60 protein-coding genes and 1 riboswitch (2 of these 61 running past the window's edge) are annotated in these 52,478 nt (G+C 70.9%); of the genes, 28 read left to right on the plus strand and 32 right to left on the minus strand.

The features are described from left to right. A protein-coding gene (locus AB0B50_RS26865) for an ABC transporter ATP-binding protein (protein WP_362337019.1) crosses the window boundary here: on the minus strand, positions 1-841 show its 5' portion. Its footprint begins 23 nt before the window's first position; the window shows 841 of its 864 coding nt (coding positions 1-841); its start codon is at positions 839-841; its stop codon lies off the left edge, out of view. A 164-nt stretch (positions 842-1,005) separates the two neighbouring features. Here AB0B50_RS26865 and AB0B50_RS26870 point away from each other — a divergent pair, with 164 nt between their 5' ends. After that, on the plus strand, positions 1,006-1,233 hold the full coding sequence (locus AB0B50_RS26870) for an antitoxin (protein WP_362337022.1): 228 nt from the start codon (positions 1,006-1,008) through the stop codon (positions 1,231-1,233). A gap of 4 nt (positions 1,234-1,237) precedes the next feature. Beyond that, the gene (locus AB0B50_RS26875; protein ID WP_362337762.1) at positions 1,238-1,609 is read left to right on the plus strand and encodes a fic family toxin-antitoxin system, toxin component; all 372 of its coding nucleotides are present in this window, start codon (positions 1,238-1,240) and stop codon (positions 1,607-1,609) included. A gap of 29 nt (positions 1,610-1,638) precedes the next feature. Here AB0B50_RS26875 and AB0B50_RS26880 read toward each other — a convergent pair whose 3' ends face one another. From AB0B50_RS26880 to bioB, 4 genes are all read right to left on the minus strand, one after another. Continuing rightward, on the minus strand, positions 1,639-2,313 hold the full coding sequence (locus AB0B50_RS26880) for a class I SAM-dependent methyltransferase (protein WP_362337024.1): 675 nt from the start codon (positions 2,311-2,313) through the stop codon (positions 1,639-1,641). Positions 2,314-2,523: 210 nt separating this feature from the next. Next, a complete protein-coding gene (gene bioD, locus AB0B50_RS26885) occupies positions 2,524-3,258 on the minus strand; it encodes a dethiobiotin synthase (RefSeq protein ID WP_362337027.1) in 735 nt (244 codons plus the stop codon). Position 3,259: 1 nt separating this feature from the next. Further along, on the minus strand, positions 3,260-4,546 hold the full coding sequence (locus AB0B50_RS26890) for an adenosylmethionine--8-amino-7-oxononanoate transaminase (protein WP_362337030.1): 1,287 nt from the start codon (positions 4,544-4,546) through the stop codon (positions 3,260-3,262). Next, a complete protein-coding gene (bioB, locus tag AB0B50_RS26895) occupies positions 4,539-5,762 on the minus strand; it encodes a biotin synthase BioB (protein WP_362337033.1) in 1,224 nt (407 codons plus the stop codon). The genes AB0B50_RS26890 and bioB overlap by 8 nt, the downstream gene beginning before the upstream one ends. A gap of 120 nt (positions 5,763-5,882) precedes the next feature. Between bioB and AB0B50_RS26900 the strand changes: the two genes are divergently transcribed. Next, the gene (locus tag AB0B50_RS26900; protein WP_362337036.1) at positions 5,883-7,109 is read left to right on the plus strand and encodes an 8-amino-7-oxononanoate synthase; all 1,227 of its coding nucleotides are present in this window, start codon (positions 5,883-5,885) and stop codon (positions 7,107-7,109) included. A gap of 33 nt (positions 7,110-7,142) precedes the next feature. Here the strand turns inward: AB0B50_RS26900 and AB0B50_RS26905 are convergent, their stop codons facing one another. Together AB0B50_RS26905 and AB0B50_RS26910 are read right to left on the minus strand one after the other, a co-directional pair. Then, positions 7,143-7,367 (minus strand): DUF397 domain-containing protein, encoded by a 225-nt coding sequence (locus tag AB0B50_RS26905; RefSeq protein ID WP_362337039.1) that lies wholly within the window; start codon positions 7,365-7,367, stop codon positions 7,143-7,145. Next, positions 7,364-8,239, minus strand: a complete 876-nt coding sequence (locus AB0B50_RS26910) for a helix-turn-helix transcriptional regulator (RefSeq protein WP_362337042.1) — start codon at positions 8,237-8,239, stop codon at positions 7,364-7,366. Before AB0B50_RS26910 ends, AB0B50_RS26905 begins: the two co-directional genes overlap by 4 nt. Positions 8,240-8,512: 273 nt before the next feature. Here AB0B50_RS26910 and AB0B50_RS26915 point away from each other — a divergent pair, with 273 nt between their 5' ends. After that, positions 8,513-8,965, plus strand: coding sequence for an ATP-binding protein (locus AB0B50_RS26915; RefSeq protein ID WP_362337045.1), 453 nt, complete (start codon positions 8,513-8,515; stop codon positions 8,963-8,965). Positions 8,966-9,027: 62 nt separating this feature from the next. Here the strand turns inward: AB0B50_RS26915 and AB0B50_RS26920 are convergent, their stop codons facing one another. Next, entirely contained in the window at positions 9,028-9,945 is a 918-nt protein-coding gene (locus tag AB0B50_RS26920) for a LysR family transcriptional regulator (protein WP_362337048.1), read from the minus strand. Positions 9,946-10,045: 100 nt separating this feature from the next. Between AB0B50_RS26920 and AB0B50_RS26925 the strand changes: the two genes are divergently transcribed. Then, complete coding sequence (locus AB0B50_RS26925; protein ID WP_362337051.1) at positions 10,046-10,663, plus strand: LysE family translocator; 618 nt, start codon at positions 10,046-10,048, stop codon at positions 10,661-10,663. Here the strand turns inward: AB0B50_RS26925 and AB0B50_RS26930 are convergent. From AB0B50_RS26930 to AB0B50_RS26945, 4 genes are all read right to left on the minus strand, one after another. After that, entirely contained in the window at positions 10,602-11,174 is a 573-nt protein-coding gene (locus AB0B50_RS26930; RefSeq protein WP_362337054.1) for a DUF6328 family protein, read from the minus strand. The genes AB0B50_RS26925 and AB0B50_RS26930 overlap by 62 nt on opposite strands. An 82-nt stretch (positions 11,175-11,256) precedes the next feature. Further along, positions 11,257-11,730: a C40 family peptidase gene (locus AB0B50_RS26935; protein ID WP_362337057.1), complete on the minus strand. Its 474-nt coding sequence runs from the start codon at positions 11,728-11,730 to the stop codon at positions 11,257-11,259. 3 nt (positions 11,731-11,733) lie between these two features. Continuing rightward, a riboswitch (cyclic di-AMP (ydaO/yuaA leader) is annotated at positions 11,734-11,910 on the minus strand. A gap of 358 nt (positions 11,911-12,268) precedes the next feature. Next, complete coding sequence (locus AB0B50_RS26940; protein WP_362337060.1) at positions 12,269-12,577, minus strand: hypothetical protein; 309 nt, start codon at positions 12,575-12,577, stop codon at positions 12,269-12,271. Positions 12,578-12,584: 7 nt separating this feature from the next. Continuing rightward, positions 12,585-13,220: an ATP-dependent Clp protease proteolytic subunit gene (locus AB0B50_RS26945; protein WP_362337063.1), complete on the minus strand. Its 636-nt coding sequence runs from the start codon at positions 13,218-13,220 to the stop codon at positions 12,585-12,587. Between the two features lie 126 nt (positions 13,221-13,346). On the opposite strand from AB0B50_RS26945, the gene AB0B50_RS26950 reads away from it, so the two are divergent. Beyond that, positions 13,347-14,084: a GNAT family N-acetyltransferase gene (locus AB0B50_RS26950; protein ID WP_362337066.1), complete on the plus strand. Its 738-nt coding sequence runs from the start codon at positions 13,347-13,349 to the stop codon at positions 14,082-14,084. Between the two features lie 18 nt (positions 14,085-14,102). Here AB0B50_RS26950 and AB0B50_RS26955 read toward each other — a convergent pair whose 3' ends face one another. Further along, complete coding sequence (locus AB0B50_RS26955; RefSeq protein WP_362337069.1) at positions 14,103-14,537, minus strand: hypothetical protein; 435 nt, start codon at positions 14,535-14,537, stop codon at positions 14,103-14,105. A 38-nt stretch (positions 14,538-14,575) separates the two neighbouring features. Here AB0B50_RS26955 and AB0B50_RS26960 point away from each other — a divergent pair, with 38 nt between their 5' ends. Then, the gene (locus AB0B50_RS26960; RefSeq protein ID WP_362337072.1) at positions 14,576-14,854 is read left to right on the plus strand and encodes a type II toxin-antitoxin system Phd/YefM family antitoxin; all 279 of its coding nucleotides are present in this window, start codon (positions 14,576-14,578) and stop codon (positions 14,852-14,854) included. A 48-nt stretch (positions 14,855-14,902) separates the two neighbouring features. On the opposite strand, the gene AB0B50_RS26965 is transcribed toward AB0B50_RS26960, so the two are convergent. Next, positions 14,903-15,913: an ABC transporter permease gene (locus AB0B50_RS26965; RefSeq protein ID WP_362337075.1), complete on the minus strand. Its 1,011-nt coding sequence runs from the start codon at positions 15,911-15,913 to the stop codon at positions 14,903-14,905. Between the two features lie 171 nt (positions 15,914-16,084). On the opposite strand from AB0B50_RS26965, the gene AB0B50_RS26970 reads away from it, so the two are divergent. The 8 genes from AB0B50_RS26970 to AB0B50_RS27005 all read left to right on the plus strand — a co-directional run bounded on the left by AB0B50_RS26970 (position 16,085) and on the right by AB0B50_RS27005 (position 22,358). Beyond that, positions 16,085-16,711 (plus strand): helix-turn-helix domain-containing protein, encoded by a 627-nt coding sequence (locus tag AB0B50_RS26970; protein ID WP_362337078.1) that lies wholly within the window; start codon positions 16,085-16,087, stop codon positions 16,709-16,711. A 230-nt stretch (positions 16,712-16,941) separates the two neighbouring features. Continuing rightward, on the plus strand, positions 16,942-17,244 hold the full coding sequence (locus AB0B50_RS26975) for an urease subunit gamma (protein ID WP_362337765.1): 303 nt from the start codon (positions 16,942-16,944) through the stop codon (positions 17,242-17,244). Between the two features lie 49 nt (positions 17,245-17,293). Further along, positions 17,294-17,605 (plus strand): urease subunit beta, encoded by a 312-nt coding sequence (locus AB0B50_RS26980; protein WP_362337768.1) that lies wholly within the window; start codon positions 17,294-17,296, stop codon positions 17,603-17,605. Continuing rightward, positions 17,598-19,319 carry an urease subunit alpha gene (locus AB0B50_RS26985; protein WP_362337081.1) on the plus strand — a complete coding sequence of 574 codons (1,722 nt, stop codon included), beginning with the start codon at positions 17,598-17,600 and terminating at the stop codon, positions 19,317-19,319. The genes AB0B50_RS26980 and AB0B50_RS26985 overlap by 8 nt, the downstream gene beginning before the upstream one ends. Before the next feature lie 70 nt (positions 19,320-19,389). Further along, positions 19,390-20,064, plus strand: a complete 675-nt coding sequence (locus AB0B50_RS26990) for an urease accessory UreF family protein (protein WP_362337084.1) — start codon at positions 19,390-19,392, stop codon at positions 20,062-20,064. 100 nt (positions 20,065-20,164) lie between these two features. Next, on the plus strand, positions 20,165-20,848 hold the full coding sequence (gene ureG / locus AB0B50_RS26995; RefSeq protein ID WP_362337087.1) for an urease accessory protein UreG: 684 nt from the start codon (positions 20,165-20,167) through the stop codon (positions 20,846-20,848). A 44-nt stretch (positions 20,849-20,892) separates the two neighbouring features. Further along, positions 20,893-21,663 (plus strand): urease accessory protein UreD, encoded by a 771-nt coding sequence (locus tag AB0B50_RS27000; RefSeq protein ID WP_362337771.1) that lies wholly within the window; start codon positions 20,893-20,895, stop codon positions 21,661-21,663. A 53-nt stretch (positions 21,664-21,716) separates the two neighbouring features. Further along, positions 21,717-22,358 carry a hypothetical protein gene (locus AB0B50_RS27005; RefSeq protein ID WP_362337090.1) on the plus strand — a complete coding sequence of 214 codons (642 nt, stop codon included), beginning with the start codon at positions 21,717-21,719 and terminating at the stop codon, positions 22,356-22,358. Here AB0B50_RS27005 and AB0B50_RS27010 read toward each other — a convergent pair. After that, entirely contained in the window at positions 22,315-22,932 is a 618-nt protein-coding gene (locus AB0B50_RS27010; RefSeq protein ID WP_362337093.1) for a DinB family protein, read from the minus strand. The two genes, AB0B50_RS27005 and AB0B50_RS27010, sit on opposite strands and share 44 nt — an antisense overlap. A gap of 460 nt (positions 22,933-23,392) precedes the next feature. On the opposite strand from AB0B50_RS27010, the gene AB0B50_RS27015 reads away from it, so the two are divergent. Beyond that, entirely contained in the window at positions 23,393-25,048 is a 1,656-nt protein-coding gene (locus tag AB0B50_RS27015) for an alpha/beta hydrolase (RefSeq protein ID WP_362337096.1), read from the plus strand. 16 nt (positions 25,049-25,064) lie between these two features. On the opposite strand, the gene AB0B50_RS27020 is transcribed toward AB0B50_RS27015, so the two are convergent. Both AB0B50_RS27020 and AB0B50_RS27025 read right to left on the minus strand, forming a co-directional pair. Continuing rightward, positions 25,065-26,105, minus strand: a complete 1,041-nt coding sequence (locus tag AB0B50_RS27020) for an NAD-dependent epimerase/dehydratase family protein (protein ID WP_362337774.1) — start codon at positions 26,103-26,105, stop codon at positions 25,065-25,067. A gap of 128 nt (positions 26,106-26,233) precedes the next feature. Beyond that, positions 26,234-26,968, minus strand: coding sequence for a lysophospholipid acyltransferase family protein (locus AB0B50_RS27025; RefSeq protein ID WP_362337099.1), 735 nt, complete (start codon positions 26,966-26,968; stop codon positions 26,234-26,236). A 190-nt stretch (positions 26,969-27,158) separates the two neighbouring features. Between AB0B50_RS27025 and AB0B50_RS27030 the strand changes: the two genes are divergently transcribed. Further along, entirely contained in the window at positions 27,159-27,551 is a 393-nt protein-coding gene (locus tag AB0B50_RS27030) for an SSI family serine proteinase inhibitor (RefSeq protein ID WP_362337102.1), read from the plus strand. Between the two features lie 97 nt (positions 27,552-27,648). On the opposite strand, the gene AB0B50_RS27035 is transcribed toward AB0B50_RS27030, so the two are convergent. The 5 genes from AB0B50_RS27035 to AB0B50_RS27055 form a co-directional block, all read right to left on the minus strand. Beyond that, entirely contained in the window at positions 27,649-27,807 is a 159-nt protein-coding gene (locus AB0B50_RS27035; protein ID WP_362337105.1) for a hypothetical protein, read from the minus strand. Positions 27,808-27,894: 87 nt separating this feature from the next. Next, on the minus strand, positions 27,895-28,845 hold the full coding sequence (locus AB0B50_RS27040; protein ID WP_362337108.1) for a cytochrome c oxidase assembly protein: 951 nt from the start codon (positions 28,843-28,845) through the stop codon (positions 27,895-27,897). A 222-nt stretch (positions 28,846-29,067) separates the two neighbouring features. Further along, entirely contained in the window at positions 29,068-30,093 is a 1,026-nt protein-coding gene (locus AB0B50_RS27045; protein WP_362337111.1) for a 6-phosphofructokinase, read from the minus strand. A 168-nt stretch (positions 30,094-30,261) separates the two neighbouring features. Beyond that, on the minus strand, positions 30,262-30,990 hold the full coding sequence (locus tag AB0B50_RS27050; protein WP_055697248.1) for a glutamine amidotransferase: 729 nt from the start codon (positions 30,988-30,990) through the stop codon (positions 30,262-30,264). A 40-nt stretch (positions 30,991-31,030) separates the two neighbouring features. After that, positions 31,031-32,269, minus strand: coding sequence for a MurT ligase domain-containing protein (locus tag AB0B50_RS27055; RefSeq protein ID WP_362337114.1), 1,239 nt, complete (start codon positions 32,267-32,269; stop codon positions 31,031-31,033). A 141-nt stretch (positions 32,270-32,410) separates the two neighbouring features. Between AB0B50_RS27055 and def the strand changes: the two genes are divergently transcribed. After that, complete coding sequence (def, locus tag AB0B50_RS27060) at positions 32,411-32,950, plus strand: peptide deformylase (RefSeq protein WP_362337116.1); 540 nt, start codon at positions 32,411-32,413, stop codon at positions 32,948-32,950. Between the two features lie 67 nt (positions 32,951-33,017). On the opposite strand, the gene AB0B50_RS27065 is transcribed toward def, so the two are convergent. Beyond that, a complete protein-coding gene (locus AB0B50_RS27065; RefSeq protein WP_362337119.1) occupies positions 33,018-33,662 on the minus strand; it encodes a TetR family transcriptional regulator in 645 nt (214 codons plus the stop codon). Positions 33,663-33,827: 165 nt separating this feature from the next. Here AB0B50_RS27065 and AB0B50_RS27070 point away from each other — a divergent pair, with 165 nt between their 5' ends. Next, a complete protein-coding gene (locus AB0B50_RS27070; protein WP_362337122.1) occupies positions 33,828-35,054 on the plus strand; it encodes an acyl-CoA dehydrogenase family protein in 1,227 nt (408 codons plus the stop codon). A gap of 71 nt (positions 35,055-35,125) precedes the next feature. Here the strand turns inward: AB0B50_RS27070 and AB0B50_RS27075 are convergent, their stop codons facing one another. Then, entirely contained in the window at positions 35,126-35,857 is a 732-nt protein-coding gene (locus tag AB0B50_RS27075) for a nucleotidyltransferase domain-containing protein (RefSeq protein WP_362337125.1), read from the minus strand. 64 nt (positions 35,858-35,921) lie between these two features. Beyond that, a complete protein-coding gene (locus tag AB0B50_RS27080; protein WP_362337128.1) occupies positions 35,922-37,043 on the minus strand; it encodes a hypothetical protein in 1,122 nt (373 codons plus the stop codon). 171 nt (positions 37,044-37,214) lie between these two features. Between AB0B50_RS27080 and AB0B50_RS27085 the strand changes: the two genes are divergently transcribed. From AB0B50_RS27085 to AB0B50_RS27095, 3 genes are read left to right on the plus strand one after another with little or no spacing between them, the layout of a single operon-like run. After that, a complete protein-coding gene (locus tag AB0B50_RS27085) occupies positions 37,215-37,658 on the plus strand; it encodes a MarR family transcriptional regulator (RefSeq protein WP_362337131.1) in 444 nt (147 codons plus the stop codon). Continuing rightward, positions 37,655-39,139, plus strand: a complete 1,485-nt coding sequence (locus tag AB0B50_RS27090) for an MFS transporter (RefSeq protein ID WP_362337133.1) — start codon at positions 37,655-37,657, stop codon at positions 39,137-39,139. Before AB0B50_RS27085 ends, AB0B50_RS27090 begins: the two co-directional genes overlap by 4 nt. Beyond that, on the plus strand, positions 39,136-39,687 hold the full coding sequence (locus tag AB0B50_RS27095; protein ID WP_362337136.1) for an isochorismatase family protein: 552 nt from the start codon (positions 39,136-39,138) through the stop codon (positions 39,685-39,687). The genes AB0B50_RS27090 and AB0B50_RS27095 overlap by 4 nt, the downstream gene beginning before the upstream one ends. 30 nt (positions 39,688-39,717) lie before the next feature. Here the strand turns inward: AB0B50_RS27095 and AB0B50_RS27100 are convergent, their stop codons facing one another. After that, positions 39,718-40,506, minus strand: a complete 789-nt coding sequence (locus AB0B50_RS27100; protein WP_362337139.1) for a GNAT family N-acetyltransferase — start codon at positions 40,504-40,506, stop codon at positions 39,718-39,720. 61 nt (positions 40,507-40,567) lie between these two features. Next, the gene (locus AB0B50_RS27105) at positions 40,568-41,272 is read right to left on the minus strand and encodes a beta-ketoacyl-ACP reductase (RefSeq protein WP_362337142.1); all 705 of its coding nucleotides are present in this window, start codon (positions 41,270-41,272) and stop codon (positions 40,568-40,570) included. 275 nt (positions 41,273-41,547) lie between these two features. On the opposite strand from AB0B50_RS27105, the gene AB0B50_RS27110 reads away from it, so the two are divergent. Further along, on the plus strand, positions 41,548-42,522 hold the full coding sequence (locus tag AB0B50_RS27110) for an MBL fold metallo-hydrolase (protein WP_362337145.1): 975 nt from the start codon (positions 41,548-41,550) through the stop codon (positions 42,520-42,522). Positions 42,523-42,528: 6 nt separating this feature from the next. Here the strand turns inward: AB0B50_RS27110 and AB0B50_RS27115 are convergent, their stop codons facing one another. From AB0B50_RS27115 to AB0B50_RS27125, 3 genes are all read right to left on the minus strand, one after another. Next, the gene (locus tag AB0B50_RS27115; RefSeq protein ID WP_362337148.1) at positions 42,529-43,569 is read right to left on the minus strand and encodes a 3-oxoacyl-[acyl-carrier-protein] synthase III C-terminal domain-containing protein; all 1,041 of its coding nucleotides are present in this window, start codon (positions 43,567-43,569) and stop codon (positions 42,529-42,531) included. A gap of 102 nt (positions 43,570-43,671) precedes the next feature. Then, complete coding sequence (locus AB0B50_RS27120) at positions 43,672-44,493, minus strand: helix-turn-helix domain-containing protein (RefSeq protein ID WP_362337151.1); 822 nt, start codon at positions 44,491-44,493, stop codon at positions 43,672-43,674. A 437-nt stretch (positions 44,494-44,930) separates the two neighbouring features. Continuing rightward, positions 44,931-45,821, minus strand: a complete 891-nt coding sequence (locus AB0B50_RS27125) for a Gfo/Idh/MocA family oxidoreductase (RefSeq protein ID WP_362337154.1) — start codon at positions 45,819-45,821, stop codon at positions 44,931-44,933. A gap of 234 nt (positions 45,822-46,055) precedes the next feature. On the opposite strand from AB0B50_RS27125, the gene AB0B50_RS27130 reads away from it, so the two are divergent. The 3 genes from AB0B50_RS27130 (at position 46,056) to asnB (ending at position 50,446) form a co-directional block, all read left to right on the plus strand. Then, positions 46,056-47,528 carry an MFS transporter gene (locus AB0B50_RS27130; RefSeq protein ID WP_362337157.1) on the plus strand — a complete coding sequence of 491 codons (1,473 nt, stop codon included), beginning with the start codon at positions 46,056-46,058 and terminating at the stop codon, positions 47,526-47,528. A 2-nt stretch (positions 47,529-47,530) separates the two neighbouring features. Beyond that, positions 47,531-48,193 carry a TetR family transcriptional regulator gene (locus AB0B50_RS27135; protein ID WP_362337160.1) on the plus strand — a complete coding sequence of 221 codons (663 nt, stop codon included), beginning with the start codon at positions 47,531-47,533 and terminating at the stop codon, positions 48,191-48,193. 411 nt (positions 48,194-48,604) lie between these two features. Next, complete coding sequence (asnB, locus tag AB0B50_RS27140; RefSeq protein ID WP_362337162.1) at positions 48,605-50,446, plus strand: asparagine synthase (glutamine-hydrolyzing); 1,842 nt, start codon at positions 48,605-48,607, stop codon at positions 50,444-50,446. Between the two features lie 38 nt (positions 50,447-50,484). Here the strand turns inward: asnB and AB0B50_RS27145 are convergent, their stop codons facing one another. Beyond that, positions 50,485-50,769 carry a hypothetical protein gene (locus AB0B50_RS27145; RefSeq protein WP_362337164.1) on the minus strand — a complete coding sequence of 95 codons (285 nt, stop codon included), beginning with the start codon at positions 50,767-50,769 and terminating at the stop codon, positions 50,485-50,487. 338 nt (positions 50,770-51,107) lie between these two features. On the opposite strand from AB0B50_RS27145, the gene AB0B50_RS27150 reads away from it, so the two are divergent. After that, positions 51,108-51,371 carry a hypothetical protein gene (locus AB0B50_RS27150; protein WP_362337167.1) on the plus strand — a complete coding sequence of 88 codons (264 nt, stop codon included), beginning with the start codon at positions 51,108-51,110 and terminating at the stop codon, positions 51,369-51,371. Here the strand turns inward: AB0B50_RS27150 and AB0B50_RS27155 are convergent. Beyond that, positions 51,355-52,110, minus strand: a complete 756-nt coding sequence (locus tag AB0B50_RS27155) for a sulfite exporter TauE/SafE family protein (RefSeq protein WP_362337170.1) — start codon at positions 52,108-52,110, stop codon at positions 51,355-51,357. The two genes, AB0B50_RS27150 and AB0B50_RS27155, sit on opposite strands and share 17 nt — an antisense overlap. A gap of 186 nt (positions 52,111-52,296) precedes the next feature. On the opposite strand from AB0B50_RS27155, the gene AB0B50_RS27160 reads away from it, so the two are divergent. Beyond that, a protein-coding gene (locus tag AB0B50_RS27160) for a LysR family transcriptional regulator (RefSeq protein WP_362337173.1) crosses the window boundary here: on the plus strand, positions 52,297-52,478 show its 5' end (the start). Its footprint extends 751 nt past the window's final position; the window shows 182 of its 933 coding nt (coding positions 1-182); the start codon lies at positions 52,297-52,299; its stop codon lies beyond the right edge, outside the window.

A 52,478-nucleotide genomic window follows, 5' to 3' on the forward strand; every position in this document is an offset into this window, starting at 1 on the left:
CGGCGCTGTCGGCGCCGTCGGCACTGCCGGGGCTGTCGGCGGGCGCGCGCGGGGCGGGCGCCACCGCGTGCATGGCGTCGAACCGCTTCATGCGTTCGAGCACCGCCTCGGCCGTCGGCCGCTCCATGTCGTCCACGATCCGCCCGTCGCCGAGGAAGAGCACCAGGTCGGAGTGGGCGGCGGCGCCGGGGTCGTGGGTCACCATGACCACGCTCTGACCGAGCTGGTCGACCGCGTCGCGCAGGAAGCCGAGGACCTCCAGGCCGGCCCGCGAGTCGAGGTTGCCCGTCGGCTCGTCGGCGAAGATCAGCTCGGGCTTGGCGGCGAGCGCCCGCGCGCAGGCCACCCGCTGCTGCTGCCCGCCGGACAGCTGCGAGGGACGGTGCCCGAGCCGGTCCCGCAGGCCGAGGGTGTCGATGACGTGCTCCAGCCACGCGCGGTCGGGCCGCTGCCCCGCGATGTCCATGGGGAGCGTGATGTTCTCCAGGGCGTTGAGCGTGGGGATGAGGTTGAAGGACTGGAACATGAACCCGATGCGGTCCCGCCGCAGCCGGGTCAGCTCGCGTTCCTTGAGGCCCGTGATCTCCGTGTCGCCGAGCCAGACCTGGCCCGCCGAGACGCTGTCGAGCCCGGCCAGGCAGTGCATGAGGGTGGACTTCCCCGAACCGGAGGGCCCCATGACGGCCGTGAAGCGCTCACGCGCGATGTCCACGTCGACCGAGTCGAGGGCGAGCACGGTGGTCTCGCCCGAGCCGTACGCCTTGGTCAGGCCGCGGGCGCGCGCGGCGATCCGGGCGGGCTCCGAGTGACCCGTGAACGGTGCCGAAGCAGGTGTGGACAAGGCCGCCTCCTGGGTTGTGGCCGTTCCAACTCCCTTGATTCCGCGAAGAGTAGTGGGGTGTCCCTGGTGTCCGGAATCCCCCTTGGGGTGGGCCCCGAGACGTATGTAAGGGGCATGGTCCTGGCGCCCTTGTCGTGCTAGCGCCTCGGCGCTAGCTTGACGGTATGGCGAAGACTCAGCTGAACGTGCGGGTGGACGAGGACACCGCCCGGGCCGCGCGGGAACGCGCGCTGGCCCGTGGCATGAGCGTGAACCGCTATATCGAGGAACTGGTCAAGCAGGACGCGGGCGAGGTCGGGCATACGTTCGTCGAGGCGGCCGCCGACTTCATGAAGCAGTACGAGTCGGTCTTCGCCGAGGAGTTCGGTGTCGAGCGAGAAGGTCGTCGCTGAGCCGTTGAACCTCAGAATCGATCTTGCCTGGCTCCTGATGATCGCCGAACACAAGACGCCCGGAGACCCCCAGGTCACCGACTGGGGCGCGCTCGTCGCCGCCGTCAGCAGACATGAGGCGGAGATATTCGGCATGCCCGTCTACGAAACGCCGCACGACCGGGCGGCCGCCCTCCTCCAGGTCCTGCTCCACATCCCCGCACTCGAACGCTCCAACGCGCTCTTCGCCTCCTCCGTCGCCTACGCCTATCTCGTCTCCAGCGGCCTGAAGGTCGTCACATCCCCCGAGCAGGTGCGTGACCTCGCCCGTCTGGTGAAGGAGGACGGCGCGAGCGTCCACGCCATCGCGGAGCAGCTGCGCCTGTGGAGCCTGTGAGATCCGGGCGCCGCGGCCCGTCGGCCTCGCTAGACCTCGCTGTCCGGACGCCGTGCCGTGCCGATCACGCAGTACGAGCTGGGCAGGCGCGGACCCTTGGCGGGGACCAGGACGTGGCGGTACGCGCCGAGTTCGAACCCCGCCTCGCGCAGTGAGCCCAGCGTGTCCCGCGAGACATGGCAGCCGCCGAACAGCGGCGGCCACACCGTGCGGTCCAGGGCGCGCTGGGCGAGCGCCATCAGCGTGCCCGGCGCCCGGCCGTGCTCGAAGAACCGCAGCTCGCCGCCGGGGCGAAGGACCCGGCGCAGCTCGCCGAGCGCTCTGGGCGCATCGCGCACGCTGCACAGCACCAGGGACACGACGGCCGCGTCGAACGCCTCGCTCTTGACGGGCAGCGCCTCGGCGGCGCCCGGCACCACGTCGACGGGTACGTCGGCGCGCAGGGCCGCGGAGACGGCCAACTTCCGCAGGAGGCGCTCCGGTTCGATCGCGACGACCTCGGAGACCTCGCGCGGATAGTGCGCGAAGTTCAGGCCGTTGCCCGCGCCGACCTCGATGACCCGGCCGGAGAGCCCGGCGAGCAGCTCCTTGCGGTGTACGGAGATCACGGGTTCGGCGGCCACGCTCTGACGTGCGTAGACGCGGGCGAAGACGGGGTGGTGCACGGCGTCCCTGTGGGCCGACTTGGCGGCGCGCGGTGACATGGGCCCTCCTCGGCGGAGCGAGCGGTTGCCGCAAAAGCGAGCGGTTACCGAAATGGTGCCCCGGTGGGGACCGTTCTCCTCCTGCGGACACGACTCGGGTGAGCCTCGGATGAACGAGGACGTCACGCCTGCGACGGTGGGGGAACAAAGAGGCGGGCGCCCCCCCAAGGTGCGCCCGCCCCGAGGCCCCGCCGGGCCCGCGTCATGTGCTCAACGCGTCAGAGGCGCAGGCGCCTCCCGGGAAGCGAACGACGCCGCGTCCCACGTGCCGCCCAGCTCGGGAGCGAGCCAACTCCCGGCCGCAGCGCGGAAGTCCGGCCCGTCGAACGATCCGGCACCCTCCGGGATCGCGCCGACGAGCGGCGTGCCCGCGTCCTTCGGCAGGTCCGCGAGGTTGCAGCGGGACGCCAGGTCGGGGACGGCCGGCCAGCTGCCGACCAGCGGTCCCAGCTGGCGCACGCCGCGCGCCCGCAGCGCCTCGGCCGTCAGCGCCGTCGTGTTGAGCGAGCCGAGGCCCGCCGAGACGACCATCAGGACCGGTGCGGCGAGGAGCCGGGCAGCGTCCGCCAGCGTGCCGCCCTCGTCGTCGAGGCGCACGAGCAACCCGCCCGCCCCCTCGACCAGGACCAGATCGTGCTCGGTCGCCAGCTTCGCCGCGGCGTCTGCCACGTCCTGCGGGTGGATCTGCGCGAGCGATGCCCGTCGCGCCGCGACGTCCGGTGCCAACGGCTCGGGGTAGCGGGCGAGTTCGAGCGTGGTGATGCCGTCGCCCGCGAGCCGCGTCACCTCCTGCGCGTCGCCGGGTTCACCGGGCGCGACTCCGGTCTGGGCGGGCTTGAGCACGGCGACGCTGCGCCCCGCCGCGCGGGCGACGGCGGCCACCGCGGCCGTGGTCACCGTCTTGCCGATCTCCGTGCCCGTACCGGACACCACGATCACCGTCATGTCAGCCCTCCTTCGCCGCGGCGCACACGGCGCGCGTGATGCGCGCCACGTCGTCGTCGCTCGTGATGAACGGCGGCATCGTGTAGATCAGGTCGCGGAACGGCCGCACCCACACGCCTTCGCGCACCGCGGCCCGCGTCGCCGCCTCTATGTCCACCGGGTGGTCCAGCTGGACCACGCCGATCGCCCCGAGGACGCGGGCCTCCCGTACGGAAGGAAGGACGGCCGCTTCGGCCAGGCCGTCGCGCAGGCCGGTCTCGATGCGCTTGACCTCGGTCTGCCAGTCCTGGCCGAGCAGCAGGTCGATCGAGGCGCCGGCCACCGCGGAGGCCAGCGGATTGCCCATGAACGTCGGCCCGTGGGCCAGGACCGGCACCTCGCCCCGGGAAATGCCGTCCGCGACGCGCGGCGTGCACAGCGTCGCCGCCATCGACAGATAACCACCGGTCAGCGCCTTGCCGAGGCACATCACGTCGGGGGCGACGCCCGCGTGGTCGGCCGCGAACAGCGCGCCCGTGCGGCCGAAGCCCGTCGCGATCTCGTCGAAGACCAGGAGGACGTCATGGGCGTCGCACGCCTCGCGGAGCGCGCGGAGGTAGCCGGGGGAGTGGAACCGCATTCCCCCTGCCCCCTGCACCACGGGCTCCACGATCACACCGGCGAGTTCGTGGGCGTGCGCCCCGATCCGCTCGTGGAGATGAGCGGCGTAGGACGCGTCGTACGTGTCGAAGCCACCCGGCGGCGCGTCCGTGAAGACCTGCTGCGGGAGCGCGCCCTGCCACAGCTCGTGCATGCCTCCCTCGGGGTCGCACACGGCCATCGGCTGCCAGGTGTCGCCGTGGTAGCCGCCGCGCCATGTCAGCATCCGCCGCTTCTCGGGGCGGCCGAGCGAGCGCCAGTGCTGCAGGCACATCTTCACCGCGACCTCGACAGCGACCGAACCCGAGTCGGAGAGGAAGACGTGCTCCAGACCCTCGGGCGTGATGTCGACGAGGCGCTTGGCGAGCGTGACGGCGGGCTCGTGCGTGAGGCCGCCGAACATGACGTGGCTCATGCGGTCCAACTGGCCGCGCACCGCGTCGTTGAGGACGGGGTTGTTGTAGCCGTGGATCGCCGACCACCAGGACGACATGCCGTCGACCAGCTCGGTGCCGTCCGCGAGACGCATCCGCACGCCGCTCGCCGACTCGACGACCAGCGGCTCCTGCCGACCCGGCATCGGCCCGTACGGGTGCCAGACGTGCTGCCGGTCGAGCGCGAGCAGGTCGGCCGTGGGCAGGTCAGGCATTGGGTGCCAGGTCCGTTCCCGCGCCCCGGCGGCGCACCGCCACCAGGTCCGTGCGCGCCTCGTTGGAGGCCGGGGTCTCCGCTACGGGCGCTGGCTCGGCCGACCCGCAGGGGCCGCACCCGCCGCCTGCCTCGTGCGAACCGCAGCCGCCCTCGTGCGAACCGCAGGCCCCTTCGTGCGAACCGCAGCCCGCGGCCGTGGCGGCCGCGTCCACACGGTGCTTCGGCAGCGTCACCTGATCCGTGCCCTCGACCTCGAAACCGGCGTCCGCGATCATCGCCAGGTCGTCCTTGCCCGCCTGGCCCTCACTGGTCAGGTAGTCGCCCAGGAAGATCGAGTTGGCGAGGTTCAGGGCGAGCGGCTGCATCGAGCGCAGATGGACCTCGCGGCCGCCCGCGATGCGCACCTCGACGTCCGGGCAGACGAAGCGGACCATGGCGAGGATGCGCAGGCAGCGCTGCGGCGTGAGGTTCCACTCCTTGGCCAGCGGCGTGCCCTCGAAGGGGATCAGGAAGTTCACCGGCACCGAGTCGGCGTCGAGCTCGCGCAGCGCGTACACCACGTCGACCAGGTCCTCGTCGCTCTCGCCCATGCCGGCGATCAGCCCCGAGCAGGCGGAGAGCCCGGCCGAGTGCGCCTTCTGCACGGTGTCGACACGGTCGGCGTACGTATGCGTCTTGGTGATGTCCCCGTACGTCGCCTCGGAGGTGTTGAGGTTGTGGTTGTACGCGTCCGCGCCCGCACCCCGCAGCCGCTCCGCCTGACCGTCCGAGAGCAGCCCGAGGCACGCGCACACCTCGACGCCCTCGTTCGCCTCCTTGACCGCCGCGATGGTCTGCGCGACCCGGTCGACGTCACGGTCCGTCGGCCCGCGGCCGCTGGCCACCAGGCACACGCGCTTGGCGCCGCCCGCGACGCCGGCCGCCGCGGCCTCGGAGGCCTCGTCGGGCTTCAGCCAGGTGTACTTGAGGATCTCGGCCTTGGAGCCGAGCCGCTGCGAACAGTACGAGCAGTCCTCCGGGCACAGACCCGACTTGAGGTTGACCAGATAGTTGAGTTTCACCCGTCGTCCGAACCACTGCCGCCGTACCTTTCCGGCGGCAGCCACTACGTCCAGAAGATCGTCGTCGGAGGTGGCCAGGACGGCCAGCGCCTCTTCACGGGTCGGCAGTTCGCGCCGAAGCCCCTTGTCCACCAGCGTGTTCAGCAGGTTCATGGCGCTGATCCTTACGTACGGCAGCATGTCCGGCCAAGGAGAGTTCGCACAACAGAAACGGTTTGAGGTGTGGGTATTGCCACATCCTGGCCGGGGAGCAAGGCGGCTAGGGTCTGTGGAATGTCTACAAACAGGCACCCCGTCACGGGGGCTGCGCCCTCTGCGTCTCCTGTGTCCGCGGCGTCCTCTGCGTCCGCGGCGTCCTCGGCGTCCTCGGCGTTCGACTGGATCGACGAGCAGGCGCGGCTGCGCGCCGCCGCCGGGCTCGTGCGCACCCTGCGGCCGCGCCCCGCCGAGGCGGACGGCCTCCTCGACCTGGCGAGCAACGACTACCTGGGGCTGACCCGCAACCCCGAGGTCACCGAGGGCGCGGCCGTCGCCGCCCGGCGGTGGGGCGGCGGCGCCACCGGCTCCCGGCTCGTCACGGGCACCACGGAGCTGCACGCCGAACTGGAGCGCGAGCTCGCGGAGTTCTGCGGCTTCGAGGCCGCGCTCGTGTTCTCCTCCGGCTACGCGGCCAACCTCGCCGCCGTCACCGCGCTCGCCCCGCACGGCACCCTGATCGTCTCCGACGCGGGCAACCACGCGTCCCTCATCGACGGCTGCCGGCTGGCGCGCGGGACGACGCAGGTGGTGCCGCACGCCGATCCCGAAGCGGTGCGCAAGACGCTGGACGCGCACGCGGGACCCGCCGTCATGGTGTCCGACTCGGTGTTCTCGGTGGACGGCGACATGGCTCCGCTGGCCGAACTCGCCGCGGCCTGCCGGGAGTTCGGTGCCGGTCTCGTCGTCGACGACGCCCACGGGCTCGGTGTGCTCGGCGACGGCGGCCGGGGCGCGCCGCATGCCGCGGGGCTCGCGGGCGCGGACGACACCGTGGTCACCCTCACCCTCTCCAAGTCCTTCGGCAGCCAGGGCGGCGCCGTGCTCGGCTCCGCGAAGGTGATCCAGCATCTGGTGAACGCCGCCCGCACCTTCATCTTCGACACGGGTCTCGCGCCCGCCGCGGTGGGCGCCGCGCTCGCGGCCCTGCGCCTGCTGCGCCGTGAGCCCGAACGCGCCGCGCGTGCCCGCGAGGTCGCCGCCGAACTGCACCGGCGCCTGACGGCCGAGGGGCTCATGGCGGTACGTCCCGACGCCGCCGTCGTCTCCGTGCGCGCGCCGTCACCGGAGCAGGCCGTGCGCTGGGCGGCCGACTGCCGGGCCGCCGGGCTCGCGGTGGGGTGCTTCAGGCCGCCGTCGGTGCCGGACGGGATCTCACGGCTGCGACTGACCGCCCGCGCGGACCTCACCGACGCGCAGATCGTCGATGCCGTACGGGTGATCAGCCGCAACGCGCCGCGGTGAAGTGAACCGAGCCCACGAGGGGCCGGGCTCTGCTCACCGCAGGCTGGTGAGGAACGACTCCCAGGGGCCGGGGGAGAAGAGCAGGGCTGACCCTGCGATGTTCTTCGAGTCACGCACGGCGCACAGGCCGGTCAGCGGACCCGAGTCGAGTGTGGCCGTCTCGACGCAGTTGTTCATTCCGTTGCTGTAACTGCTGCGCTGCCACCGCGCACCTTGAAGGGTCGTGCTGGAAGGTACGTACCGAGGCATTGCGGTCATGTTGCCTCCTTCGCGCCGTCGCAGAGCCCGGCGATGAAATCCGTGGAGTCCTCGGGTGATAGCGCTTGTACCTGAAGGGAGTTGAAGGCCTCCGTGTACGCCTGGAGGTCTTCTTTCCGTTCGATGTAGAGGCTACTCGTCAAATGGTCGAGAACAACCACATCCAGATCAGCAATGTTCGGAAATGAAAAAATAACGAAAGGACCGATCAGGCCCGCATGCTCGCCGGCGGCGAAGGGCAGCACCTGAAGCCGCACATGCGGCAACAGGGCCACCTCTCGTAACCGTGTCAACTGCCCCGCGAAGACCTGCTCCCCGCCGACCGTGCGGCGCAGCACCGCCTCGTCCAGGATCACGCTCAGTCGCAGCGGAGGATCCGCGCGCAACACGTCCTGGCGGGCCAGGCGGACCTCCACCAGGGCGTCGACCTGCTCCTCCGGCAGGCCGCCGAGCGCGGCCCTGGTCACCGCGCGCGCGTACTCGGGGGTCTGCAACAGCCCTGGCACCACGGTGGTTTCGAGCGTGCGCACCCAACTCGCCTGGGATTCCAGGCTGATGAAGTCGCGATACGTGGCGGGCAGGAGATCGCGGTACGCCTTCCACCAGTGGTGGCGACCCTCGCCCGGGTCGTCGCTGCCCGCGAACGCGACCAGCAGATCGCTGAGTTGGGGGTCCTTCACCTCGTACGCCGCGAGCAGCAGCCGTACGTCGGCGGCCTTGACGCCGCTGCGACCCGTCTCGATCCGGCTCACCTTCGACTGGTGCCAGCCGACCTTGGCCGCGGCCTGGCTGCTGGTGAGTCCCGCGTGGGTGCGCAGCGCGCGCAGTTCGGCACCGAGCTGGCGGCGGCGCACCGCGGGGCCGTACTGCATGCCCGTCTCCTTCCGGATGAAGCCGTCGGGGATCCCGGCGGCAGAGCGGGGGCAGTAGGCGACAGTAGAGGAAGGACCAGTCTCTCGCCCAAATACGGTCTGCCGTAGCAGAGTTCACCGCTTCGAGCGACAGATATATGCACATCTCGGTGGATCGCCGCCCGTGACCGGCCAAGGAGTGGCAGGCTGGCGCGAAGCACCAGTTCGGGACTGTCCTCGAGTCATCCGCGACGAGTCGGAGACCGGTCCCGATGGGAAAGGGACAGCGTCGCCATGGCAGACCACCAGGAAGCCTCCGTCACTCTGCCGAGCGATCCTGCCTCGGTCCCCGCGGCCCGGAAATACGTCTCGCGCGTGCTCGCCGAATGGGGCCTGCCCGGCGACACCGAGGTGGCCGACACCATCAGGCTGATCGTCTCCGAACTCGCCACGAACGCCGTGCAGCACACCCTGGGACAGTCGCCGACCTTCACGGTGGACGTCGAGCTCGACCGGGACGAGCAGCTGCGGATCGGCGTCACCGACAGCCACCCCCGCTACCCCAAGCGGCTGCCCGCGGCGGTCCAGCAGGACAACGGCCGGGGCATGGTCATCATCCGCTGGCTGGCCGCCGAGTGCGGCGGCAGGCTCTCGGTCAGCCCCACCGACGAGGGCGGCAAGACCGTGTGGATCGCACTGCCGTGGACGGCGCGCGTCCAGCGCAGACACCGCGACCCCGCGCGCTGACGCCGCCCACCGGTCGGGGATCGCTCGCCGACCGCCGCTCGCTGCCCGCCGACCGCCGCCGGTCAGGCCGCACTCGCCGAGCGCCCGAAGACCCCGCGCAGCAGAGCCCGGAAGGAGTCCGCCGCCGGGCTCGACTCGTCGGTGCGGTGCACGACGGAGATGGTGCGCCGCAGATCGCCGGGTTCCAGGAGCCGCGTGCCGACGGGGGTCGCGGCGGTGCGCGCCACCATCTCGGGCACCACGGCGACGCCGAGCCCCGCACTGACCAGGGCGCAGACCAGCGCGTACCCGGGCGACTCGACGAGCACCGCGGGCGCGGCACCGGCCCGCGCGAGGGCCCGCTCCACGGCCTGCCGGGGCGGATGGTCCGGAGCCATGCTGATGAGCGGCTGCCCGGCGAGGTCGGCGAGCGGCAGCCGCGAGGCCGCGCCGGTGAGCGCGTGGCCGGGCCGGGTCACCAGGACCAGCTCCTCGACCAGGACCGGCTCGGCCGACACGGCGGCGGGCAGCGGCACCGGGTCCGCCGGCTCATAGGTGTGCGTGAGGGCCAGATCGACCTCGCCCGCCGCCACGGCCGCGACACCGAAGGGCGGTTCGTGCCCCGTCACCGTCAGCTCGACGTCCGGGTGGGCCCTGCGGAAGGCGCTCAGGACGGGCGGCAGCAGATGGATGCCGGCCGTCGGGAAGGTCGCGACGCGCAGCCGCCCGCCCGAGAGCCCGGCGAGCCGCGCCAGCTCGTGCCGCGCCCGCTCCATCTCGTCGAGCACCCGGCGGGCATGGCCCACGAGCAGCTCCCCCGCGCCGGTCAGCCGGGCCCCGCGGTGGTGACGTACGAGAAGAGCGGTGCCCGCCTCCCGCTCCAGCTTGGCGAGTTGCTGGGAGAGCGCGGGCACGGTGTAGCCGAGGCGCTCGGCGGCCCGGGTGATCGAACCGGCCTCGGAGACCGCGACGAGCGCGGCGAGACGCGTGGGGTCGTACATGGAAGCTCCCTGAACACCTGCACTCCCTAAACGCCTGCTTAAGGCAGACCCAGGATATTCCACATACCTGCTGAAGGCTTCGGCCGGGCACGCTGGGCGCATGGACGCACAACTGGTCGCCTTCACCTCGGTCGCCGCGGGCATGGTCGCCATGCCGGGCGCCGACTTCACCGTCGTCGTACGCAACGCCCTGGTCTCCCGGCGGGCCGGAGTCGCCTGTGCGGTCGGCGTCGCGGGCGGGCTCCTGGTGCACACGGCGCTGGCGGTCGCGGGTGTCGCCGCGGTGCTGGCCGCCGTGCCCGCGCTCTTCAGGGCGCTGCAACTCATCGGCGCCGGCTATGTGCTGGTCCTCGCCTACCGCGCGCTGCGCTCCGCGGCTCGGCCACGCACCGCGGCGGCGGGCGAACCCGCGGCGCAGGGCGGCGGACTGCGCGAGGGTTTCCTGACCAACGCCCTGAACCCCAAGGCGTCGATCACCTTCCTCAGCGTGCTGCCTCAGTTCGTGCCCGACGGCAGCCCCGCGATGCCCAGGACCTTGCTGCTCGCGTCGATCGTGGTGGCGCTGGCCCTGCTCTGGTTCCCGGTCGTGGCGCTGCTCGTGGACCGGCTCGGCAGGTGGCTGCGCAGGCCGCGCACCGCCCGCGCCGTCGAGGCCGTCACCGGCACCGCTCTCGGCGCATTGGGCCTGGTGCTCCTCCTCGAGCCCCTGATGGCATGACACCCGGCACCTCCTGCGCCGCCGCGACGGCGCGCGCCACCGGCCGCCGGACCAGGCGCGGCAGTACGCCCCACAGCCCGACGCACACCAGGAGCGTCCCCGCGCCCGCGACGACCCCTTCGACGCGCCCCGCCGTCACGTCGACGACGAGCAGCACCGAACCGGACAGCGCGAGCATCAGGACCCGCAGACCGACCTCGGCGAGCCGGGACGACACCTGCACGACGAGCGGCTTGGCGCGCTGCTGGAAGAGCGAGCGGTGCAGCGCGGCGGGCGCCGTGAACAGCGCCGCCGCGACCACGGCGAGCAGCAGCGTCGTGACGTAGGTGCCGCGCTGCACGGCGTCGAGCGAGGGGAACCGCGGGGTGAAGGCGAGGGTGAGCAGGAAGGCGAAGAGGATCTGCACCCCGGTCTGCGTCACCCTCAGCTCCTGGAGCAGCTCCCCGAAGTTGCGGTCGGCGCGCTCCAACGGCGTTTCGTTGCGAGCGGTACAGGAAAAGTCGTCGGACATGCCGGACGGGTATCCCGGCCGGCGCGCTCCACGCACCGGCACCTGACGGTGCGAGGCGCGCGCCGGACCGACCGCGGCGGGGTCAGCGGACCCGGCCGTACCAGACGCTGTTGGACCAGATCTTCTCCAGACGCACCACGGTCCCCGTCTTGGGGGCGTGCCAGATCTTGTTGTTACCCGCGTAGATCCCGACGTGGTAGACGTTCCGGCCGGAGTGGAAGAACACCAGGTCGCCCTTGGTGCGCTGGGACTTCGAGATGTGCTTGGTCTTGTTGTACTGCGCGGCGGCGGTGCGCGGCAGCTTCTTGCCCGTCTTGTTGAAGGAGTAGAGCGTCAGGCCCGAGCAGTCGAACCGGTTGGGACCCGCGGCGCCGTAGCGGTACGGGGAGCCCTTCTTGGACGCCGCGATCTTGAGCGCCTTCGTCCCGTGTGTGGCCGCCTCGGCCTCCGACGCGAGCCCGGGGGCCACGACGGTGCCGCCTACGACGGCGAGCGTGAGGACCGATGCGGCACCGGTCCTGCTGAGCAGCGACGGAACATGATTCAGCGCAGTCATGCGCAACCCTTCGTCAGCCGCCTGTGAAGGATGACCTGTCGGGTTCGGGCAGGCGAAGATGCCCGGCCGCGTCGTGCTCTGCGGCTTCACCCCAAGGGCGTCGTCCGGACTTCCCGGACGGGCCCGTCATGCCTGGGTCCTCCACTCCTGCCGTTGCACCGATGTCGACCGGTCATCCGGGTGGCGGCAGGACTCGGCGTCCGCCCGGACCGCCCCGCCGCTGTGGCGGGGGCTTGTCGTCGGAAGGGATCTTGACCCGACAAGGGCGAAAAAACCGAGCCGAAACGGCGTTTTGTGAGGCTCCTCACGACTGACCCGTTCGGGTGGACACCGACGAATTGGGGTTACGGAGGGATGGTCTGACGATGGCTCGACCAGCATCGGAATGTGCTATTCCGCCCGCGCTGTACACACCTGGCGCAACTCTCCACGGCTCGTCGGCGGACGCCTCGCTACGCCGTCCGAAGTAGCCCTTCTGGTCCGTTTCGAAGCGGTCCGGGACGTTCCGGTGGAGGGTGCGTGGCGCTCGGCGCGGGGGTCAACTGCCGGGCGGGGGCGGCACGGTGACCCGCCGGGACCGCCGCTCGCCGTCGAGGACGCGCAGGGCCTCGGCGAGCGTGGTGGCGTGCACCTCGCTCTCGCCCCGCTGGTGCATGAGGGTGAGCGCGTCCCGCAGGGCGGTCGCCCTGCCGACCAGGGCCTGGGCGGCACGCAGTCCGCCGTACGTGTGCCCGGATCGCGCCGGGTTGATCCTGCCGACCAGGTCGACGACCTCGAGATAGCGGTCGATCAGGTCGGCCTCGGCGCGGGTCAGGGCCGGCAGGGGAGGGAGTTCGGGCGGCAGCATCGAGGGCTCACCTCGGGTCGCGCGCGGCGAGCGAGGTCTTGCGGTTCGGGATGATCCGGTCCACGAGTCCGTACTCCAGGGCCGCCTGCGCGTCGAGGATCTTGTCCCGCTCGATGTCCGCGGTGATCCGCTCGGGGCTCTGCCCCGTGTGCCTGACGAGCATCTCCTCCAGCATCCGGCGGCTGCGCAGCATCTCGTCGGCCTGGATCGCGAGGTCGCTGGCCTGGCCCTGGAACGGCTCGGTGACGGAGGGCTGATGGATCAGCACACGCGCGCCGGGCAGCGCGAACCGCTTGCCGGGGGTGCCGGCGGCGAGCAGCACGGCGGCGGTGGACGCGGCCTGGCCGAGGCAGGTCGTCTCCACGTCGCAGGTGACGAACCGCATCGTGTCGTAGATCGCGGTCATCGCGGTGAACGAGCCGCCGGGGGAGTTGATGTAGAGCGAGATGTCGCGGTCCGGCGCGAGGTGCTCCAGGTGCATGAACTGGGCCATCACGTCGTTCGCCGAGGTGTTGTCGATGGGGGTGCCGAGGAAGACGATCCGCTCTTCGAGGAGCTTGGAGTACGGATCCAGGGTCCTCGTCCCCGAGCTGGTGCGTTCGGTGAACTCGGGCAGGACGTAACGGGCGGACGGACGATTCATGGCACGCCTTTCGTCTTCCGGTCGCGGGGCGGTCCGGTCTCTGTAAAAAATGTACAGGACGTACGTTCCGTGGGGCGAGGAAATGTGGTGTCGGGCGGTACGTGATCCGCGTAACCTCTTCGGGTCATGGGGCGAGACGTGGTGGAACGGGACGAACGGGCGCTGCTCGCCCTCGAAGTGGAGGTCATCCACGGCCTCGGGCCGGTGGCGAAGGGCGGGCTGCCGACGGTGACCGATCCGGCGGTGCAGGCGGTCCTTGCCTGGTCGCCGCGAGCGCGGGTGCTGGCGCTGGGGGAGGGCGTCGCCCCGCCGAGCGACGGTGGCGGCTTCGGAGTCGACGGGGAGCCGTACGCGCCGGGCGAGCCCCCGGGTGTCCTCGTGCGGCTGGCCTCCGCTCTGACGGCGGCCGGTGAACCGGCCGCCGTCGAGGGCGGCCCCTGCTTCACCTTCCCGGACCCGCTCGCCGCGGCCCCCGCCGCACCCCTGCCCCTCCTGCTCTCGGACGACCAAGGGCGGGACGCGGCACGGCAGTTGACCCGTCCCGACAACTGGCAGCCCGGCGAGTGGGCGGAGCTGATCTCCGGGGCGGCGGGGGAGTGGGCGATGGCCGTGCACGACGGCGCGCCCGTGTCGATCTGCCACACCCCCGCCGCGAACGCCCGCGCGGCGGAGGCCGGCATCTGGACCCGCCCGGACTTCCGCGGCCGCGGCCTCGCCCCGGCCGCGGCCGCCGCCTGGTCCCACCGCGTGCGTCGCGACAAAGAGGTGCTCTTCTACAGCACCACGGCCGCCAACCGGGCCTCCCGCTCGGTGGCCCGCGCCCTCGGTCTCGCCCCGCTCGGCTGGATCTGGACGGTGCGCTGAGCGGTCACGTCACGGGCGTCAGGCCCAGGGGCCGGGCAGGAGGTCGCTCTCCGTGGCCTCCGCGCGCGTACGCAACCGGCGTGCCGAGCCGGACTCCACGACCAGGACGTCGGGCACGTGGTCCTCCAGGAAGCGCAGGTGACCGACGGTGCCGACCGTCGTCGTCCGGGCCGCGAGCCACGCGACGAGGGAGCGCAGGGCGTCGAACTCGTCGGGGTGCACCTCCTGGCGGACGGTGAGGGACCAGCCCCGCTCGCCCCGCTGCAGTTCACCGATCAGTACGCCCCCGATCCGCGCCGCCGGTCCCCTGGCCGAGAGCAGCGGACACTCCTCGCCTTCGGCGTGCCGCGTGCCCGCCTCCTCGCCCAGGTGCCACCTGATGAGGGAGAGGTCGTCGGCGGGCAGATCGTGGGGCAGGTCGAGGGCCAGCTGCAGCTCGTGGAGATCGCTCATGCCCGCAGCCTGTGAAGAGCGGCGTCTAAGCTGGGTGCATGGCCTACGAGATTCCGGTGACGCAAGCCCGCGCAGAGCTCGCGGAGCTGATCAACCGCGTCGTCTACGGCGGCGAGCGGGTCGTGGTCACCCGCCACGGCAAGCCGCTCGTGGCGCTCGTCTCCGCCGCCGACCTGGAGCGCCTCGAAGCGCTCTCGGACGCATCGGAGGAGCAGACGGTCAGCACCGTCACGACGATCGGCTCCGCGACGTCCGCGCCCTCGGAGCCACAGCGGTTCGGCATCGCGGCGGAGCACCGGGGTCCCAACGCGACGTAGCGGAGGGGGAGTTGCCTTCGCCGCGGCTGACGCGCGGGCCCGCGCGGCTCAGCCGACCGGCGCCGCCTGCGGCCGGTCCGCGGGATCCGGCGTGACGGGTGTGCGTCGCCCGCGCAGCGTGCCGAGCAGTACCGCGGTGAGCCCGAGCGCGGCCCATGCGCCGAGGGTGAGGGCAGGCCCCGCGGCGGCCGCGCCGTCGAAGAAGGACACCGAGCGCAGCAGTGAGCCCCCGGCTCCCGGCGGCAGCAACTGACCGATGAATCCCACCGGTTCGGGCAGCAGCCGCGGCGCGGAGGTCACGCCGGAGAAGGGGTTGCCGAGCAGCACCATCAGCAGGGCGCCCACGGCGATGCCCGCCGGGCCGAGCAGGGCCGCGAGCCCGGCCACGGTGCCGCCCACGGCGAGTGTGGCGAGGCTCAACGCCCCTGCTTCCGCCCACCAGTTGCCGGTCAGGACACCCAACCAGCTGTGCGTGAGCGCGGCCGCGACGGTGCCCACGAGTGCGGCGGTGACGATCAGCGTGGCCACCGCGCGCACGCCGCGCAGCCCGCGCACCGTGACGAGCGCACCGGCCGCGACCCCGGCGATGGCCAGCGGCAGCACGCTCGACCCCAGCGCTGAGCCCCTGGGGTCGGCCGCCGGTGCGGGCACCACGTCGACCACCGGTACCGGGTCCGACTCGGGGCCCTGCTCGTGCACGGCCTGTCGCAGCAGCTGGGCGACGACCGGGCTCGCCGCCGTGGCGGTGAGCAGCTTGGGTCCCTGGGGGGCGACGACGACCGCGCCGTACACGGTCCGGTCCTCGATGGCGGCCCTTGCCTCGGCCTCGTCGGCGTAACGATGTATCTCGAACGCGCCCTCGCGCCGCTCCAGTTGCCGGGCCATCGACCCCGCGGCCGCGGTCGGTCCCGCGACGCCGAGGGGCAGGTCGCGGGGTGCGGTGCGGGCCGCGGGCCAGGCGAAGGCCCAGAGCGCGAGGGTCACGAGCAGGGGGACCATGACGGCCACCATCACCATGCGAGGGCCCTGCGGAGGCGCGCCGACGGGCGGTGTGGACATGAGGTTCTTCCTCCAGCGGGAGAGGGGGGTGGTCAGCGGGGAGTGGAGGGCGGAGGGCAGTGGTCCGCGTCCGCGACCCAAAGAGAAGGATCGTTCGTTTTACGGGGTGGGCTCACTGTCCTGCCGCTCGGCCACCTTGTCAAGAATGAATGTTCGTTTTACGTTGAGGGCATGGCCCGCGTATCCCAAGAACACCTCGACGCACGCCGTCGGCAGATCCTCGACGGGGCAGCGCTCTGCTTCGCGCGCAACGGCTTCCATGCCACGTCGATGCAGGACGTCCTCAAGGAGGTGGGCCTCTCGGCGGGCGCGGTGTACCGCTACTTCCGCGGCAAGGACGAGCTGATCACCGCCATCGTCTCCGAGGTGCTCGCCGACATCGGTGAGATCTTCGAGTCGGCCGCGCGGCAGAGCCCGCCGCCTCCGCCGGACGTCCTGGTGGTCCGGGTGCTCGCGGAGGTCCTCGATCTGCGGCCCGGGATGCGGGAGGGCGCCAGGTCATCCTTCCCCCGGCTGATGATCCAGGTGTGGACGGAGACCCTCCGCGACGAGGAGCTCTCCGCGCTCATCGGCGACGTCTACGCCAAGGTGCGCGGCTCCTGGATGGCGATCGTCGAGGGGTATCAGGAGGCGGGCGTGATGCGCGCCGACATCCCCGCCGACCATGTCGCGCGGACCATGATCGCCATGGTCCAGGGGTTCGCCGCGCAGTACGCCCTGTTCGACGAAGTGCCCATCGAGGCGCTGCGGGACGGGCTTCGGGCGTTGATGAGCATGGGGCGGCCGGCCGAAGGCTGACCGACGGTTGGGTATGGCGCGTCCCAGGCGATAGTCATGGGCCGGTCAACTACTGGTTAACCTCGTTGAAACTCCTCCCAACTACCCTCCCGTGGCACGCCACCAGCGGATTTCGTAACCGGGGTGCGCAAGATCGCGCGCATTCGCTGTGTGTTACATCTATATCCGTCGCGGTGGCCGCGGCAGCCGGACCCCGCACGGTTCGGAGCGAGGACTGTGAGGTGGGACGCGTGCAACTGACCCCGCACGAGCAGGAGAGACTGCTCATCCATGTGGCCGCGGATGTGGCCGAGAAGCGAAGGGCGCGGGGACTGCTGCTCAACCACCCCGAGGCGATCGCCCTCATCACCTCCCACATCCTCGAAGGCGCCCGCGACGGCCGCACCGTCGCCGAACTCATGTCGTCGGGACGGCGGGTGCTCACCCGTGACGACGTCATGGAGGGCATCCCCGAGATGATCCACGACGTCCAGGTCGAGGCCACCTTCCCGGACGGCACGAAGCTCGTCACCGTCCACGAGCCGATCGTCTGACGGGAGTTCGCGCCTCATGCATGCCGCAACGCACGGCACGGGTCCGGGGATGATCCCCGGAGAGATCCTCTTCGCGGACGGGCCCGTCCCCTTCAACGAGGGCCGCGAGGTCACCCGCCTCACCGTCCTCAACGCCGCCGACCGGCCCGTCCAGGTCGGCTCCCACTACCACTTCGCCGAGGCCAACCCGGGTCTGGACTTCGACCGCGACGCCGCGCACGGGAAGCGGCTCAACATCGCCGCGGGAACCGCCGTGCGCTTCGAGCCCGGAATCCCCGTCGACGTCGAACTCGTTCCGCTGGCCGGCAAGCGCATCGTGCCCGGACTCCGCGGTCTGGTCGGAGGTGCCCTCGATGCCTGAGCTGTCCCGTGCCGCGTACGCCGATCTGTTCGGCCCCACCACCGGTGACCGGATCCGCCTCGCCGACACCGACCTGCTGATCGAGATCGAGGAGGACCGCGCGGGCGGCCCCGGACGCTCCGGCGACGAGTCGGTGTTCGGCGGCGGCAAGGTCATCCGCGAGTCGATGGGGCAGTCCCGCACCACCCGCGCCGAGGGCGCCCCGGACACCGTCATCACCGGCGCGGTGATCATCGACCACTGGGGGATCGTCAAGGCGGACGTCGGCATCCGCGACGGCCGCATCACCGGTGTGGGGAAGTCCGGCAACCCGGACACGATGGACGGTGTCGACCCCGACCTCGTCATCGGCCCCGAGACCGAGGTCATCGCGGGCAACGGAAAGATCCTCACCGCGGGCGGCATCGACACCCACATCCACTTCATCTCGCCGACCATCGTCGACGAGGCCCTCGCCTCCGGCGTCACCACGCTCTTCGGCGGTGGCACCGGGCCCGCCGAGGGCAGCAAGGCGACGACCATCACCCCGGGCGCCTGGCACCTGGCGCGGATGTTCGCGGCGCTGGAGTCCAGCCCGGTCAACATCGGCTTCCTGGGCAAGGGCAACACCGTCTCCGCCGAGTCGATGCACGACCAGCTCCGCGCCGGTGCCGTCAGCTTCAAGATCCACGAGGACTGGGGCGCGACGCCCGCCACGATCGACGCCTGCCTGAACGTGTGCGAGGAGACGGGTGCCCAACTGGCCGTCCACACCGACACGTTGAACGAGGCGGGCTTCGTCCGGGCCACCTTCGACGCGGTCGCGGGCCGTACCCTGCACGCCTTCCACGTCGAGGGCGCGGGCGGCGGTCACGCCCCCGACATGATCACGGCCGTCTCGCTGCCCAACATGCTGCCGAGCTCCACCAACCCGACCCGGCCGCACACCGTCAACACCGTCGAGGAACACCTCGACATGCTGATGGTCTGTCACCACCTCAACCCGGCCGTGCCCGAGGACCTCGCGTTCGCGGAGTCCCGCATCCGGCCCACCACCATCGGGGCCGAGGACATCCTCCACGACATCGGCGCCATCTCGATCATGTCCTCGGACTCCCAGGCCATGGGCCGCATCGGCGAGGTCATCATGCGTACGTGGCAGACCGCGCACGTGATGAAGCGGCGCCGGGGCTTCCTGCCGGGGGACACCCGCGCCGACAACCACCGCGCGCGTCGCTATGTCGCCAAGTACACGATCAACGCGGCCGTCGCCCAGGGCATCGACCACGAGATCGGCTCGGTGGAGACCGGCAAACTCGCCGACCTGGTCCTCTGGGAACCGGCGTTCTTCGGCGTCAAGCCGCAGGTCGTCCTCAAGGGCGGACAGATCGCGTACGCGCAGATGGGCGACGCCAACGCGTCCATCCCGACCCCGCAGCCGATCCTGCCGCGCCGCATGTACGGGGCGCACGGCAGGGCCCCGGCGCTCAACTCGGTCAACTTCGTGACGCAGTCGGCGCTGGACGACGGGCTTCCTGAACGCCTGGGCCTGGACAAGCAGTTCACCGCGATCCGCTCGACGCGTGGCCGCACCAAGGCCGACATGTACGAGAACGACGCGCTGCCCCGGGTCGAGGTCGCCCCCGACAGCTTCGCCGTGACCATCGACGGCGAGCTCGTCGAACCGTCGCCCGCCGCGGAACTGCCGCTCGCGCAGCGGTACTTCCTCTTCTGACGGCTTCCGATTCCGTCGGCTTCCGATTCCGTCGGTCTCCGGCGGTCCCGACCAACCTGGCGACGATCACATGTCACGAGCAGCACTCCTCGTCCTGGCCGACGGCCGCTTCCCCGCCGGCGGGCACGCCCACTCCGGCGGGGCCGAAGCGGCCGTCAAGGCCGGTCGCGTCACCGGCGCCGCGAGCCTGGAGGCCTTCTGCCGGGGACGGCTGCACACCTCCGGTCTCGTGTCGGCCGCCCTGGCGGCGGCCGCCGCCCTCGGCGTCGATCCGGTCGCCCTGGACGCGGCGGCCGACGCCCGCACGCCCTCGGCCGCGCTGCGCACCGCGGCGCGACGCCTGGGCAGGCAGATGATGCGGGCGGCCCGCGCCACCTGGCCGAATCCCGAACTCGACGCTCTGGCAGGGCAGTTCCCCAAGGGAGCGCATCAGCCCGTCGTCCTCGGACTCACCGCGCGCGCCGCCGGGCTCGGGCCCGAGGACGCCGCGTACTGCTCGGCGTACGAAACGGTCAGTGGCCCGGCGACCGCCACGGTGCGGCTGCTGAGCCTCGACCCCTTCGACGCCACGGCGGTCCTCGGCAGGGTCGCCCCGGACCTCGACCGCGTGGCACTCCAGGCGGCCGACGCGGCGAGACGCGTCGCCGAGGAGGGCGTCGACGCGCTGCCGGCGGCCTCGGCGCCCCTGCTCGAGATCAGCGCGGAGGCGCATGCGGCTTGGCCGGTACGGCTTTTCGCGTCGTAGCCGCGCACTGTCCCACCGGCGGCCGGGGGAACCTCCGGCCCTAGGGCGCCCCCACACACACCACGCACAACTTGCACTACCACCGCGAAGGAGCAGCACCATGCACCTCGGCCACTCCCACGACGGCCCCGCCGCCGTCTCCGCCGACGCCCACCGCCCCGACGGAACCCGCCGCGCGGTACGCATCGGGCTCGGCGGACCCGTCGGTTCCGGCAAGACCGCGACGGTCGCCGCGCTGTGCCGCGCGCTGCGCGACGAGCTCTCCCTCGCGGTCGTCACGAACGACATCTACACCCGCGAGGACGCCGACTTCCTGCTGCGCGAGGCAGTCCTGCCGCCCGAGCGCATCACTGCCGTGGAGACCGGCGCCTGCCCGCACACCGCGATCCGCGACGACATCTCCGCCAACCTGGAGGCCGTCGAGGACCTGGAGGACGAGGTCGGGCCGCTCGACCTGATCCTCGTGGAGTCCGGCGGCGACAACCTCACGGCCACCTTCTCCAAGGGCCTCGTCGACGCGCAGATCTTCGTCATCGACGTCGCGGGCGGCGACGACATCCCGCGCAAGGGCGGCCCCGGTGTCACCACCGCGGACCTCCTCGTCGTGAACAAGACCGACCTCGCTCAGTACGTCGGCTCCGACCTCGCCCGGATGGCGGCCGACGCGAAGGCGTCACGCGCCGAACTCCCCGTCGTCTTCCAGTCGTTGAGGTCCGAGGAGGGCGTGGGCCCGGTCGCCGCGTGGGTGCGCGAGCAGTACGCCGCGTGGACCGTGTCGGCGTGACGGTGGACCTCGCCCCGCGGGGCGACGCAGCAACGGGCGCGAGCCTGCGAACGCCGTGCGGTGGCGCGGGCATTCGCGCCACGGCTCGCGTCGAGGCGCGTGCCGACGGGCGGGGCGGCACCGCCCTGCCCGTGCTCGACGGCGAGGGTCCGCTGGCCCTGCGCCGCACCCGCTCCACCGGTGCCACGGCACGGGTCACGCTTGTCGGCGCGATGAGCGGACCCCTCGGCGGCGACCACCTCACCGTCGAGGCCGCGGCCCACGAGGGGGCGCGGCTGCACATCGGCTCGGCGGCGGCCACCATGGCGCTGCCGGGCCAGAGTGAGGCGACGGCACGCTACGACGTGCGTATCACGGTGGCGGACGGCGCCGAACTGCACTGGCTGCCAGAGCAGTTGATCTCCGTACGCGACAGCGACCTGCGGGTCACGACACGCGCCGAGGTGTCCGAGGGCGCACGCCTGGTCCTGCGCGAGGAACAGGCGCTGGGCCGCACGGGCGAGCCCCCGGGGCGCCTCACGAGCCGGCTGGTGGTGCGCCGAGCGGGAGTCCCCCTCCTGGACCAGGAACTGTCCTGCGGCCCCGGAGCACCGGGCGGCTGGGACGGACCGGCGGTGCTGTCCGGCTGTCGCGCGGTAGGTCAACTGATCGTGGTACGCCCGGAGTTCGCACACGACAAGCCGCAGCCGAAGCCGCTGGGGGAGTGGGCGGCACTGACCCCCTTGGCGGGCCCGGCGGTCATGGTCACGGCGGTGGCGCCGGACGCACTGCAAGTACGCCGAGTGCTGGACGAGGCTTGGAGCCACCTGGGCTGAGAAGCTCTCGACGCTACGATCTCGCGATCGTGGTCGCGTAGGTGGAGGGGCCGGTGGACGCAGGGCTCGCGGCGGTGCTGGGTGCCGCGGTCGGGGCGATAGGGGCGAGCGCAACGGCACTGATCAGTGGAGCCCTGGGACGTTCACAGACGCGGCTGCAGCTGCGCGCCGAGGGCGACCGCATCGTGGACGAACACAGGCGCAGCAGCTACAGGGACCTCTTCGAATGCACCGAGACCACCCGCGCACACCTGGGTGAGGCCCGGTCGAGCCTCAGCCAGATGTTCGACGACGAAGCCCCGGTCCCCGGAGACCAGATGGCAGTGGCGGACGTGCTGCAGGAGCGCGCGGTGGCCGCGGTGAGCGCGGCCGAAGAGAAGCTCGCGGGAATCCCCCGCGTCCACGCGGCCGTGGCGATCCAGGGCCCCGAGGCCACGCAGGCAGCGGCGACAGCGCTGGTGGAGGCGCTTCGCCAGGAACTGGAGCACACCAAGCGCTGGACGGTGGCGGTTCAGGACGGCTGGAGCGACTGGGACGAGTACGAGAAGCGAGCCTTCGAGGCCCATCACAGCGCGACCGCGCACAGCCTCGCCTTCGCATGCGAGGCCTCGGCGGCACTCCAGCGCGATGGAAGCCGACCGGAACCACGGTCTAGGCGGTGGCTCCGGCGGAGCCACCGCGACCGGTCCCGATGACGGCCGCGGCCTTGGCGGCACGCTCGATCTCCGCACGCCGGGCTGCCCAGAAGGCCGCGTCGTGCTGCTCAGCCGCGTATTCGGCGCTCGTCCCTGTGGAGGCATCGAGCTGCTCGCGCAGGATGTCGGCGTGCCCGGCGTGCCGGTTGGTCTCGGTGAGCACGTGCACGAGGACGTTGAACAGCTTCACGTCGGGGCGCGGCCACCAGGGCACGTGGCCGGGGGAGTCGATGGCGAGGGCGCTGATCGTCGCGTCCGAGTGCGCCCACACGCGACGGTAGCGCCCGACGATCTCCTCGCGCGTCTCGTCCTCGGCGGCCCACATCTCGACACTGCCCTGCCCGGCGTCGTCCCACCGGGGCAAGGGCTCGGGAAACGGCCGCCCGAAGACGTGGCCGAAGTACCGGGACTCCCACAGAGCCAAGTGCTTGACGAGCCCAAGTAGGTTGGTGCCGGTCGAGGTAAGGGGCCGCCGGATGTCGTACTCCCCGACCCCATCGAGCTTCCAGAGCACCGCCTCGCGAACTCTTCGCAGATCGTTGTGCAGATACTCTTTGGCAAATTCATCGACCATGCTGCCCGAGCCTGCCATGCACGACTGAAGGGCTCAACAGGCTTACCTGGCCACCGGGTTACCAGGTGGCCGTGGTGGTCGCGTGATGCTCCTTGACGACGTCCCGATCCACCACGGGCTCTGCGGGCAGGTGGAGCGGGCCCCGTGCGGTGTCAGGAGACCGCTCTCGAAGAGCCGATGGATGTCGGCCCGCAGCCGGAGGCCTCTTCGACACGGCGCCCCCGGTCTGTACCGCGAGGCGTGATCAGGTCTCTGACTGCGTCGACCCGCAGTCAGCAGTCAGCAGTCAGCAGTCAGTGGTCAGTAGTCGGGTCTCCCAGAGGGGCCACTCGCCATTCCCGACCGTTGAGCGGTTCAGGCGACACCGTTTATAGGATCGGCAAAGAACGCCTGTCGTGCCTGTTGTCAGGGACCCTGCAGGCGCAAGGATCCCCCGTACTGATCGAATCTGCTCGAATCGATGTGCGGGAGGCCTCAATTGAGAAGGACGCCAGGGACCAGACGGACGGCGGGGCTCGGGGCCGCGGGCGCTCTTGTCGCGGCCACGTTGATAGCCGGTGCCGTCGCGGCCCCGTCCGCCAGCGCCGGTGCCGAAGGCGGTGCCGAAGCCGTCGTGAACAGCGTCTCCGCAGCCTCCTACGGCAAGGACCGCGAAGCCCGTGGCCTCGCCCTCGCCGTTCGGCGTGCCGCGAAAGCCGGTGTCGAGTGGCGGGACTGCCCCGCCGATTGGGGCCTTGAGAAGCCCATCCAGTGCGGATGGGTCACCGTCCCCCTCGACTACACCAAGCCGGACGGCAGGAAGATCAAGATTGCTGTTGACCGCATCAGCAGCACCGGCACCAAGGACGAGCGGCAAGGCGCCCTCCTCTACAACCCCGGCGGCCCCGGCGCCTCCGGGCTCCGCTTCCCGCGGCGCGTCGTCACCAAGAACAAGCTGTGGGAAAAGACCGCCAAGGCCTACGACTTCGTCGGCTTCGACCCGCGCGGCGTCGGCCGCTCGGCCCCTGTCTCCTGCGTGGACCCGCAGGAGTTCGTCAAGGCGCCCAAGCTCGACCCGGTCCCCGACAGCGAGGCCGACAAGCGCGTCCAGCGCAAGCTCGCCGCCGAGTACGCCGACGGCTGCCAGGAGCGCAGCGGCGATCTGCTCCCGCACTTGACGACGCTCGACACCGCCCGCGACCTCGATGTCATCCGTGCCGCGCTGGGCGAGAAGAAGCTGAACTTCCTCGGGGTCTCCTACGGCACCTACCTCGGCGCCGTCTACGGCACCCTCTTCCCGACCCACGTACGCCGCATGGTCTTCGACTCCGTGATCAACCCCCGTACGGACAAGATCTGGTACGAGATCAACCTCGACCAGGACGTGGCCTTCGAGAAGCGCCTCGTCGACTGGATGACGTGGGTCGCGAGGAACGACGCCGCCTTCCACCTCGGCGACACCTACGACAAGGTCCGCGCCCAGTGGGACAAGCTGCGGGCCACCGCGAAGAAGCAGCCCCTCGACGGCGTCGTCGGCCCGGCCGAACTGCACTCCTACTTCCAGAACGCCCCCTACTACGACTCCTACTGGGTCGAGATCGCCACGAACTGGAGCAAGTACGTGGCCGGCGACCCCAAGCCCCTCGTCGCTGCCGCGAGCCCCGACATGGCCGACACCGCGGGCAACATCGCCCAGGAGAACAGCAACGCCGCCTACACGGCCGTCGAGTGCGCGGACGCCAAGTGGCCCCGCAGCTGGAAGAAGTGGGACCGCGACAACACCCGCCTCCACGCGAAGTACCCCTTCTTCACCTGGGGCAACGCCTGGATGAACCTGCCCTGCGCGACCTGGTCGAGCAAGCAGCAGCGCCCGCTGGAGATCCACACCCGCAAGGGTCTGCCGAAGACGCTGATCGTCCAGTCCACCCGCGACGCGGCCACCCCGTACCCGGGCGCCGTCGAACTGCACAAGCGCCTCAAGGGCTCCCGCCTGATCACGGAGAGGGACGCCGGCTCGCACGGCATCACCAACATCCCCAACCCGTGCCTCAACGACCGTGTCGACAGCTACCTGTTGACCGGCAGGCTGGACGCCTCGGACGTGACGTGCGAGCCGCACGCCGCCCCGAAGCCGTAAGGAGCCATACCGGGCCTCAGGACTCCCGCCCCGCCAGCCAGCCGTCCTCCGCCGCGTAGTCGAAGAGGTCGACGCTCGGACCGTAGTTCGCGGCCATCTTCGGGAACGCCTCGCGCCAGTCGCTGCCCCGCAGCCGTTCGACGAGCCAGCCGACAGTCTCCTGCAGGCTGTCGGCGTACGTCGTCACCGCGCGGTAGCCCAACTCCCGCTCCGCGGCCGACATGTCGTAGACCACGGGGTGGTCCGCCGACCAGGGCGTGACGCCGACGTTCGGGGCGGGGGCGTCTCCCGGAACCGTCACCGTCTCGACCGTCCCGCTCGGAACGTCCATCACCGCGTCGATCGCCGCCCCGATCTGAGCGACCGTGGGGGCCTCGGGGTCACCCGCGTTCAGCACCCGGGAGCCGGGCCGCGCGGCGGCCAGCCGTACCAGCTCCGCGATGTTGTGGACGCTGATCGGATGGAACCGGCTCCGGCCGCCGTGGGTCAGCACGCGCGTGTGCCGCCCGTCCAGGTTCCGTTTCACGAAGTAGATCTCGCGGGGCGTGCGGCAGTGCGGTCCGTGGATCGCACCGGCCCGCAGCATCGTCACCGGCAGCCGCTCGCCGAGCGCGAGCAGTTCGTTCTCCAGCGCGACCTTGCGGGTGCCGTACGTCGCCTCGCCGGGCGCCACCGTGCGCTGGGTCTCCGGGATCGGCACGGGGTATTCGGGGAAGCCGTCGGGGTCGTCCTGGGTGTCGAAGCTGCGGCCCTGCTCGTCCTCGTAGATGGCGCCGCTGGAGAGGACCACGGCCGACCCGATCCGGTCGGCGAGGCGCGCGTACTGCCGGGCGTGCTCCGGCGTGAAGGCCACCGTGTCGACCACGAGGTCCACGCCGTCGTCCAGCGCCTCGGCGAGTGCCGCGTCGTCCTCCCGGTCGAGACGTAGCGTCCGTACGTCCTCGGGCCACCCGGCGTCGCGGCCCGCGCCTCGCGACGCCGCCGTCACCGCCCAGCCGTCCTCGGCGAGTGCCCGTACCGTCACGCGCCCTGTCTGTCCCGTCGCGCCGATCACCATCGCGTTCTTCATGATCGGACCGTACGTCCCCGGGGGCGTCCGGGGTGCGGGATCTGCTGACAGCAGAGGCGTCGGCCCAGGGGCGTCCTCAGGTCGGGGACAGCCTCAGCCCAGCTCAGCGGACAGCCTCAGCTCAGCGGCATCCTCGGGAACTTCCGCGGCTCCTTGAGGCCCGCCGCCGCCCGCTCGGCCTCCTCCGCCTTCACGACGGCCGCGTACTTGTCGACGTACTCCTGTCCGGAGAGCCCGAGGATCGCGTACATGATCTCGTCCGTGACGGCCCGCAGGACCGCCTTCTCGTTGTCCATGCCGACGTAGCGGGAGAAGTCGAGGGGCTCGCCGAAGCGGATCGTCACGCGCTTGAACTTGGGGACCTTCTGGCCGGGCGGCTGCGCCTCGAACGTGCCGATCATCGCGCACGGGACCACCGGGACCTGGGCCTTGAGCGCCATCGCGGCGACGCCGACCTTGCCCTTGTACAGCCGGCCGTCGTGCGAGCGGGTGCCCTCCGGGTAGATGCCGAGGAGCTCGCCCTTGCGCAGCACGCCGAGGCCCTCGCGGATCGCCGCCTGGCCCGCCTCCTTGCCGGAGCGGTCCACGGGGATCTGCCCGGCACTGCGGAAGAACGCGGCGGTCAGACGGCCCTTGATGCCGGGCCCCGTGAAGTACTCCGCCTTCGCGAGGAACGTGATGCGGCGTTTGATGATCGCGGGCATCAGGAAGTGGTCGGAGAACGACAGGTGATTGCCCGCGACGATCGCGGCGCCGTTCTCCGGCACATGCTCCAGGCCCTCGATTCTGGGCCGGAACATCAGCCGGAGCAGCGGGCCGAGGATCACGTGCTTGAGCAGTAGGTAGAACATGGCGGCAGCCTTCCCCCTGGTCCCGGTGCCGACGCACAGTAGCCAATCGACGGCGCGGACGCGAGAGCCCGTTCGGGCCCTTGCGCGCGCCCGCGCGAGGGATCCACCGGCGCGGCGGCTCGACGCCCGGCACGGACGGAGGGTGCTCTGGCCTCTCCCCGACGTCACCGTCCGTTCCCGGAGGTCACCGATGCGCCCGCTCACCGTCACAGCCGCCGCCCTGCTCGCGCTCGCCGCCGGAGCCCCCGCCGCGCAGGCGACCGCGGAGATCCCGCCCCCGCAGCGCGGGCTCTTCCTCACGGTCTCGGGAGCGGACAACACCTGGATCCGCGGCGTGCTGCTGCGCTGCGTGCCCGAGCCGTCGGGGCCCCATCCGCAGGCGGCCAAGGCCTGCGAGGCGATCGCTCTGGCGAAGGCGGACCTCGACGAGCTGCCCGACGACCCGCACGCCTGCACCAAGGAGTTCGACCCGGTCACGGTGAGCGCTACGGGAACGTACCGGGGCCGGATGATCGGCTGGCACAAGACGTACCCGAACGCGTGCGTGATGGACGCGGACACCGGCTATGTCTTCCGGTTCTGAGTCGGCGTATCCCTGCCGATGTCTCCGCACGACTGTCGCGCGGCACGGCACTCACGTGGTGCGCGACAGGGCACCTACGTGGTGCGCGACAGGGCCGTTACGTGGTGCGCGACAGCACCATCGCCAGCGTGATCAGGCCGAGCACGACCCAGCCGAACCACAGCCAGCCGTTGCTTCCGAGCGTCACCGTGTAGGCCGTCACCATGACGAGGCCTCCGATGGTGAACGCACCCATGGTCTTCGTGGAACCGGGCATCGCTCAGCCTCCTCCCGGCAGCCCTGTGCGCACATGCGCCGCGGCTGCGGTCCGAGGACCATCGTCCCCCGTGGAACCCGGTTGCCGCTAGCGTCCGCGTGCGGCCAGTGAGGCCAGATAGGCGTTGTACTCCTCGAGTTCCTTGTCGCCGTCGCGGTCCGCGGCGCGGTCCTTGCGCCGGGCCTCGCGCTCCTCGGACTTGCGCCACTGGAAGAGCAGGGCCACCAGGACCACCACGGACGGGATCTCGCTGAAGGCCCAGGCGATGCCGCCCGCCGCCTCCTGGTCGGAGAGGGGATCGATGCCCAGCGAGGCGGGCGGGTGCATGTACGTGCCGATCATCGGCTGGGTCGCCATCATCAGGGCGATGCCGAAGAACGCGTGGAACGGCATGCCCGCGAACAGCTCCAGCATCCGCATCACATAGCCGGGACGGTGCGGCCCCGGGTCGACGCCCATGATCGGCCAGAAGAAGACCAGGCCGACGGCGAGGAAGTGCACCATCATCCCGATGTGGCCCGCCTTGGACTCCATCAGGGTGTCGAAGAGCGGCGTGAAGTAGAGCGCGTACAGGCTCGCGATGAAGAGCGGGATCGTGAACGCGGGGTGCGTGATGATCTTCATGTACCGGCTGTGCAGCAGCCAGAGCAGCCACTCGCGCGGACCCTTGCTGCCGCGTGCCGCCACCGGCAGCGCGCGCAGCGCCAGCGTGATCGGCGCGCCGAGCAGCAACAGGATCGGCGACAGCATGCTGATGATCATGTGCTGCACCATGTGCACACTGAACATGACCATGCCGTAGTCGTTCAGCTTGGTGCACATCACCAGGAGGATGGTGAGGATGCCGAGCACGAAGGAGATCGTGCGGCCCACCGGCCACTTGTCACCGCGCCGCACGAGCCGCACCACGCCCCACCCGTACAGGGTGAGGGCCACCAGGCAGCTGATGAGGAAGAAGGGGTCGGCCGAGAGTTCGAGGCCTCGCCCCAGCGTGAACGGCGGCAGATCCATGTTCATGCCGTGCCCGCTGTGATCCATCCAGTGGCTCCTGATTCGTGCGGATTGTGCGACGTGTTCGGCACCAGAGTAGAACTGCCCCCGGCCGCTGACGCGACCGGGGGCAGATAGTTCAACAGGTGATGACTTGGCCGCCGTGCGGGCGGATTTACAGGACCGGACTTACAGACCAGTCCTACAGTCCAGAGCTACAGGACCGGACTTACAGGGCCGGACCTACAGACCAGAGCTACAGGACCGGACCTACAGGACGCACTCCGCTTCGGCGTACCGCTCGTCGGGCACGGTCTTCAGCGTCTCGACGGCCTCGGCGAGCGGCACCATCGTGATGTCCGTGCCGCGCAGCGCGGTCATCTTGCCGAACTCGCCGCGGTGCACGGCCTCGACGGCGTGCCAGCCGAAGCGGGTCGCGAGCACGCGGTCGTACGCGGTGGGGGTGCCGCCGCGCTGGACGTGCCCGAGGATGACCGGGCGCGCCTCCTTGCCCAGGCGCTGCTCCAGTTCGAGGGAGAGCTGGCGGGCGATGCCGGCGAACCGCTCGTGGCCGTAGACGTCCTTGCCGCCCTCGTCGAACTCCATGGAGCCCGCGCGGGGCTTGGCGCCCTCGGCGGCCACGACGATCGCGAACTTCTTGCCCGCGGAGAAGCGTTCGCCGACCTTCCGCGCCAGCTCCTCGATGTCGAAGGGGCGCTCGGGGACGACGATGGCGTGCGCGCCCGCCGCCATGCCGGAGTGCAGGGCGATCCAGCCCGTGTGACGGCCCATGACCTCGACGATGAGGACGCGCTGGTGCGACTCGGCGGTGGTCTTGAGCCGGTCGAGGGCCTCGGTCGCGACGCCGACGGCGGTGTCGAAGCCGAAGGTGACGTCGGTGACCGCGATGTCGTTGTCGATGGTCTTGGGCACTCCGACGATGGGGAGACCCGCGTCCGACAGGAGCCGGGCCGCCTTCAGCGTGCCCTCGCCGCCGATCGGGATGATCGCGTCGAGGCCGAGCTCGGCGACGTGCCCCTTGGCGCGCTCCACGCCGTCCCGCAGATGCGCGGGCTGCACGCGCGAGGAGCCGAGAATCGTTCCGCCGCGGGCGAGGATGCCGCCCACCGCGTCGAGGTCGAGCTTGCGGTAGTCGCACTCCAGGAGGCCTTTCCAGCCGTCGTGGAAGCCGATGACCTCGTCGCCGTGGTCCGCCACCGCGCGGTGCACGACGGAGCGGATGACGGCGTTCAGTCCGGGGCAGTCGCCGCCGGAGGTCAGGACACCAATGCGCATAGCCCGGAATACCTTTGCAACGTGGGCCGATGACCGGACCACGTCGTCCGGTGGGATTCCCGCCACCCTATAGGCGCCGGGGGGCCGCACCGCACCGGGCGTCCGAAGGCTGGACGCCCCCGCTCACATGTGCGGGCGGGGCGTCAGGCGGGCCTTCGGACGGGGGTGTTACGCGGGCTGCTGGGCGGCGTTGATGCGTTCGTTGCGCAGGGCCTCGTACCACCGGTCGTCCGTCGGGGGCAGCGCGTTCACATCGAGGGCCAGCTTGAGCAGCAGGTCCGCGATGAGCGGGTTGCGGGCGAGGACGGGGCCGTGCATGTACGTGCCGAAGACCGTGCCGTTGTAGGCGCCCTCGGTGCCGTCGCCCGTGCCGTTGCCCCGGCCGAGCTGGACGCGGGCGAACGGGCGCGCGGACGGGCCCACGTGCGTGACGCCCTGGTGGTTCTCGAAGCCGGTCAGCTGGGGCAGGCCGAGCTGCGGGTCGATGTCGGCGAGTACGTCTCCGACGCACCGCTCGCCCTCGCCGCGCGTGGAGACCACGTCGAGCAGGCCGAGGCCCGGCTCGCGCTGGCCGAGGTCGTTGATGAACTCGTTGCCGAGGATCTGGTAGCCGGCGCAGACCGAGAAGACGATCGCGCCGTTGCCCACGGCGCGCTGCAGGCCGCCGTCGCGGCGCAGCCGCTCGGCCGCCAGGCGCTGCGGGCGGTCCTCGCCGCCGCCGATCAGGTAGATGTCGCCGGAGGTGGGCACCGGCTGGTCGCTGCGCACGTCGTAGCGCTCGACCTGGAGGCCGCGCTGGCGGGCGCGGCGCTCCACGACCAGGGCGTTGCCCTGGTCTCCGTACGTGCTCAGCAGGTCGGGGTAGACCCACACCAGCCGCAGGCTGTTGTCGCTCATGCTCATTCGTCCCTACAAAGGTCTTAAGGGGCCGGTGGGGTCAGTTGCCGACGCGGCGGCGCAGGTCCTGGAACGCGGTGTAATTCGCGATCGTCTCGATGCGTCCCGGCGGGGCGAGCTGCACCGCTTCGTCGACGCTCTCGCAGACGCGGAAGTCCAGGCCCGCGACCTCCAGACGCACGGCGAGGTCCAGCTTGCGGTCGCCGAGGACGAAGATCGGGTGGCCGGCGAGGCGGGTGTAGTCCACGTCCCACAGCCAGGAGGTGTCCGTGCCGTCCGCGCCGCGGGCGTTCACGGAAAGGATCACCGGGGTCGGCGGCGGGTCGATCAGCGAAAACGTTTCGAGCCAGCCCGCGGGGTTCTTCGCGAGGAGCAGACGCAGATCGCGGCCCTGGAACTGCACGACGTCATAGCGCCCGGCGACGGCCTGCACCTGGTACATCCGCTCCAGGGCGACCTGCGGCGGCACGCCGAAGACGGCGGCGACGGCGGCCGACGAGGCGGCGTTGGCTTTGTTGGCGCGGCCGGGCAGCTGGAGGTGGATCGGCCAGGCCGAGCCGTGCGGGTCAAGGACGTGGTCGCCGGAGAGCACCCAGCTGGGCGCGGGGCGGCGGAAACCGCACTCGCCGCAGAACCAGTCGTCCCCGGGGCGCTGCATGACGCCGCCGCAGGACGGGCACGACCAGGCGTCGTCCTTCCACTCCTGGCCCGCGGCCACCCACACCACGTTCGGCGAGGAGGAGGCCGCCCAGACGACCAGCGGGTCGTCGGCGTTGGCGATGACGACGGCCTTGGAACCGGCCAGGCCCTCGCGCCACTTCTCGGCGAGCATGCGGGTCTCCGCGGCGCGGTCCAGCTGGTCGCGCGAGAGGTTCAGCAGCGCGATCGCCTTCGGGTCGACGTCACGGGCGACGCCCGCGAGGTACTTCTCGTCGACCTCGATCACGCCGAACCGCGCGTCGGAGCCGCCGGCGAGAGCCGAGGTGATTCCGGCAGGCATGTTCGCACCGAGGGCGTTCGACACGACAGGGCCGCTGGCCCGCAGCGCCTCCGCGATCAGACGCGTGGTGGTCGTCTTGCCGTTGGTGGCCGACACGAGGACGACGTCCAGGTGCGTGGCGAGCCGTCCGAGCAGCTCGGGATCGAGCTTGAGGGCGACCTTGCCGCCGATCACCGATCCGCTGCCTCGTCCCGCAGCGCGCGAGACCGCCGCGGCCGCCTTGCCCGCCGTCACGGCCAGCTTGGCCCGCGGCGACAGCGGGTCCGTGTTGCCTGACATCTGTCGAGATCCTCCTTGCGTACGGCGCCGCGCCTGCCCCCGGCATCGTTTCTCTGCTCAGCCTATCGAGATCCACTGACAAGCCCGAATCACGGCACCACCTCGATGCCGCTCCGCCACCTGGACCGTACTCTTGCCGCCATGCGACACGGCTCTATCCCGGGCGCCTCGGGGCGCGTACGACCCATGACCCTGCTCGGTGACCCCGTGCTGCACACGGCCTGCGAGGACGTCACCGACTTCGGGCCCGAACTGGCGGGCCTGGTCGAGGACATGTTCGCGACGATGTACGCCGCGAACGGCGTGGGCCTCGCCGCGAACCAGATCGGCGTGGGGCAGCGGGTGTTCGTGTACGACTGCCCGGACGACGAGGACCTCCGTCATCTCGGGTACGTGGTCAACCCGAGGCTCGTCGAGGCGGACGGCGTGACGGTGCGCGGCCCCGAGGGCTGCCTCTCGCTGCCCGGCCTCGAAGCGGGCACGCCGCGCTTCGACCACGCCGTGGTCGAGGGCGTCGACGTGCGCGGCGAGCCGGTGGACGTGCACGGGACGGGCTGGTTCGCGCGCTGCCTCCAGCACGAGTGCGACCATCTGGAGGGCCGGGTCTACACCGACCGCGTCACGGGCTGGCGGCGCCGCAGGGTGCTGCGGGCCGCCGCCAAGGCCTCCTGGAACGCCTGAGGCCCTCCTCCTGGGGCGCCTCAGGCCCTCCTGGGACGTCTTGAGAGCCTTTCGGGAAGCCCGATGGTCAGAAGCCGGGGCCGCCGACGCGGTTGCCCGCGGCCGCGAGTCTGCCCCACAGCAGATCGGCCAGGCTGCGCACCAACTGCGCGCGCGGGCACGGCCGTTCGCCGAGCCACCAGTCGCCGGCCGCGTGCATCATGCCGACGATGCCGTGGCCCCAGACCCGGGAGAGTTCGGCGCTCTCCGGGCCGAGGTCGACGCGCTCCTCGATGACCTCGGCGAGCTCCTCGCCGAGGCGGCGCAGCAGGGGAGCGGAGTGCAGGCCGACGTCGAAGCCCTGCTCGCCGGGTGAGGGCGATTCCGACGGATGCATCAGGAAGCGGTAGACCTGGGGGCGTGCCTCGATCGCCGCGAGGTAGGTGTCGAGCGTCGCCTCGACCCGCTCCCTGCGCTCGGCGGGGGCGTCCAGGGCGGCGCGCAGGGCTTCGAGCAGCGCGTCGGTGTGCCGCTTGGCGAGTGCGGCGTACAGGCCGCCCTTGTCGCCGAAGTGGCGGTACAGGATCGGCTTGGTGATGCCCGCTTCCGCCGCGATGGCGTTCATCGAGGCGCCGGGGCCGTCGCGGAGGACCACCCGGTCCGCGGCCTCGAGCAACTCCCGACGCCGGTGCTCGGCGGACCGCTGCTGATCGGTCCGCTGCGTGGTCTCCATGGTTTCTCCCCGCCCGTGCTGAATCGGTGACGCACGCGCAACGTAACACCCGGGGGCCTGTGCGCATCGAACGGGCTGCCGGGAGTTGACATCGACTACTGGCCAGTAACAGACTTCGGTTACCGCAAGTAACGCCCGCAGTTGATCGCAGGTCCTGGAGGGGTCATGGCCGAGTTCACCATGGAGCTCAACGACGAACAGAAGGAGGTCCGGGACTGGCTCCACGGGTTCGCCGCCGATGTGATCCGCCCCGCGGCCGCCGAGTGGGACGAGCGCGAAGAGACCCCTTGGCCCATCATCCAGGAAGCGGCGAAGCTCGGGATCTACTCCCTCGATTTCTACGCCCAGCAGTTCTTCGACCCCTCGGGCCTCGGCATCCCGATGGCGACCGAGGAGATCTTCTGGGGCGACGCCGGCATCGGCCTGTCCATCATGGGCACCGGCCTGGCCGCCGTGGGCGTGCTCGCCAACGGCACCGAGGAGCAGATCGGCACCTGGATCCCGCAGATGTACGGCGACGTGAACGACGTGAAGGTCGCCGCCTTCTGCTCCTCCGAGCCGGACGCCGGATCCGACGTGGCGGCCATGCGTACCCGCGCCGTCTACGACGAGGCCAAGGACGAGTGGGTGCTCAACGGCACCAAGACCTGGGCGACCAACGGCGGCATAGCCAACGTCCACGTCGTCGTCGCGGTCGTCGACCCCGAGCTCGGCTCCAAGGGGCACGCCTCCTTCATCGTCCCGCCGAACACTCCCGGGCTGGCGCAGGGGCAGAAGTTCAAGAAGCACGGCATCCGCGCCTCGCACACCGCCGAGGTCGTCCTGGAGGACGTACGCGTCCCGGGCCACTGCCTGCTCGGCGGCAAGGACAAGCTGGACGAGCGCCTCGCCCGCGCGCGGGAGCGTGCCAAGAGCGGCGGCGAGCGCGTGAAGAACGCCGCGATGGCCACCTTCGAGGCGTCCCGCCCGGCGGTCGGCGCCATGGCCGTGGGCACGGCCCGTGCCGCGTACGAGGAGGCACTGGAGTACGCCAAGACGCGGACGCAGTTCGGGCGGCCGATCATCGACAACCAGGGCGTCGCCTTCCAGCTGGCCGACATGCGGACGCAGATCGATGCCGCCCGGCTCCTGGTGTGGCGCGCCTCGTGGATGGCGACCACCGGCAAGAAGTTCGAGTCGGCCGAGGGCTCCATGTCGAAGCTGTACGCGAGCGAGGTCGCCAAGAAGGTCACCGCGCAGGCCGTGCAGATCCTCGGCGGCAACGGCTTCACCCGCGAGTACCCGGTGGAGCGCATGCACCGTGACGCCGCGATTTACACCATCTTCGAGGGCACGAGCGAGATCCAGCGCCTGGTCATCGCGCGCACCCTGTCGGGCATGCCGATCCGCTGACGGCCACCGCCCGCGCGGCCGGACCCGACCGCGCGGGCAGTGTTGCACGTGAAACATCCGCCCTTGTCGCTTTAGCGGTGAGGGCGGATGTTTTGTGTGTAGCCCTCCCGCAGGGGGCCGCCGAGGAGGCCGAGCACTTGCCCGACGGCCTCCGCCAGGAGCGCGGGGTCCGCGTGTTCGGCCACGGCCCGGTGGCCCTCCAGCAGGGCCTTGCCCCGCCGCGGGTCCGCTTCGAGGAGCCTGCGGGGCAGCCATTTGCCGATGCCCGTCCAGCCGCCGTGATGGGCGATCAGGAGGTGGGCCGCCTCGCGCAGGGTGAAGTCGGCGAGGGCGAGCTGCTCGTACCGCTCGTCCGGCGCCGTGTCCGTGAGGTCGTCCATGAAGCAGGTGAGGACGTAGCGCCCGCGCTCCCACTCCGCCTCGGTGAGCGGCGGAGGTCCCTCTGCGAGGATCGCCCGTGCCTGTTCGCGCAGGGAGGGCAGGACTCCGTGGGGATCGGCGAGGGGCAGGCCCTGGTCGTAGATGAAGAGGATGGTGCCCCGGCGCAGGAGCCGGTCCCTCTCGAAGTGCTCCGGGACGTCCGCCACGGTGTGCAGGAAGAGCTCGGCCAGGCGGCCGCCGTGGCGCACCACCTCGCGGCGGCCGGTCTCTCCCTCCGGGAGGAGGACGGCCACGTCCAGGTCACTGGTCGGGGTGGCCCGGCCCAGGGCGGCCGAGCCACCGAGCACGACGCCCAGGGCCTGCGGGAAGCGGTCCTCGACCAACGCCAACGCTTCGGCGGCCGGGGTGACTTGATCACTCATGGAGGGCCATCGTGCCAGCCTTCCCGCGCCGCTGCGGGGGCTCGGGCCGGTTCTGTCGGGGCGCTCAGACCAGTTTGTCCTTGTACGCGATGTTGGACCGCCGGTCGCCTTCCACTCCGGAGGCGAAGCCGAAGGTCAGACGGGGGCTGTAGCCGCCGGGGGCGGTCGCGTCCGGGACGAGCATGATGTTCATGCCCTCCGGCTCGCGGAAGGTGAGGCTCTTCAGGGCGCGGGTCAGCTCCTTCTGGGTCGCGCCGGTGTTGAGGTCGAGGCGGGTGATGTAGGTGTTGCCGGTGTCGTCCGTGTTGCCCGGACCGCCGTTCTTGTAGGCCTCGCCCTCGTAGATGTACATGGACGAGCCGTAGAGGCAGAACCCCTGCGCCACCGGCGGCTTGTAGAGGCCGGCGCGGTGGGCGAGCGGGGTGCCCAGGGGTGCGGCCACCGCTGTGTCCAGGTCCCAGACGGCGCACTGCTGGGTGCCGCCGCGGTCGAAGCGGACCAGGAGCCTGCGGTGGTGCATGTCGACCACGGGCCGGGGCGCGGTCAGGGTGGCCCCGGTGCCGGGGAGCTTCGCCGGGTCGGGTGTGCGGTCCTTGAACTCCATGGCCGTGCGGTCGGCCGCGTCGTCCCAGTGGAAGCTGCGGGGCGGTTGGTCGGCGGGCGGGCCGAGGTACTTGATCCGGCAGATCCTCGTGCCGAACCCGGTCTTGCCGTCGGGGGCCTTGGAGTCGTACTCGATCCAGAGGTAGGGCGGGCGCCCGGCCGCCGTGGGCTCGACGCCGATCTGCGCGCCGTGCCCGAAGCCCCGTAGATACATCCGCCCGATCTTGGTGGCGCCGTCCGCGCTGAGCGCGGTGATCGCGATGTCGCCCTCCTTGAGTCGCGTCGCGTAAGGGACGCCGTCGCCCGGGTTGTACATGACCTGCGCGACGTACCAGCGCTTGTTGAGGTGGTCGTAGCCCGCGCACTGCATCACGGTCGGACACCAGGTCGGCCGGTGCATGAACACCGGGTCCGAGGGGTCGGTCAGGTCGAAGGCCTTGGACGTCGGCAGCGCGAGCGGTGCGGCGGCGTGTGCGGTGGCGTGTGCGGCGCTCCCGGCCAGGCCCGCGCCGGTCAGCGCGGCCGTGGCGGCGGCTCCCGAACCGAGGCGTATGAGATCCCTGCGGCTGAGGTGTTCCCCCATCATCTGCCCTTTCGAGTAGGGAAGTTGGGTGTGACGGGGGAGAGCGTAGAGGGAGAAGGAGCCTCATGGGACAGGCCGGACGGGCTCGATGAGGCAGGCCGGACGGGCCCGCGCCGTGTTGATTGACAGGTAAGTTTGCAAGTTTACCTGTCTATCTCGTACGGTTGCGGCATGAGCGAACACTCTGGTGAACCCCTCCCCGAGCAGGTCGCCACCGACCTCGCGAACGTCGTCGGACGCCTTGCGCGGCGGCTGCGCGGCGCGTCCCCGGCGGGCGGGCTCACGCCTTCGCAGCGCTCCGTCCTCTCCCGGCTCGACCGCGGGGGCCCGGCCACCACCGCGGCCCTGGCCCGCGCCGAACTCGTACGGCCCCAGTCGATGCGGATGATCGTGGGCGCGCTGGAGTCCACGGGGCTCGTGGGGCGGGCCCCGGACCCCGACGACGGGCGTCAGTCCGTCGTGTCCGTGACCGACGAGGGCCGCCGCACCCTCGCCGACGCGCGTGCCGCCAAGCAGGGCTGGCTCTCCGTGGCCATCACCGACGAGTTCGCCCCCGAGGAACGCCGCCAACTGGCCGACGCCATCGCCCTCTTGGAGCGGTTGGTGCAGAAATGAGGGTCGCGTTCGTCGCGCGTGGCGACCCGGTGGCGGGGGGCAGGGCCGGTTTCGGGGCGCGGCTCACCGCGCCCCTGCTCCTCGGCTCGCTGCTCAACCCGCTCAACACCACGATGATCTCCACCGGCCTGGTGGCGATCGGCCACGACTTCGGTGTCGGCCCCGCCGACACCGCATGGCTCGTCTCCGTCCTCTACCTCGCGAGCGCCGTCGCCCAGCCCGTGCTCGGCAGGCTCGCCGACGGCATCGGGCCGCGCCGGGTCTTCCTCGCGGGACTCGTGGTCGTCGCCGCGTCGGGCCTCGTCGGGGCGCTGGCCCCAGGCTTCGGCTGGCTGCTGGTCTCCCGGCTGCTGCTCGGCATCGGGACGTCCGCCGCGTACCCGGCCGCGATGGCCGTCCTGCGCGACGAGGCCACGAGGCTCGGCCGTCCGACCCCGCGCACCGTCCTCGGCCGCCTCTCCTTCGCGGCCCTCGGCAGCGCCGCCATCGGGCCGACGCTCGGCGGGCTCCTCGTGGCGGCCGCGGGCTGGCGTGGCATCTTCGCCGTCAATGTGCCGGTGGCGATCGTCGCGTACGCGAGCGCCCTGCTGTGGATACCCAAGGATGTGCCGCGGGACGAGGTGGCCGAACGGGACGGTCCGGGCAGGAGCCGGGCGGACGGAAGCCGGGCCGACAGGAGCCGGGCGGGCAAGGGCAGTTCGGGTGGACTCGACCCGCTCGGGATCCTGCTCTTCAGCGGTGCGCTGAGCTGTCTCGTCGTCTTCCTGCTCGACCTGCGCGACCCGATGTGGTGGTTGCTCGCCCCCGTCGTCGTGCTCGCCGCCGTGCTCACCTGGTGGCAGCTGCGGCACCCCCGGCCCTTCATCGACCTGCGCATGCTCGGCGCCAACCACGCGCTCGCCCGCACCTATCTGCGGCACGGCCTCAGTTATCTCGTCGTCTATTGCGTCATGTACGGCTTCACGCAGTGGCTGGAGGAGAGCCGCGGTCTCTCGTCGCTGGACACCGGACTCGTCATGCTGCCGATGTCCCTTGCGGCACTGGTCTGTTCACTGCTCGGGGCGCGTACGAAGGGTATCCGCGGGCCGCTGACGGTGGCCGCCGTACTCCTCGCCGCCGGCGGCGCGCTGCTGCTGTTCACGACCGGGTCCACGCCGCTGGCCGTGCTGCTCCTGACGGGCGCGTGCTTCGGCATCCCGCAGGGGCTCATCGGGACCGGCAACCAGGCGGCCGTGCAGCAGTTCGCGCCCGCCGACGCCATCGGCTCGGCCGCGGGGCTCCAGCGCACCGCCCAGTACGTCGGGGCCATCACGGCTTCGGGACTCATCAGCCTTGCCTACGGCAGGCGGGCCGACGACGCGGGGCTGCACCTCATGGCCGGCGTCGGCGCCGTCCTGGCGGTGGCGCTGGTCGTGCTGACCGTCACGGACCGTGCGCTACGGACCGGCGGAAAGACCTCACAAGAAAGGCAACTCCCATGACCGCAACCGTTCTTGACCCCACCACCGCCCTCGTTCTCGTCGACCTCCAGAAGGGCATCACCGCACTGCCCACCGTCCACCCCTCGCAGCAGATCGTCGAGCGGGCGGCCGTGCTCGCCGATGCCTTCCGTGAGCGCGGCCTTCCCGTGGTCCTGGTACGGGTGACGGGGGGCGCCCCCGGACGCACCGAAGCCCCCGCGCGCGGGGGCGAGCCGCCCGCGGACTGGGCGGAGCTCGTGCCCGAACTCGGGCGTGGGGACGGCGACATCGTCGTCACCAAGCAGCAGTGGGGCGCCTTCTACGGCACCGACCTCGATCTGCAGCTGCGCCGCAGGGGCGTCACGCACGTCGTGCTCGCGGGCATCGCGACGAGCATCGGGGTGGAGTCGACCGCCCGCGCGGCGCACGAGCACGGCTATCACGTGACCGTGGCCGTCGACGCCGTGACCGACCTGGACGCCGACGCGCACCGCAACAGCGTGGAGAAGATCTTCCCGAGGCTCGGCGAGACGGACACGGCGGAGGCCATCGTCAAGTTGCTCGGCTAGGAGTCCGGCGGCTGTCGGGCGGGCGCCTGCCTACGGCTGGTACACGTACGGCGTGGTCGTGCAGAGCGTCGCGAAGCCGAGGCGGTCGAGGATGGGGCGGCTGTCGTCCGAGGCGTCGACCTGGAGATAGCGGTAGCCGCGCGCGACGGCGATCTCGGCGCGGTGGGCCACCAGCGCGCGGTAGATGCCCTTGCCGCGCCAGTCGGGATCGGTGCCGCCGCCCCACAGGCCCGCGAAGTCGGTGCCCGGGCGGAACTCCATGCGGGCCCCGCACACCGGCCGGTCACCGGCCATGGCGACGACCGCGACGACGTCGTCCGGGGTCTCGGTCAGCTGGGTGAGCACGCGCGCGGCGATGCGCTTGCTCAGCTCGGCGTCGCCCTCTCCGAACGCCGCCACGTGCGCCTGGGCCATGAGTTCGACGCCGACCGCGTCCGTCACCGGGAGCAGCCGGATGCCGTCGGGCAGCGCGGGGCCCGCGGGCAGCGCGGCGGCCTCGGCGACCATCACGGTCTCCACCGGATCAGCCTGGAAGCCGGCTGCGAGGAGGCGGTCGGCGAGGTCGGCGGGGCGGTCGTAGGAGTGCAGCTTCCACTCGAAGTCCCGCCCGGCGTCGGTGTAGTGGCGCAACTGGTCGGCGATCACGGCATCCGCGGTGGACGCGTCGATGTCCGCCCACAGGACACCGTTCCAGTCGTGCGCCGAGCCGGTCACCCGCACGACGCCTCCGGTCCGCTCGACGAGCGTCCCGGGCCCCTCGCTCGCCGCGTCGTGCCGAATCTGCCGGTCGTAGGCGGTCAGTACCGCTTGGTGATCCATGGGGGTCACTTCAGCAGCGGGGGGTGGGGAGGGCAACTGGATTACCGGGCCGCGAGTGCCTTCAGTGGCCCAGCCCCGCCCCGCCGGTGACCGGAAGCACCGCACCGTTGATGTAGGCCGCTTCAGGGGAAGCGAGGAAGTGCACCGCTGCCGCGATCTCGTGGGGTTCGGCCATGCGGCGGGCGGGGATCTGCCCGATCAGGGACTCTCTCTGCTCCGGGGTGAGTTGCTGCACCATGTCGGTGTCGGTCAGGCCGGGGGAGACGACGTTGAACGTGATGTTCCTGCTGGCCAGTTCCTTCGTCATGGAGCGGGCGAATCCGATGAGACCCGCCTTGGACGCGGCGTAGTTCGCCTGGCCCGCCTCCCCGCGCAGCGCCACGGCCGAGGCGATGAATATGACGCGGCCGTTCCGGGCACGGAGCATCGCGCGGTTGGCGCGCTTGGTGACACGGAAGGCACCGGTGAGGTTCGTGTCCAGGACGGCTGTGAAGTCTTCCTCGGAGAGGCGCATCAGAAGCTGGTCCCGGGCGATGCCCGCGTTGGCCACGAGGACCTCGACAGGCCCGTGCTTCTCCTCGATCGCGGCGAATGCTGCGTCGACCTCGTCACCACTGGTGATGTCGCAGCGCACCCCGAAGTGGTCCTTCGGCGCCTCGCCGGAACGATAGGTGACGGCCACGCGGTCCCCGCTCTCGGCGAACCGATCGGCAATGGCACGTCCGATCCCGCGGTTTCCCCCGGTCACCAGGACGGATCGGTTCATACGTGTCTCCTTCATGGTCGGGCTCGGCCCGTTCCTCGCAGGTTCTCGTGCCGCGCGGGGAAGGGCGGACGTGTCGCTGCCAAAGGGCAGTTGAGTGTTGGCTGGTCCTGCCGCGATTCAAGGGAAGCGTATGGCACATGACATCGGGAGCCGTGTCGGCGTCGGTCCAAGCGGTACGGCCCTGAAATGCCGAAGCCGCGGCGTACCGTGTGGTGATCTTCACAGAGACCACTTGACGAGCAGTCATCTTGACGCGCAGTCACCACAATGCCGCTATGCGCATACCAACTGAACTGACCAAGATCGCGGACGGCCTGCACGCATGGCTGCCGGACGGCGCCGGGCGCTGGGGCCTCGCCAACTGCGCCCTCATCTCCTCGGAGGACGAGGCGTTGCTCGTGGACACGCCGTACACCAACGAAATGACGGTCGCCCTGGCGGAGGCGGCGGGGCGCGCAATGCCCGCGGGGGCGACCATCACCAGGATCGTCAACACGCACCCCAACGGCGACCACACCTTCGGAAACGCGTACTTCACCGGCGCCGAGATCATCAGTACCGATCAGAACCTGGAGCGGCTGTGCAGCGAGCCGACGCCGCAACAGACGGCGGCGCTGGTGCACCACACCGCTCCCGACGAACCGTTGGGCTGGTACGCGCGCGAGCACTTCGGCGGTTATGACTACACCGGTCTCGAAGTGGTGCCGCCTACCAGGACGTTCAGTGGTGAACACATCTTGAAGGTTGGATCGACGGAGGTCCGCCTGTTCGAGGCGGGGCCCGCCCACACCGCCGGGGACCTCATGGTCCACCTGCCGGATCAGGGCGTCGTGCTCGCCGGGGACGTGCTGTTCGTGGACGACCACCCGGTGCATTGGCAGGGGCCGCTCGCCGGAGTGATCAGCGCCTGCGAGAAGCTCCTGTCCCTCCGCCCCGAGGTGATCGTTCCCGGGCACGGTCCGGTCGTCGGGCCGGACGCCGTGCGGTCCTACATGGCCTATCTCCGGGAACTCGAAGGGCTCGTCCACGACGGCTATGCCCGAGGGCTGAGTGCCTACGAGGCGGCCTCGGAGATCCTCGCGGCCGGTTTCCACGCACACCTCGGGATTCCCGAGCGCATCGTGATCCTGGCCTCCGTCGAGTACCGGCATCTCGGCGGTGACGGAACGACGGCGCCTCCCACCGTCGAGTTGTTCGGGGGCGCGGCGCGCTGGGCGTACGAACAGTCGCGGCTCGGCGTGCCCGGGTAACTCCTGCTACACGCGCCAGCGGCAGCGAAGCGCAGAGGTGATGAAGCCCGGACCGAAGGCCACTCCGACACCGTTGGTGCCGTCGACGGGCGGTTCCGCGTGGGTGCGTTCGAGGACCCGGAAGATGCTGACACCGCCCATGTTGCCCTCCTCCGTCAAGGTGTCCACGGAGTGCCGGCTGTCGAAAGGCCTCAGGCCCAGCGCATCGGCGACATCGGTGATGATGCGCAGGCTGCCGGGGTGGATGACCGCGAAGTCGACGTCGTGATCCCCGAGCCAGTCCGTGAGGTATGTGAGAGTGGAAGCGGCCGTGGTGGCGGCCTGTTTGGTGGAGTCGAAGTGCATTCCCTCGGGGTCGAGCCGGCCGCGGTACCGGTCGAGGCTGTTCGGCAGCGTGTATTCGAAGGTGTCCTCGATCTCCAGGCCCGGGCCCAACGGAGCGTCGGTGACAACGGCCGCGGCCGCGGCATCCGCGAACAAGGCCTTGTAGATCATCGATTCGATGGTGTCCGCGGCGTGATTGTACGAGCTCGAGAGCACCTCGGCCGCGACGACGAGCACCTTGCTGCCGGGCCGGGCGGCGACGAGGTCCGCGGCCCGGATGAGGGCCTGGGCTCCGCCCGCGCAGGCCGCGGTGGTCAGGGCCACGCGGCGCACCGTTGGCCTGAGACCGAGTCGATCCACGAGGTGGACGTCGAGGTTGGGAACGGCCCAGCCGGTGGTGTGGCTGGTGACGATCGCGTCGATGTCCTGAGGTGCCAGCCCGGCTGCCCCAAGTGCCGCGCCGGCGGCCTGTTCTGCCATGTCGACGGCGTCGTCGAACGCGGTCTGGGTGCGCTCCCGGACATCGGCCGTTCCGTTGACCGTGGGGGAGGAGAGCGGACGTGTGAAGTGGCGGGTCCGAACGCCGCAGTTGTTCACCACACGGAGGATGGCGTTGATCCTGGGGTGGTTGTGGTGGTGAGCGCGTATGTCGTCAGCTATCTCGTCGGTCGTCACTTTATGGGCGCCAAGGACGGTTCTCGGGGTGGAGACAAAGGCTGACATCGGGCACTCCCACGGGGCTGGTCGGGTGCGGGGGGTGCCGATAACGTACTTGACAGTCTTGAAAGTGTCGCCGTTCCGGGGAAGGCCGTCCGGGCCGGGCGTTCAGACGGCGCGCAGCATGGGAGCGCGCGCGTGCCGGCGCTCTGTTCCGGCGTGGAAGATGAGGATGAACAGGCGCGAGCCCGGTGCGGTCATCGGCTGCGCCGCGCAGATCGACACCCAGCCCTGGCCGTGGACCGCGTGCCGCAGCGGACGTTCGTGACCGTCGGGGTGGATCAAGGCGCCGTCGACGTCGTAGAGATGGGCCAGATCGGGATCCGCGAGCACTTCCTTCTCGATGCGGCGCAGGATCTCGTCGTCGGGTCGGGCCGCCAGGGCGGCGCGCAACTGGGGGAGGACCATCGGCGCCCACGCGTTGCGCCAGTCGGTCAGGCATTCACGGCCCTGGCGGTCCAGGAGCATCCACCGCATGGTGTTGGACGGCGGCGTCCGGTCGGGGAACATGTCCGCGAACTGCTTGTTGTGAGCAAGGAGTTCCCAGGAGGCGTCGGTGACGTATGCCATGTGTGTGATGCCGTCGACGGCCTCCTGCCAGACGCCGGGTATCTCCTTGCCGGAGGAGGGGTGGAGGGGGCCGGGCGGGTCCTGGAGCAGGGCGTAGCGACAAAGGGACACCCACTCCTGTTCGTTCAGGCCGAAGAGGCGGGCGACGTCCCGGAGGAGCGATATCGGAGGGTTGGGGTAATTTCCCGACTCCAGCCGGTGGTACGTCCCGAATGTGCGATGCAGTAGTTGGTCGACCTGATGCTGCGACAGCCCCGGAGCGCGTCGGCCCTGCCCTGTGGGGCGGGCGAAGCCGTGTGATTCAGGGGCAATGAGGGCGCGTCGTTCGCGGAGCAGTGCGCGGAGCGCCGTCTTGTTCATGATGGGTAATCCCTCTTGGTGCACGCCGAGTTGGAGCGTGATCAGTCTAAATATTCACATCGGCTTTGGTAGTAAACATTGCCCGAAGAAAACGATCAGTCCCTGCGGCATGATGGAGTGCGCGAGCTCGACGACCTGCAGGTTTGATCGTCGGCGGGCGCGCACGCACAACAGTGGGGCATCTTGTCCGGGGAGCCGGAAAATGGCTGAAATTCCTCGGCATTGGGTACCCCCTAGGCCTATAGGGCCGTTGCGGGAAGCGTGTGGGACGGTTGTTCGTATTCCGATCCGTGTGGTCGGAATCGGGGCAGCGCGGGACCGCGCGGACCTTCTTCCCGCACCGGTTTCGTAGGGCCACCGGCTGCGGTCGGTGCCGTCACTCGCCATTACGTAGCGGCCACGGTACCGACCGCCCGTGGGTTTCCTCCCCGGCCGGATCACGCCGCCGCGATCCGATCCTCCGCCTCCGCCAGGATCTCCGTGACCCGCAGGCCGAACCGCACGTCGCAAGGGTGCGCCACTCCGGTGCGCGCGGCCTCGGCCAGCCCGTCGACCGCCCTTCGGAACGGATCGGTCGGTTCGTCCCACGACGGCAGCACCACCGTGCCGCTCGTGCCGCGCAACTCCACCGTCAGGCCCGCGCACTTCACCGGTGCCGTCAGGCTCAGCGTCGCCGTGCTGGACGCGCCTCCCGCGTGCCGCAGGATCAGATGCGCCGTGTCCCCGGGGCCCGGCGCCGCCGTCACGGCGGTCACATCGCCGAGGACGGGCATCAGCATGGACAGGGCGTGCGGCCCGACGTCCCACAGGCCGCCGCGGCTGGCGCGCCACGGCGAGACGGACGCCGCCGCGCCGCCGTCCGGGGCGTAGAACGAGCCGTACCAGTCCGCGCGGCCCGTGAACCAGCCGCCCGTGGCGGTCTGTTCGTCCAGCCAGGCCGAGGTGACGGCGGCGAAGCGCAGCGTGAAGAAGACCACGGACGCCACCCCGGCGCGCCCGGCGGCCTCGGCAAGCTGCCGCGCCCCGTCCGGCGTCGTGGCCACCGGCTTGTCGAGCAGCAGATGGCAGCCCGCCGCCGCGGCCCGCTCGGCGAGCGGCGCCTGCACGTCCGGCGGCACCGCGAAGGCCACGGCGTCGCTCGCGGCGAACAGTTCGTCCACGTCCGCGTACGCCGTCGTCGCATGCGTGGCGGCGAGCGCGGCTGCTGCCTCGGGGCGACGGCCCCATATGCCGCTGAAGTCGACGTCCGGGTGCAGGGCCAGGCCGGGGGCGTAGGTGGCGGAGGCCCAGGGGCCGGTGCCCACCAGGCCGATGCGGAGTCGGGTCATGGGCGGCAGTATGACCGAAGCCGGCCGCGGTGGACCTCTTGCGGTCGAACTGCCCTTCTCCACAAGGGCAGTTCGATCGTCCGAGACGGGACATCGGTGCGGGATCGTGACGGGCGTGCCGATTCGGGTACAGAGCGGCATGTTCGCCGGGCACATGCCGATTTCCTGATGGTGAATGACCATTCACCCGCTATGGTGAATTTCCATTCACCTCAGGCAGGCGGGGGAGAGTTCATGGAGGCCGTCCCGATATCCGGTGATGCGCGCGGACCGCGCGCGCGGCTGACCGTCCCCGTCCTGGCCTTCGGCGGCACCCTCATGGCCGTCACGCAGACGGTGGTCGTGCCGCTGCTGCCCGATCTGCCCCGGCTGACCGGCAGTTCGCCGGGCGCCGTCTCCTGGCTGGTCACCGCGACGCTGCTGTCCGGAGCGGTCCTCACGCCCGTGCTCGGCCGGGCCGGAGACATGTACGGCAAGCGCCGCGTCCTGCTCATGGCCCTCGGCCTGATGGCCGGCGGCTCGGTGCTCTGCGCGCTCACGTCCGACATCGGACTGCTGATCGCCGCGCGTGCCCTGCAGGGCGCCGCAGCCGCGGTGGTGCCGCTCTCCATCAGCATCCTGCGCGACGAACTCCCGCCCGGGCGCACGGGTTCGGCGGTCGCCCTGATGAGCTCCACCGTCGGGATCGGCGCGGCACTCGGCCTGCCGCTGGCCGCGCTCGTCGTGCAGTACGCGGACTGGCACGTCATGTTCTGGGCGACGGCTGTGCTGAGCGTCATCGGTCTCCTCCTCGTGCGCTGGGTCGTACGGGAGTCGCCGGTGCGCTCGCCGGGGCGGTTCGACACCTGGGGTGCGCTGGGCCTCGCGGCCGGTCTGGTCTGTCTGCTCCTCGCGGTGTCCCAGGGCGGTCAGTGGGGATGGGGGAGCGGCCCGGTCCTCGGTCTGTTCGCGGGCGCCGTCGTCGTCCTGTCCCTGTGGTGGCCGATGCAACTGCGGGCGAAACAGCCGCTGGTGGACCTGCGCCTGGCCGTAGGGCGGCGCGTGGCGCTGCCGCATGTGGCCGCGCTGTTCACCGGATTCGCCTTCTACGCCAACTCGTTGGTGACCGCGCAGCTGGTGCAGGCGCCCGCGGCGAGCGGCTACGGCCTGGACCTCTCGATCGTGGCGACCGGTCTGTGCCTGCTGCCCAACGCCGTCATCTTGCTGGTGCTCTCCCCGGTGTCGGCCCGGGTGTCGACGGCGCGCGGCCCTCGGATCACCCTCGCCGTCGGCACCGTGTTCATGGCGGTCGGATACGTCGTACGCATCATCGACAGCCGGGAGTTGTGGATGATCATGGTGGGCGCCGCGATCGTGGCGACCGGGACCACCTTCGCGTACTCGGCGCTGCCCACCCTGATCCTCCGGGCGGTGCCCGTCGAGCAGACCGCGTCCGCGAACGGCGTGAACGTCCTGATGCGGACGATCGGACAGAGCGTCTCCAGTGCGGCGGTCGCCGCCGTGCTCGTCCGGCACACCTCGGTCGTCGAGGGCGTGCAGGTCCCCACCCTGGGCAGCTATCAACTGGCGTTCGCCCTGGCCGGAACGGTCGCGCTCGTCGCGTGCGTCATCGCCCTGGCCATACCCTCGGACACGGCACCGGACGGCGAGCGGCCGATCGCCGGGCACGGGGGTTCCGCCCAGGAGACGGCTCTGGAGGGAACGTGACCATGGTGGACGTGACGGTGGAGGCGGGTGTGGCTTCGGAGTCGGGCGCCACTGTGGAGTCGGGCGCCACTGTGAAGCCGGGCGCGACGGTGCAGACGGGCGCGGCCTGCGCCCCCGGCCGCCGCGATGCCGAGGCGACCAAGGGAGCCATCGTCCGCGCCGTCCGCTACCTCCTCGCGCGGCACGCGCACGGCGACATCACGCTCAAGGCGGTGGCCGAACGCGCCGGAGTGAGCGCGCCGTTGATCCTCAAGTACTTCGGCAACAAGGACGCGCTGTTCTCCCAGGTCATGTCGTTCGAGACCGACGCGGAGGACTTCTTCGCCGCGCCCGTGGAAGAGCTCGGCCGCCACATGGTCCGCCATCTGCTGACCGGCCAGGCCGAGCGGGGCGCCGACCCGATCCTGCGCATCGTCTTCGCCCCGCTCCACGGCGAGCAGGGGGACATCCTGCGCGCCAACTTCCGCGCGCAGGTGGTGCAGAGGCTGAGCGAACGGCTGCCGGGGCCGGACGCCGGCCTGCGCGCCGAGCTCGCCGTCGGCATGCTGATCGGCCTCGGCGTGATGTACGGCATCGCCCGCGGCCCGCATCTGCGCGCCGCGGAGATCGCCGAGCTCACCGACCGGTACGCACCCGGGGTGCAGGCGTTTCTGACCCCGCGGTGACCGGTGCGGCGTCGGTCGTACGCCGGTCCGCGCTCCGCCGTACGACCACCACCGCCACCAGCCAGCCGATCGCAACGCGCATGCCGAGATCAGCGACCCCGTCCACCCCGCGTACGCGATCGTCGCCGGGCAGAAGGCGTGGACGCTCGCGGAGCGACTGCTGGATCGTTGACAAGTCTTTGCCCGTGGCCGGAATGTTTCCTTCCGTGACGCGGGCCGCTCCCGTACCGGTGCGGTGGGTGGGTGTGTCCCGCTCCCCGCACGCTCTCTGGCCTTGGTAAAGCGCGGCCGAAACCGCGGGGGTCGGCCGGGGCGGCTGTGTTGCCGGGGCGTTGACCGTACGCAATCGGAGGCGCACGCTCGCTTTATAGGTGCTAGATACATCTAGTTCGCCGAGTGGAAGGAAAGCGCATGTGCGGCATTACCGGCTGGGTCTCCTTCGGCCGTGATCTGACGGCCGAGTCCACCACCTTGGACGCCATGACGGAGACGATGTCCTGCCGCGGTCCGGACGACCGCGGTACGTGGACCGGCGGACCCGCCGGGCTCGGACACCGCCGGCTCGCGATCATCGATCTGCCCGGCGGGCGTCAGCCGATGACCGTCGAGACGCCGACGGGCACCGTCGCGATGGTCTACTCCGGCGAGACGTACAACTTCACCGAGCTGCGGCGTGAACTGGCGGGCCGCGGACACCGGTTCAGCACCGAGTCCGACACCGAGGTCGTGCTGCGCGGCTACCTCGAATGGGGCGAGGCGCTCGCCGAGCGCCTGAACGGCATGTACGCCTTCGCGATCTGGGACGCCCGTCACGACAAGCTCGTGATGGTCCGCGACCGCATGGGCATCAAGCCCTTCTACTTCTACGAGACCTCCGACGGCGTCCTGTTCGGCTCCGAGCCCAAGGCGATCCTCGCCAATCCGCTGGCCCGCGCCCGCGTCACCCTGGACGGCCTGCGCGAAGTCTTCGCCACGGTCAAGACGCCCGGCCATGCCGTGTGGGACGGCATGCGCGAGGTCGAACCCGGCACGGTGGTGACCGTCGACCGCTCGGGGCTGCGTCGGCACGTCTACTGGACCCTGGAGACGCGCCCGCACACCGACGGCCGCGACGCGTCGATCGCGCGGGTCCGCGAGCTGCTCGACGACATCGTGCGCCGCCAGCTCGTCTCGGACGTGCCGCGCTGCACCCTGCTCTCCGGAGGCCTCGACTCGTCGGCGATGACGGCGCTCGCCGCGCGCCGGCTCGGTGAGGTGGGAGAGACGGTGCGCAGCTTCGCCGTCGACTTCGTCGGCCAGGCCGACAACTTCGTCGCCGACGAACTGCGCGGCACGCCCGACACCCCCTACGTCCACGACGTCGCGAAGTCGGCGGGCACCGAGCACCGAGACATCGTCCTGGACTCGGACGCGCTCGCGGACCCGGAGGTGCGCGCCAAGATGATCCGCGCACGGGACATCCCCATGGGCTTCGGCGACATGGACGCCTCGCTCTACCTCCTCTTTCGCGCGATCCGCGAGCACTCCACGGTCGCGCTGTCCGGGGAGTCGGCGGACGAGGTGTTCGGCGGGTACCTGCAGTTCTTCGACGAGGAGGCGCGCGCGGCCGACACCTTCCCCTGGCTGGTGAAGTTCGCCGACCACTTCGGGGACGACGCCCGGATTCTGCGCCCCGACCTGAACGCCGCGCTCGATCTCCCCGCGTACGTCAAGGAGGGCTACGCGACCGCCGTCGCCGGGGTCCGGCGCCTGGACGGCGAGAGCGACTTCGAGTACCGGATGCGGAAGATCAGTCATCTGCATCTGACGCGCTTCGTGCGCATCCTGCTGGACCGCAAGGACCGTGCGAGCATGGCCGTCGGTCTGGAGGTGCGCGTCCCGTTCTGCGACCACCGTCTGGTCGAGTACGTGTACAACACGCCCTGGGCGCTGAAGTCCTTCGACGGCAGGGAGAAGAGCCTGCTGCGCGAGGCGACCGCCGATGTACTGCCGCAGTCGGTCTACGACCGGGTGAAGAGCCCCTATCCCTCCACGCAGGACCCCAAGTACGCGATCGCCCTCCAGGGGCACGTCAAGGATCTGCTCGCCCAGTCAGGGCATCCGGTGTTCGACCTCGTGGACCGCGAGGCGGCCGCGCGGGCGGCCGATGTGAGTGCTCCGCAGATCACCCAGCCGTCCCGGCGCGGCCTGGAGCGGACGCTGGACCTGGCGATCTGGCTGGACCTCTACAAGCCGGAGATCGTCCTCTCCTGAGTGCTGCCCGCTCCTCGCCGGTCGCCCGCGCCCTTCGGTCACCGCCCTCCGTGCTCTTCGGGTTCCGCCGAGGCGGCGAGGGTGTCCAGGAACCGCTGGAGCGCGGGCGTCCCGTCCGCGTCGAGGCTCCGCTGGATCGGGGGCACGGTCGCCCCGCGCCGGGAGTCGGAGGCCCGGCACGGGCCGGGGTGCTCCGCGGCGCGGACGGTGACCGCGCGACGTATGAACTCGGCTACCGGCACCCCGAGTTGATCCGCATGCCGCAGGAGCGCGGCGTACTCCTCGGGCGTGAACAAGACCTGCACAGGCTTGGCACCGTCCATGGACGCATGATGCCGCTCGGGCGTGTGTGACGCGGCGCGGTTGGCATATTCGCCCTCGAAGGCGTGAAAACAGGGGAAGAAGCCGTCATGAACGTGGTGTGACCCCGACCGGACGGGGGAATCTCGGTCGGGGCCACATCATGTTCAACGCTAAACCATAGGGCGGTGTTCCCAGGTGAGGGGTCCGGGAGTGTGAGCTGCGTTACCCGTCGGTAGATCTCTGCGGGAGGGTCCGGGATATCTCTGCGGGAGGACCCGGGCGACGCGGGCCGGGTTGTCGGTGCCCCGCCCTGTCGTGGGCGCCATGGCGCTGAGTGACATGGGACGAGCTGAGTGACATGGGACGACCGGAGGTGCTCCGGGCCGTCGAGGAATTCGATCGGCTGGGCCGCGGTGCCTTCCTGAGCCGGTACGGCTTCCAGGGGTCCCGTACGTGTCTGCTCGTGGTCGGCGGGCGGTATTACGACTCCAAGGCCGTCGCCCTGTGCCCGAACTGCCATGCCATGAAGACCCGTGGCAGGAGGCGGTACGAACTGCGGTCGGTCTTCCTCGACGTGGTGCGAGAGCGTCACCGGCGGACGTCGGCTACCGCATCAGCATGACCACCGACGCCGTGACCCCCACCACGACGATGAAGGCGCGCATCGCCGTGGGCGGCAGTCGGCGGCCGTAGCGGGCGCCGATCAGGCCGCCGACCGTAGAGCCGAGGGCGATCAGGCCCGCCGCTGCCCAGTCGATGTCCGCGACCGCGATGAAGACGACGGCCGCGACGCCGTTCACGATCGAGGCGAGGACGTTCTTCGCGGCGTTCAGGCGCTGCAGGTCGTCCTTGAGGAAGGTGCCGAACAGGGCCATGAGGAGGACGCCTTGGGCCGCGCCGAAGTAGCCGCCGTAGACACCGGTGGCGAGGACGCCGCACCACATGGGGATGCCGCCGTCCTTCTTTCCTTCGGTCTTCCGGTCCGCCAGTCTGCGGCTGAGCCAGGGCTGCAGCAGTACGAGGACGCACGCGGTCAGGATCAGGGACGGCACCACCGCCTGGAAGGCGTCGGCGGGGAGCTTCAGCAGGAGCAGTGCGCCGATCAGGCCGCCGATCAGTGATGCCGTGCCGAAGCGGAGCAGGCGCTTGGACTGGCCCTTCATCTCCCTGCGGTAGCCGTACGCGGCGCTGAGCGTGCCCGGCACCAGGCCGAGGTTGTTCGACACATTGGCGACCACGGGTGGGAAGCCGAAGGCCAGCAGGGTGGGGAAGGTGATGAGGGTGCCCGAACCGACCACGGCGTTGAGTCCGCCGGCCGCCACACCGGCGACCCCGACGGCCACCATCTCCAGCGCTTCCACGCGTCACCCTTCTCGCGGAGTTGAGTCGAATCGAATGGCCCGTGCTCCGGGAGTCGTTTTGTGACCCCCGGGTCGACGCCCGTCGCCGGGTCGCCGCCCGGGCCGTCAAAGATCTTGGGGCACGGTCAAAACCCAAGTCAATCCTCGGGTTTCCTTGTATCCCTCCAAGGGATAACTTCATACGCCGTGACTCTCGACGACCTCCGCATCTTCATCGCCGTCTGCCGCGCGGGCAGCCTCAGTGCCGTCGCCCGCGACCTGTCCTGTACGCAGTCGGCCGTGAGCCAGCACGTCAAACGCCTGGAACGGGAACTGGGCGTGAGTCTCCTCGAGCGGCACGCGCGCGGCGTGGTGCCCACATCGGCCGG

This window comes from Streptomyces sp. NPDC041068 (assembly GCF_040647455.1).
Classification (GTDB): Bacteria; Actinomycetota; Actinomycetes; order Streptomycetales; family Streptomycetaceae; genus Streptomyces.

What these genes read in the sequence shown, in the direction of transcription:
- AB0B50_RS26870 (WP_362337022.1), top strand. Translation starts at nt 1,006, where the DNA reads ATGGCGAAGACTCAGCTGAACGTGCGGGTGGACGAGGACACCGCCCGG.
- AB0B50_RS26880 (WP_362337024.1), bottom strand. Translation starts at nt 2,313, where the DNA reads ATGTCACCGCGCGCCGCCAAGTCGGCCCACAGGGACGCCGTGCACCAC.
- bioD (WP_362337027.1), bottom strand. Translation starts at nt 3,258, where the DNA reads ATGACGGTGATCGTGGTGTCCGGTACGGGCACGGAGATCGGCAAGACG.
- AB0B50_RS26890 (WP_362337030.1), bottom strand. Translation starts at nt 4,546, where the DNA reads ATGCCTGACCTGCCCACGGCCGACCTGCTCGCGCTCGACCGGCAGCAC.
- bioB (WP_362337033.1), bottom strand. Translation starts at nt 5,762, where the DNA reads ATGAACCTGCTGAACACGCTGGTGGACAAGGGGCTTCGGCGCGAACTG.
- AB0B50_RS26900 (WP_362337036.1), top strand. Translation starts at nt 5,883, where the DNA reads ATGTCTACAAACAGGCACCCCGTCACGGGGGCTGCGCCCTCTGCGTCT.
- AB0B50_RS26905 (WP_362337039.1), bottom strand. Translation starts at nt 7,367, where the DNA reads ATGACCGCAATGCCTCGGTACGTACCTTCCAGCACGACCCTTCAAGGT.
- AB0B50_RS26910 (WP_362337042.1), bottom strand. Translation starts at nt 8,239, where the DNA reads ATGCAGTACGGCCCCGCGGTGCGCCGCCGCCAGCTCGGTGCCGAACTG.
- AB0B50_RS26915 (WP_362337045.1), top strand. Translation starts at nt 8,513, where the DNA reads ATGGCAGACCACCAGGAAGCCTCCGTCACTCTGCCGAGCGATCCTGCC.
- AB0B50_RS26920 (WP_362337048.1), bottom strand. Translation starts at nt 9,945, where the DNA reads ATGTACGACCCCACGCGTCTCGCCGCGCTCGTCGCGGTCTCCGAGGCC.
- AB0B50_RS26925 (WP_362337051.1), top strand. Translation starts at nt 10,046, where the DNA reads ATGGACGCACAACTGGTCGCCTTCACCTCGGTCGCCGCGGGCATGGTC.
- AB0B50_RS26930 (WP_362337054.1), bottom strand. Translation starts at nt 11,174, where the DNA reads ATGTCCGACGACTTTTCCTGTACCGCTCGCAACGAAACGCCGTTGGAG.
- AB0B50_RS26935 (WP_362337057.1), bottom strand. Translation starts at nt 11,730, where the DNA reads ATGACTGCGCTGAATCATGTTCCGTCGCTGCTCAGCAGGACCGGTGCC.
- AB0B50_RS26940 (WP_362337060.1), bottom strand. Translation starts at nt 12,577, where the DNA reads ATGCTGCCGCCCGAACTCCCTCCCCTGCCGGCCCTGACCCGCGCCGAG.
- AB0B50_RS26945 (WP_362337063.1), bottom strand. Translation starts at nt 13,220, where the DNA reads ATGAATCGTCCGTCCGCCCGTTACGTCCTGCCCGAGTTCACCGAACGC.
- AB0B50_RS26950 (WP_362337066.1), top strand. Translation starts at nt 13,347, where the DNA reads ATGGGGCGAGACGTGGTGGAACGGGACGAACGGGCGCTGCTCGCCCTC.
- AB0B50_RS26955 (WP_362337069.1), bottom strand. Translation starts at nt 14,537, where the DNA reads ATGAGCGATCTCCACGAGCTGCAGCTGGCCCTCGACCTGCCCCACGAT.
- AB0B50_RS26960 (WP_362337072.1), top strand. Translation starts at nt 14,576, where the DNA reads ATGGCCTACGAGATTCCGGTGACGCAAGCCCGCGCAGAGCTCGCGGAG.
- AB0B50_RS26965 (WP_362337075.1), bottom strand. Translation starts at nt 15,913, where the DNA reads ATGTCCACACCGCCCGTCGGCGCGCCTCCGCAGGGCCCTCGCATGGTG.
- AB0B50_RS26970 (WP_362337078.1), top strand. Translation starts at nt 16,085, where the DNA reads ATGGCCCGCGTATCCCAAGAACACCTCGACGCACGCCGTCGGCAGATC.
- AB0B50_RS26980 (WP_362337768.1), top strand. Translation starts at nt 17,294, where the DNA reads ATGATCCCCGGAGAGATCCTCTTCGCGGACGGGCCCGTCCCCTTCAAC.
- AB0B50_RS26985 (WP_362337081.1), top strand. Translation starts at nt 17,598, where the DNA reads ATGCCTGAGCTGTCCCGTGCCGCGTACGCCGATCTGTTCGGCCCCACC.
- AB0B50_RS26990 (WP_362337084.1), top strand. Translation starts at nt 19,390, where the DNA reads ATGTCACGAGCAGCACTCCTCGTCCTGGCCGACGGCCGCTTCCCCGCC.
- ureG (WP_362337087.1), top strand. Translation starts at nt 20,165, where the DNA reads ATGCACCTCGGCCACTCCCACGACGGCCCCGCCGCCGTCTCCGCCGAC.
- AB0B50_RS27010 (WP_362337093.1), bottom strand. Translation starts at nt 22,932, where the DNA reads ATGGTCGATGAATTTGCCAAAGAGTATCTGCACAACGATCTGCGAAGA.
- AB0B50_RS27015 (WP_362337096.1), top strand. Translation starts at nt 23,393, where the DNA reads ATGTGCGGGAGGCCTCAATTGAGAAGGACGCCAGGGACCAGACGGACG.
- AB0B50_RS27020 (WP_362337774.1), bottom strand. Translation starts at nt 26,105, where the DNA reads ATGGTGATCGGCGCGACGGGACAGACAGGGCGCGTGACGGTACGGGCA.
- AB0B50_RS27025 (WP_362337099.1), bottom strand. Translation starts at nt 26,968, where the DNA reads ATGTTCTACCTACTGCTCAAGCACGTGATCCTCGGCCCGCTGCTCCGG.
- AB0B50_RS27030 (WP_362337102.1), top strand. Translation starts at nt 27,159, where the DNA reads ATGCGCCCGCTCACCGTCACAGCCGCCGCCCTGCTCGCGCTCGCCGCC.
- AB0B50_RS27035 (WP_362337105.1), bottom strand. Translation starts at nt 27,807, where the DNA reads ATGCCCGGTTCCACGAAGACCATGGGTGCGTTCACCATCGGAGGCCTC.
- AB0B50_RS27040 (WP_362337108.1), bottom strand. Translation starts at nt 28,845, where the DNA reads ATGGATCACAGCGGGCACGGCATGAACATGGATCTGCCGCCGTTCACG.
- AB0B50_RS27045 (WP_362337111.1), bottom strand. Translation starts at nt 30,093, where the DNA reads ATGCGCATTGGTGTCCTGACCTCCGGCGGCGACTGCCCCGGACTGAAC.
- AB0B50_RS27050 (WP_055697248.1), bottom strand. Translation starts at nt 30,990, where the DNA reads ATGAGCGACAACAGCCTGCGGCTGGTGTGGGTCTACCCCGACCTGCTG.
- AB0B50_RS27055 (WP_362337114.1), bottom strand. Translation starts at nt 32,269, where the DNA reads ATGTCAGGCAACACGGACCCGCTGTCGCCGCGGGCCAAGCTGGCCGTG.
- def (WP_362337116.1), top strand. Translation starts at nt 32,411, where the DNA reads ATGCGACACGGCTCTATCCCGGGCGCCTCGGGGCGCGTACGACCCATG.
- AB0B50_RS27065 (WP_362337119.1), bottom strand. Translation starts at nt 33,662, where the DNA reads ATGGAGACCACGCAGCGGACCGATCAGCAGCGGTCCGCCGAGCACCGG.
- AB0B50_RS27070 (WP_362337122.1), top strand. Translation starts at nt 33,828, where the DNA reads ATGGCCGAGTTCACCATGGAGCTCAACGACGAACAGAAGGAGGTCCGG.
- AB0B50_RS27075 (WP_362337125.1), bottom strand. Translation starts at nt 35,857, where the DNA reads ATGAGTGATCAAGTCACCCCGGCCGCCGAAGCGTTGGCGTTGGTCGAG.
- AB0B50_RS27080 (WP_362337128.1), bottom strand. Translation starts at nt 37,043, where the DNA reads ATGGGGGAACACCTCAGCCGCAGGGATCTCATACGCCTCGGTTCGGGA.
- AB0B50_RS27085 (WP_362337131.1), top strand. Translation starts at nt 37,215, where the DNA reads ATGAGCGAACACTCTGGTGAACCCCTCCCCGAGCAGGTCGCCACCGAC.
- AB0B50_RS27090 (WP_362337133.1), top strand. Translation starts at nt 37,655, where the DNA reads ATGAGGGTCGCGTTCGTCGCGCGTGGCGACCCGGTGGCGGGGGGCAGG.
- AB0B50_RS27095 (WP_362337136.1), top strand. Translation starts at nt 39,136, where the DNA reads ATGACCGCAACCGTTCTTGACCCCACCACCGCCCTCGTTCTCGTCGAC.
- AB0B50_RS27100 (WP_362337139.1), bottom strand. Translation starts at nt 40,506, where the DNA reads ATGGATCACCAAGCGGTACTGACCGCCTACGACCGGCAGATTCGGCAC.
- AB0B50_RS27105 (WP_362337142.1), bottom strand. Translation starts at nt 41,272, where the DNA reads ATGAACCGATCCGTCCTGGTGACCGGGGGAAACCGCGGGATCGGACGT.
- AB0B50_RS27110 (WP_362337145.1), top strand. Translation starts at nt 41,548, where the DNA reads ATGCGCATACCAACTGAACTGACCAAGATCGCGGACGGCCTGCACGCA.
- AB0B50_RS27115 (WP_362337148.1), bottom strand. Translation starts at nt 43,569, where the DNA reads ATGTCAGCCTTTGTCTCCACCCCGAGAACCGTCCTTGGCGCCCATAAA.
- AB0B50_RS27120 (WP_362337151.1), bottom strand. Translation starts at nt 44,493, where the DNA reads ATGAACAAGACGGCGCTCCGCGCACTGCTCCGCGAACGACGCGCCCTC.
- AB0B50_RS27125 (WP_362337154.1), bottom strand. Translation starts at nt 45,821, where the DNA reads ATGACCCGACTCCGCATCGGCCTGGTGGGCACCGGCCCCTGGGCCTCC.
- AB0B50_RS27130 (WP_362337157.1), top strand. Translation starts at nt 46,056, where the DNA reads ATGGAGGCCGTCCCGATATCCGGTGATGCGCGCGGACCGCGCGCGCGG.
- AB0B50_RS27135 (WP_362337160.1), top strand. Translation starts at nt 47,531, where the DNA reads ATGGTGGACGTGACGGTGGAGGCGGGTGTGGCTTCGGAGTCGGGCGCC.
- asnB (WP_362337162.1), top strand. Translation starts at nt 48,605, where the DNA reads ATGTGCGGCATTACCGGCTGGGTCTCCTTCGGCCGTGATCTGACGGCC.
- AB0B50_RS27145 (WP_362337164.1), bottom strand. Translation starts at nt 50,769, where the DNA reads ATGGACGGTGCCAAGCCTGTGCAGGTCTTGTTCACGCCCGAGGAGTAC.
- AB0B50_RS27150 (WP_362337167.1), top strand. Translation starts at nt 51,108, where the DNA reads ATGGGACGACCGGAGGTGCTCCGGGCCGTCGAGGAATTCGATCGGCTG.